A 57671-nucleotide genomic window follows, 5' to 3' on the forward strand; every position below is an offset into this window, starting at 1 on the left:
TTTCCGCTCATGATAACACCTCATAGTTTATTGAATTATATAACTATTAAGTGTCTAGTGAAGTGGGGTCTTACCAACCATAAGTGCTTGGTCGTGGATGACTCCATGGTGGTACGTCATCACGTGGTGCAACTGCTGGAGCATCAATACCTGCAAACACTTCAAGCAGAGAATGGTCAGCAAGCGATTGAATTAATCGAGCAGAACCCTGATATCACATTAGTGCTCACCGACCATGACATGCCAACCAAAGATGGCATTACAATGATCAGAGAACTCCGTCAGAATTTTGATAAGAACCAACTGGCTATTCTTGGTATTTCTGGTAGCGATGACCACACAATGACGGCCCGTTTTCTAAAAGCTGGCGCAAATGACTTTTTATACAAACCTTTTAACCAAGAAGAGTTCTTTTGTCGAATTCACCAAATCTTAGACATGAAAGAAGCCACAACTGAGTTGTATCGAATGGCAAACCAAGACTCACTCACAGGTTTGTGGAATCGACGCTTCTTGTTTGGCCAAGCGTGTGGTGGGTGTGAAAAGCGCAACATCGCCATGCTTGATATCGACTTTTTTAAGAAAGTGAATGACCGCTATGGGCACGATGGTGGGGATGCCGCACTCGTCATGGTAGCGAATATCTTAAAGATATATTTCCCAGATGACGTGGTCGCTCGATTTGGCGGAGAAGAGTTTTGCATTCAAGCATGTGGCCAATATGAAGAGTTTGTTACTCGGCTAGAGCAGATGAGGCTGCGAGTGGAAAAAACACCGATCCCTTACCAAAACCAAGAAATTCAAATCACAATCAGTATTGGGGTTTCTACTGCCTGCGGTAACCTAGACCAACAAATTAAAGTCTCAGACGATCGCTTGTATCAAGCGAAAGAACATGGTCGAAACCAAACCATTTATCAATAGCAGCTTTTTGGGATTCACAGCCTAAAAAACAAAACCCAGCCATTGGCTGGGTTTTCTATTTCTTACGTTCGCAAATTAAGCGATGCGATCTTTTTCCCATGCAGCGAGCTTTTCAGCTCGTGCCGCTTCGCGAGCCTCACGCTTCTTACGTGCATCACATGGTTCGGGACAGTTACATACTTTCTCGATACCAACCGCACCAAGACCGCCACAGCTGCCTTTTACCACCTTCTTTTGGAAGATGTAACCTACTGCCATCGCTGCAATTACCGCAACAAAGACAGCAAAAGTAATTAGAAATGTACTCATAAGGACATACTCACTTCTGTTGTTATTTCTTCATGAACGGCTTGTATGCTTCCGAAGCCAGCTCTTTAAAACCATCATCCGTTTTCACAATCATGAAAACAGGAATGTTGTTCTCGTTTGCGATTTCCATGCCTTTGTCTTCACCCAGAACCATAATACCAGTTGCAAGACCATCAGCCGTCATCGACGATTTATCTAATACCGTTACAGACACCACTTTATGATGGATTGGCTTGCCTGTTTGTGGATTGATGATGTGAGAGTATCGCACACCATTGCTCTCAAAGTAATTACGATAGTCACCACTTGTTGCAATTGCCATATTGCCTGGTTCAATAATTTCTTGAATTGAGCGTTCATCCACCGTTGGTTTTTCGATCGCAATACGCCATGGCACGCCTTCGCGGTTAATGCCTTTCAAACGCATTTCGCCACCGACTTCCACCATGTAATTATGAATACCTTCGGACTGCAGGTAATCAGCGACCACATCCACACCCCAGCCTTTCGCGATAGTCGATAGATCGACATATAGGTTGGGAATGTCTTTCGACATTTTATTACCTTCAACTGAAAGGTGGTGAATACCTGTATTCGCTTTTCGAGCCGCCAGCTCTTCATCCGTTGGAACTACGTCTGGACGCGCTTCTGGACCAAACCCCCAAAGATTCACTAGAGGACCAACCGTCACGTCTAATGCGCCTAGTGTAAGACTGTTTAAACGAATCGCTTCTTTCACTACCGTAGCAGTTTGTGGTGAGACTTCAAATGGCTCATTGGTTTGGTGTTGGTTGAAACGGCTAAGCTCTGAATCTTCACGGTAAGTAGACATTTGATCGTTTACTTCTTCAAGTAGGCGATCGATTTCTGTCTGAAGCACTTCAGGCGATGGTAGGCTACCTTGCTCGATGTATTTGATATTGTAAGTGGTACCCATTGTTGGGCCACTTAAATGGATTTGATCTGCAGGCTGCTCACAGCCCGCCAAAACCAATAGAGAAGCGAATGCAACAAGCCACTTTTTCACTTGTTTACTCCTAGTGTTGTTAATACCAATTCCCCTAATCATCTGATTGGCAGTATTGGCTGTATTGGCATAAATTGATATGGAAAATGGGTTCTTTGCAACTAAACCGATTTCCTATATCAACTGTTGAATATTGTTTTTATTTCTACAAAAAATAATGGCTGACTAAAGGTAGTCAGCCATAACATATATAATTTCAAGGAGTTGGAGTTGTAGCTAGGCGGTAAATAAACCCAAGCCTATGAGCATAGTTCAACTATGTGATTAGGACGGCCGGCGAACCGGTGGGTTTATGAAACCAACAACGCTACAGCTTCAAATACGCTGAAATTTAACCACCGAAGTCATCTAGTAGGATGTTCTCATCCTCTACACCTAGATCTTTCAGCATGCCGATAACAGCCGCGTTCATCATAGGTGGACCACACATGTAGTATTCACAGTCTTCTGGCGCTTCATGATCACGTAGGTAGTTCTCGTAAAGAACGTTGTGAATGAAGCCAGTGTAACCATCCCAGTTATCTTCTGGAAGTGGATCAGACAGTGCGCAGTGCCATACGAAGTTGTCGTTCTCAGCAGCTAGGCCGTCGAAGTCTTCTACGTAGAACATTTCACGCTTAGAACGTGCACCGTACCAGAATGACATCTTACGCTTAGAGTGCAGACGTTTTAGCTGGTCGAAGATATGAGAACGCATTGGAGCCATACCTGCGCCACCACCAACGAATACCATTTCTGCGTCAGTGTCTTTTGCGAAGAACTCACCGAATGGACCAGAGATCGTACACTTGTCGCCTTCTTTTAGAGACCAAATGAACGATGACATGATGCCAGGTGGTACGTCTGGATTGTTCGGCGGCGGAGTCGCGATACGAACGTTCAACATGATGATGCCGTGCTCTTCTGGGTAGTTCGCCATTGAGTACGCACGAATCGTCTCTTCTGTTACTTTCGACTCGTAACGGAACAGGTTGAACTTATCCCAATCTTCACGATATTCCTCAGGAATGTCGTAATCTGCGTATTTCACGTGGTGAGCTGGCGCTTCGATCTGGATGTAACCACCAGCACGGAAAGGTACTGATTCGCCATCTGGAATTTGTAGCTTAAGCTCTTTGATGAATGTTGCTTTGTTATCGTTAGAGATAACCGTACATTCCCACTTCTTAACGCCGAAGATTTCTTCAGGAAGTTCGATGTCCATGTCAGTTTTCATTGCAACCTGACACGCTAGACGCTCACCTTCACGCGCTTCACCTTTCGTAATATGGTCAAGCTCGGTCGGTAGGATGTCGCCACCACCTGATTTAACTTTTACGCGACACTGGCCACATGAGCCACCGCCACCACAAGCAGAAGATACGAATACGCCAGCACCCGCTAACGCAGTTAGTAGCTTACCACCTGGCTGTGTAACGATCGCCAACTCAGGGTTATCGTTCACAGAAATTGTAATGTCACCTGTTGGTACAAGCTTAGACTTAGCGAAAAGAATCACTAGTACTAGCGCAAGTACGATCAGAGTAAACATCACTACACCAAGAATAATGTCCATTGACTATTCCTTAATTGTTGCGGTTTACCCGACTTACAGTTGAACACCAGAGAAAGACATAAAGCCTAACGCCATCAAACCTACAGTGATGAACGTGATACCTAGACCACGTAGACCAGGAGGTACGTCTGAGTACTTCATTTTCTCACGGATACCTGCAAGAGCGACGATGGCTAGCATCCAGCCCACACCTGAACCGAAACCATAAACAATAGATTCAGCAAAGTTGTAGTCACGTTGTACCATGAAAGATACACCACCGAAGATCGCACAGTTTACAGTGATCAGCGGTAGGAAGATGCCTAGCGCGTTGTACAAAGGTGGGAAGAAACGGTCAAGAACCATCTCTAAGATCTGTACAAGTGCTGCAATTACACCGATGAAGGTGATGAAGTTTAGGAAGCTAAGGTCTACGCCCTCAACTAACGCGTTCTCTTTCAGAACTAGGTTGTATACTAGGTTGTTCACAGGAACCGCGATAGTAAGTACTACCACTACTGCAACGCCTAGGCCGAAAGAGGTCTTAACTTTCTTAGATACGGCAAGGAAAGTACACATACCTAGGAAGAAAGACAGTGCCATGTTTTCGATGAAAATCGATTTAACTAGCAGACTGATGTAATGTTCCATGACGCCCTTACTCCTTCGCTTCTACTTGTTCTGGTTTCAGAATACGGATTACCCAGATCAGGAAGCCGATTAGGAAGAATGCAGATGGTGCTAGTAGCATCAGGCCGTTTGGTTGGTACCAACCACCATTGCTCACTAGCGGAAGCACTTCCATACCGAACAGTTTACCTGAGCCAAATAGCTCACGGAAGAAACCGACAGTGATAAGAACGAAACCGTAACCAAGACCGTTACCAATACCGTCGATTAGAGATGGAATTGGCGCAGACTTCATTGCGAATGCTTCAGCACGACCCATTACGATACAGTTCGTGATGATAAGACCTACGAATACCGATAGCTGCTTAGAGATATCGTATAGGTAGGCTTTTAGCACTTGGTCTACCACGATAACTAACGATGCGATGATCGCCATCTGAACGATGATACGTACGCTGTTAGGAATGTGGTTACGGATAAGAGATACACAGAAGTTAGACAGAGCCGTTACGAAAATAACCGCTAGAGTCATAACAAACGCTGTCTCTAGTTTTGTTGTTACTGCAAGCGCAGAACATACACCAAGAACCTGAAGCGCGATTGGGTTGTTATCCAATACTGGCGCTAGGATGCTCTTTTTAACATTTTGGGTACTGGACATTAGTTTAGACCTCCGTCACGCACTTTCTCTAGGAACGGGCCAAAACCGTTGTTGCCTAGCCAAAAGTCAAACGTGTGCTGTACACCTACTGCAGTAAGCGTTGCACCTGATAGACCATCTACTGCATGCTTAGAACCTTGTGGCGCACCACCCTTCACGATCTTGATCGCTGGTTTGTGGTTTTCGTCAAACAGCTCTTTGCCTACGAATTGTGCACGCCAAGTTGGGTTCTCAACTTCACCACCCAATCCCGGAGTTTCACCTTGTTCGTAGTAAGTAATACCGTTAACGGTGTTACCATCAGTTTGTACTGCCACGAACGCATACATCATTGACCATAGACCGTTACCGTGAACCGGCAGAATCACTTGGTCAACTTTGCCATCTTGCTTAACAAGGTAAACCGTACCCACGTTTGCACGACGGATGATTTTCGCTTTGTCTTGTTCAGCGGTTAGTTTGATAGATTGTGCAGGATCTTTTGCTGCCGAGCGCTGATCATAAGCACCAGCATTGCCTTCAACAAAGTTACCTGTTTTGAAATCCACCAAACGTGGCTCAATGTACTCACCGTACAGCTCTTTCACTTGTGCTGAATTTGACGCTTCAATGCCAGCGACTTCAAGGATTTTAGTTTGCTTATCTAGCACAGCATTTTCTTGCTGTTTGCTGCGTAAACCTACTGCGGCTGTTGATACGATGATTGAACAAACGAGGCTCAACCCGACAACAACACCCAGCGTCTTTTTAATGCTGTCGTTATTACTTGCCATAGCGTGCTAGTCTCCGCTTGATGTTCTTCTCAATCACTACATGGTCGAACAGAGGTGCAAATAGGTTCGCGAATAGAATCGCCAGCATCATACCTTCTGGGTACGCTGGGTTAACTACACGGATCATCACACACATTGCACCGATAAGGATGCCGTACCACCACTTACCGCCATTGGTAAATGAAGCGGATACTGGGTCTGTTGCCATGAAGAACATACCGAACGCAAAACCACCTAGAACTAGGTGCCAGTGCCATGGCATGTTGAACATTGGGTTGGTGTCAGAACCGATCACGTTAAATAGTGTCGCTACTGCAATCATACCGATCATTACACCCGCAATGATGCGCCATGAAGCGATTCGCATGTAAACGATCATCGCTGCGCCAATCATTAGTGCTAGCGTCGATACTTCACCGATTGAGCCTGGGATGTTACCAATGAAAGCATCCATCCAAGTCACAGGAGCGCCAGTGATGTTGTTGATCAACGCACCGCTACCGCCGTTAGCCCATTGGCTAAGCGCCGTTGCACCAGAGAAGCCGTCAGCTGCAGTCCAAACGACGTCACCCGAGATTTGAGCAGGGTAAGCGAAAAATAGGAACGCACGGCCTGCAAGTGCAGGGTTAAGGAAGTTACGACCTGTACCACCGAAAATCTCTTTAGCAACAACAACACCAAAGGTAATACCTAGTGCCGCTTGCCACAAAGGTAGCGTTGGTGGAACGATAAGTGCGAACAGAATAGAAGTAACAAAGAAACCTTCGTTAACTTCGTGCTTACGCACCATACAAAACAGCACTTCCCAGAAACCACCAACGATAAATACCGTTGCGTAGATAGGTAGGAAGTAAGTCGCACCTAGTAGCATTTTACTGCCAACCCCTGCATCAGCGCCAAGAGTGCCGCCAAGCATTTCGGTTAGCCAGTAGTGCCAGTTACCACCGATGATTGTCGCTAGTTGTTCACCAGCGTACATGTGGTTTAGAGCTGCGATAGCTTGGCCACCCGCGTTGTACATACCCCAAAACATTGCTGGGAATACCGCGAACCAAACCATGATCATGATACGTTTTAGGTCAACGCTATCACGAACGTGTGAGCTTTTTTTAGTCACTAGACCAGGCGTGTAGAAAACGGTTGCTGCAGCTTCGTACAGAGCAAACCACTTTTCGTGTTTGCCGCCCGGTTCAAAATGATGCTCGATGTCTTCAAGAAACTTTTTAAGAGCCATGAAAATTACCCTTCCTTCTCGATCGTATCTAGGCATTCACGAAGTAACAAACCGTACTCGTACTTACCAGGACATACAAAGGTACACAATGCTAGATCTTCTTCATCCAGTTCAAGCGCACCTAGTGCTTGAGCACTGTCTGTATCGCCAGCACATAGATCACGAAGTAGCAGAGTAGGCTCCATGTCTAGAGGCATTACGCGTTCGTAGTTGCCGATTGGAACCATTGAACGATCACTACCGTTAGTCGACGTCGTCATGTTGAACAACTGACCTTTAAATAAGTGACCAAGGAAAGATTTCGTTACAGAGAACTTGTTTTTACCAGGCATTGCCCAGCCAAATAGCTCTTTGTCACGGCCTTCGCGTAATACAGAAACCTGTTGATGGTAACGGCCAAGGTACGCGTGTGGACCAACAGCTTGTGTACCTGAAAGTACAGAACCAGAGATCACACGAACTTCGCCAGGCATCAATTCATTATCTGTTAAGTCATCTAGGCTAGCGCCGACTACAGTGCGAACTAGACGAGGGTTATTCACTACTGGGCCAGCTAAAGACACTACACGATCCGTGTATAGCTCACCTGTTAGGAATAACTTACCGAACGCGATAACGTCTTGGTAGTTGATGCTCCAAGCCACGTTTTGTGCATTTACTGGGTATAGGAAATGCATGTGGGTGCCAGCAAGACCTGCTGGGTGAGGGCCATCGAAGACATGTTCTTCTACGTTAGACTGAGAAGAGCGTGGCAAACTCGTGCCAGATTTACAAACGTAAACCTTGTCTTCTGTCAGAGCTGAAAGAATGTCTAGACCTGCAACGAATGCTTCTTTTTGTTCATTGATGATCAACTCAGGCTGAGCCGCAAGTGGATTAGTATCCATTGCAGTTACGAAGATAGCCTTAGTAGAAGACTCAATTGCTGGAACCTTGCTGAACGGACGAGTACGTAAAGCGGTCCAAAGGCCAGATTCAATTAGTTGAGTCTTGATCACTTCACGATCTAAACCAACTAGTTGAGCTGCTTCAAACTTGTCGAATGTCACCTGCTCTTCACCTGCCACTTCAATCACTACAGATTGAAGAACACGCTTCGCGCCACGGTTCACTTCGATCACTTTACCAGCTGCTGGAGCAGTGAACTTCACGCCAGGGTTCTTTTTGTCTTCAAAAAGAACTTGCGCTTTTTTCACTTCATCACCAACGCGGACATGCATGGTAGGACGCATGCCAACGTACTCTTCGCCAAGCAAGGCGACTTTTTTGATGGTCTTACCATCATTAATCACCTGGGATGGAGTTCCTGCGATAGGAAGATCCAAGCCCTTCTTTATTGTAATCATACGCACTTGCACTACTTTTATCGGGAAAAAGATTCTTTTGATTGCGTAACTTTTAGACACGACATCAGTGTCCGGTTCTGATGCTGTTTAAAGCACCAAAATCGCAACATCCTATTAAAAATCTCATCACTGTTTTTGGGATGGATTTATCAGGTGCAGTAGTTTAGCATTTTTTAGGAACTTGATGCCATGACCAATCACAGCAATAGTGGTTTTATTTCGTACGAAATAACGCTAAAAGGCTAAATATTAGTCATAAGTTTGAACCATCGCACAAACGCCAACTCACTTTTATTGGGTGTATTAATAATGCATTCACGCTTTGAAATAAGCATTAACTTCCATTCATTTGTTGAAATACTGTTAATACTCGTTTACTCACAGAGCGTCTATCTCCCCCTTCAAAAATGGGCAAAATATAAAAAAGATGGCCAAAGCCATCTTTTAAAAAATCAGCATGTTATGTTTAGTTTATCGACCACCACCCAAGCACATAGGGCTGTCAGGTGCACCGTCTTGCTCGAACTTCCATTCTTCTGGTGTATAAGTGTGGATGGCAAGCGCGTGAATGTGGTTATCTAACTCATCTGCAAGCACCAAATGCACTTGACGGTGACGGCCGATAAGACGCTGCCCGGCAAATGCACCACTTACCACAATCACCTTAAAATGACTCTCCGAACCAGGGGGAACATTGTGCATATAGCTTTCATTAATCACTTTTAGGTAGTCAGGTTGCAAGTTAATATGCAATTTTTTTTCTATGATTTCTTGGATCATATTCAGCCCTCATTGATGCCAACTTGACAAGTATATACTTTCGCTTCGTAAATTAAATGCTCCGCCTCGCATTCTCGGTCCCTTTTTCGCATTAGAGTTTGTAAAATGCGCGGTGAAAAACTGCAAATTTGACAGCTTTTTGTATCTTGGCCCGCCATCATTTGCGACAATAATCTCTAGTTTCCAACTTAATCTATGTTTACCTATGAAAACCGAATTGAATCTTCACGATCGAAGCCTGACGCTTCATCGTTTCCCAAAGCGATCCAATGAAACACTTCAAGCTTGGGATGCGGGTGATGAATACCTCATCAATCACGTGGAAGACCTAGCATTGCCTGACCATCAAAACATCGTTGTTATTAACGATAACTTCGGTGCATTGGCTTGCTGGTTTTCTAAGAAGCATAACGTCACGTTGATGAGTGACTCTTTTATTTCTCATAAAGGCGTTCAGCAAAACTTAGAGCAGAATCATTGTAATAAGGTCGCGTTTCTCACCACGATGGATGATATCCCTGCCAATGCCGACATGGTTTTGATCCAACTACCAAAGAGTAATCGCCACCTTATTTGGTTATTGAGCCAACTACGCAAAGCGCTACCTGCTGCTTGCCCGATTATTGCCGTCAACAAAGCAAAAGAAATCCACACGTCGACCCTCAAGCTGTTTGAGAAATACTTGGGCGAAACAAAAACATCTCTTGCTTGGAAAAAACATCGCTTAGTGTTTTCTCGCGCGAATGTAGAGCCCGCTATTGAAGTCGATCCAATGACGATTTGGGATGTGGAAGGCGAAGACATTCAACTGAAAAATTGGCCTAACGTGTATTCAGGTGAAAGCTTAGATTTGGGCGCTCGCTTTATGCTACAGCATATCCCACAAGATCCAGCCCTTAAGCATATTGTCGACCTAGGCTGCGGTAACGGTGTACTCTCCGTGAAAGCGGGTCAATTGAATCCCCAAACGCGCCTTACCTGTGTCGATGAAAGTTTTATGGCTGTCGAGTCAGCGAAACAAAATTTAATTGATAATTTAGGTGAAGGAAGAGATTACCAATGTATCGCAAATAACTGCTTGGACGGCTTTAAACCTGGTAGTAGCGACCTGATCATGTGTAATCCACCGTTTCACCAACAGCAGGCCATTACAGACCATATCGCTTGGCAAATGTTCTGTGATGCAAAACGAATCTTAAACAAAGGTGGCAAGCTGCTGGTCATCGGCAATCGCCATCTCGGTTATGACGCCAAACTAAAGCGTCTTTTTGGCGACAGTAATGTAAAATTGGTCGCCTCTAACAATAAGTTTGTCATTTTACAGGCAACAAAAGATCCTGCTAAATTAGGCGCAAACTAGGGTCTGAATTCAGAAAAATGGTTAAAAGGAATAATATAATGAAAAAACTGGTACTCGCGGCTTCGGTTGCTTTGCTGGCCGCATGTTCAGCACCTCAACAACCACAACTTAATCTAATGCCGGAGACGACCCTAAGCACTAACCCTATCGTTCAGGGCAAAACATACAGTCTAACCAGTAAAGATCTTCGCGCTGCACAGTATGTCGCATTGGTCGATAACGGACGTTCGAACATTCTTCCTCTTCATGCCAAGCAAAGCCTGCGTATCTCACTGGAAGGGGCGCTCGAACAGCAATTATCTTCTCAGGGGTTTCACTCTGATCTAAATAGCAACAACGCGATTGAATTAGAAATACAAGAAGTATTAGTCAATGTGAAGCACTCTGTTATGGAAAACGAAATGGATGCCAAGGCAGTGCTTGAGATCACCGCTGAAACACCTCAAGGTAAGCTCGTAAAAACCTTTACAGGCACAGCGAAACGTTCTGGCACACTAAGCGCGTCTGACGCAGATATAGAACAAGCGCTTAATGATGTTATCGCACTTACCCTAAAAGAAATGGCCAATGATGCAGAGTTGCGTCAATACATGCAGGAGCGATTCTAATGTTGCGTAAAGCTATTCTTTCTCTTGCCTTGCTTAGCTGCAGTGTTTTTGCTGGTCCAAAAGTTGCGTTTGAAACAACGTTAGGTAACTTCACCGTTGAATTGAATCAAGAAAAAGCACCAATCACAGTCGCGAACTTTCTTAAATATGTGGAAGACGGCAGCTATGAAGGCACTATTTTTCATCGCGTGATCCCGGGTTTTATGGCTCAGGGGGGAGGGTTCAACCAAGACATGCAAATGGTAAAAACGTACGCGCCAATTAAAAACGAAGGAAACAACGGTTTAAACAACGACCGTGCAACCATTGCTATGGCTCGAACCAATCTTCCTGACTCTGCGACGCGCCAGTTTTTTATTAACCTAACTGATAATGACTTCTTAAACTACGGCTCTCGTCCACCAGGCTATGCGGTATTTGGAGAAGTGACCGAAGGTTTCGATGTGATTCAAAAAATGGCGAAACAGCCAACCAAATCCGTCGGTCGAATGCAAGATGTCCCTGAGACGCAAATTGTCATAACCAAGGCCACTCTCATTAAGTAGCAAGCCAATAAGCCCTTTGAATAGTCGAAGGGCTTTCTCTTTTCGTCGCTCGATATTAACGGATCCATTTATGTCTTCACTGCCTTCCATTACTTGGCTGGAAACAGTAAAAAGTTACCTCGACAAACGCCTAATGTGGGTCTTCATGCTCGGTTGTTCGAGTGGTTTCCCTTGGGTACTTATTGGTTCAAACATGTCTGGCTGGCTCAAAGACGCCGGTTTGACGCTGTCTGCTATCGGTTATTTCGGTAGTGTGTTTGCCGTATACGCAATCAACTTTATGTGGGCTCCACTGGTCGATCGCGTCAAATTACCCGTGCTACATCGATTATTGGGACAACGCCGTAGTTGGATTCTCCTTTGCCAGTCTATCATCTTAGTCGCGACGCTTTATATTGCAGAAGTAAACCCGGCAGAAAATTTGATTTTCACCTCTATGCTCGCACTCTGTATTGCAACCGCTTCTGCTACCCAAGATATTGCTATCGATGCTTTCCGTATTGATACGTTTCCTAAATCAGAATCATCCAAGTTACCACAAGCTTCGGCGATGGCGGTGATCGGCTGGTGGACAGGATACTCACTTCCGGGTTACCTCGCTTTCATCAATGCAGACAGCGTGGGCTGGAATGGCGTTTATTATGGTATGGCTATCATTGTGGTGTTATTGATGATATTCACGTTGTTAGTTGGTGAACCGCAAACTCAGCGTGAACAACTGCAACATCAAGCCGAACAACGTCATAAAGAAGTGGTTGGTTCTAAGTTGGTTGCTTGGTTTACCGTGACCGTTGTAGAACCGTTCCTTGATTTCTTTAACCGAAACGGAGTGCGTGTTGCTATTACTTTGCTGCTCTTCGTTTTCTTGTTTAAGATTGGTGAAGCGTTCTTAGGTAGAATGTCGATCGCGTTCTATAAAGATATTGGCTTTAGCAACGAGCAAATCGGTTACTACTCCAAATTAATTGGCTGGGGTGCAACCATGCTGTTTACGTTTGTTGGCAGTATGTTCAATGTGAAGTTTGGTATCGTCCGCGGCCTGATGATTGGTGGTATTGCCATGGCAGCCAGCAACCTGATGTTCGCATGGATTGCGAAAGTCGGCCCGAGTGAGCATTTGTACTTAGCGACCATCATCGTTGATAACTTTACAACCGCCTTCTCAACGGTTGCTTTCGTGTCTTTCTTAACAATATTGACAGGACAGGCATTTTCCGCGACACAATACGCTTTGCTCGCCTCTTTAGGTAATTTTGGGCGAACAACACTCGCTTCTTTTAGTGGGGAATTGGTCGACTACCTAGACAATTGGACGGCTTTCTTTATCCTTACCGCAGTCATGGTAATTCCAAGCTTAATCATGCTTTATTCGTTAAGACACTACTTTACAGATTTGCTAGAGAAAGCGAAGCAACGACACTAACCACGTGAGATTAATTAAAAAAACCACCGAAAAACGGTGGTTTTTACTTTGAATTCGTGATGTTAAGGGTACATGCCGTTACCAAATAGATTAAAGATTCGGGCGACACCTTGAGTGAAAATCATCGGTTCTGTCAGCACCGTCAAACACAAACAGTCTTCCCCGGTTTTGGTAAATGGACTGTGCTTATTCGATGCATCTCTTACCAGCAGATCGCCTTGCTCATAGTGGCCATCTTCATCACTGAATCCACCATGTAAAACTAAGGTTGACTCCAACCCTTTATGGGTATGCTGTGGAATCCTTACATCTTCACTGATGTACATCAGGTTTACTCTTGCGTCTTCCCCAAAATCGATTTGAGCACTAAAGACCTTACCGCCATAACTCTTCCAATCTCCGACTAAGTCAGTGTACCGACTCAACGTTTTTGGAAGCTGAAAAGTTTTACCCGCAACGCTTACCGAAGCGACTTCTCTGATAATAATATCATCACAGGTTGGCTTTGAATTAATAATGTCACGAAACATGAGGTCAAAAGTAGGGTCATAGTCAGCCGGAATATCATTGGCGACATCACAGGCTTGGGCCGCTTCCATTTGATTGACACATGCACGGCAATAGGAACATGTTTCCAAATGGGTTGCGACCACTAAACCAGAAACCGCATCGATACTTCCTGAAGCATAGGCCTCTAACAAGTTGTTATCTGGGTGTTTGTTCATAGTTGCTCCGTATGCATCGAATGCCTTAATTTTTCTACCGCCAATCTTAAGCGCGATTTAACGGTGCCAAGAGGAATATCGAAAAGCTCCGCAACTTGTTGATGGGGCATTTCCTCTAAATACACTGCCCGCAGAACATCTCTCTGATTTTTGGGCAGTATGTCTAAAAACTTAACCACCTGCTCTTTGAGCATGTCCTGCTCCGGCGAATAATGGTCAACCAAATCAGGGGGGTAGTATTCCGATGGCCAGATGTCATCAGAATGAATATGCAGATCTTTGCCTTTCTGTTTTCTCAGTAAGTCAAAGCACTGGTTTCGAATAATCGTGTAGATCCAGGTTGATAACGCGCTTTTCGACCCGTCATATAAATGGGCTTTTTGCCACACCGTCGCCATGGCCTCTTGCACCATCTCCATTGCCACTTGATCGTTACCAACATGCTTATAAGCGAACTGCTTCAGTTTCGGTGCATAGAAACGAAATACAAAGGCAAACGCGTCGGTGTCTCTCGCTTTTACCCTGTCCATGTATGCGTTCCACTCGCTTCGCCCTAGTTTCTGAGAGTTATCACTCATCATAATCAACCTTAATAGTCGGGAGGAGTCGCCTCCTCCCTCTTCATCCTAATTCGTGATGTCATTAACCAAAAGGTTAAAGCCACCATTATCGTCAATGGCAATAGCTTGATATACCATACCATTTTCTAGCGTAGGTAAAGGTGCTGGACCTATAACAGGCGTTTTGTCACCAGGTGCGGTAACCGTCACATAATAATCGCCCGCTGCTACATAAATATTTTGAACACTATCTTTATACGCAAAATTGGCTATCGCTGGATCAATGCTCGAAATATCCTGTGACTGCGTGAGGTAAACATCAACAGTTGCAGCGGCTGGGTTTGCAGCCGCATGTGTCACATTCAGGACGGCACTCGTTGCAATCGATCTTCTGTTGTCTTCAACGACTAGCGCTTCAATATCAGACACTAAGCCAATCGCATATACGCTATATGAGTTGCCTGGAGCAAAGGCCAAATCTGCGCTAATAATTGGGGTTGCTATACCTTGCGCATCAACCTGAACTTGGTAAGAGTCTGAAGCCAATGTTTGATAAGTTGAGATGGTTTTAAAGGCTACGTCTGAAAGCACTGTTGTACCATCTAGAGACACATCAACGTTCGGGGCGCCATTAACTAGGTGTCCGACCCGAACGTCTGATTCTGCGGACGGGAAATCACGCATAGAGTCATTAGACACATTTTGAACTATAGTCGAACCCTCGCCATCGAGAACAAGCAATTTTACGGGTGACTCAGATACCGAGCCGCCTTTATTTATCGCAGCGACGGTTAAATTGCTGTTTGGCGCTAGAGTCAATGGGCCTGAATCAAAGACCGGCGTGTTCGCCGCATCAGAAGAATCGGTCAAACGAATCTGGTATTCGCCATCTGGGATATTGAGAACGTTAGTAAATTGGGTATAGGCAAGGGTCGCGACAGGGTTCTCATTGGTAAGGTCTGCATCAGGAGTCGTAACAAATACATTGACTTGGGTAACACCAGTCGCGGCGTGGACAACTTGCACATCCAGACTCTGGTTATTGGCCATCGAATCTTCTGAACGTGTCACAATAAGAGGTTCTACCGACCCATCAGCCGCACTACCGACAACAAATGCGGTGTAAAGAATATCATCATCAAGGTAGAGCGGCGCGTTGATGACTTCCGCCGTTTGGCCACCAGGCAACTGAACGTCGACAGCAACATCATACGTCCCTTCTTCAAGTCGTACATAACCAGATCCAGAGCCATAATCAAGGTCTGACAACGCCTCATTGCCGTTAAGCAGAACATTGGCACGAGGCGCATCCGGGGACGCATGAACAGCCTGCAAATACGTGTAGTCTTTGCTGTCGCTGTCAGAACCACAAGCACTGATACCGAGCACAGCGACAACGGTCACTGCTAGTTTTGAAAATCCATTCATATCTTAGTCTCTTTTTTGGGAGGGGCTTCAATGGCATCATTAAGAAATTGCAGTGCAGGTAAACAATCCTCTGCTCCTACCAACTTTTCAAACAACGTACTATCGAGAGGTAACAGCTCTAACCAACGTTGAGCAACCCATGATGGATCATCATAGAAACGGTGTTGATAGAGATTTCCGAGTTGGGGAAACTGTTTATAAACATGATTCAACTGTTGACTCAAATAAACAAACGCCGGGGCGGGCTCTGGCGCTTGCCAGTTGCCCATCCACTCAACTTCCGCATGGCGAAGGCCATCTGAGTCCGCTCTAACGCGTTTAACGATGAATCGTTTCTCACCAACAACAGTAATACCAAGAAGCCCATCACTGAGTGTTTCAAAATCAACGATGGTGACCAAAGTTCCGATCGATGAAACATTCCCAACCGCCTTGGCGTCGGTTCCATTGCCCACAAGACAGACCCCAAACCCTACGTTTTGGAGGCAGCATTCTTTCACCATGCGTTTGTATCTTGGTTCAAAAATACGCAGATTCATCTTGCCTTCAGGTAATACGACGGAGGTCAGTGGGAATAACATGACTTCTTTCATTCAAGCGTCCTCTTTGATTCATAAAGTGTTACGAAGCGGACACAAATAGGATCACTAACGATTTTTGTTGGTTAATCGACTGGCTTAAAAATTCATAAAACCGCTTGCGCAAACGATCCAAGTCACACAAACACTGCAAATCGATGCAACAGATAAAAAGTTCCATGGCATTGACCAATTACGTGACGATCATCACTAAAAATATTTACTTTTGCACCGTTTATCACTTTCATTTGAGATTTTTATCGCTATTATTCCCGCCAATTGGAAAGCGCAGCGAAGATTGCGTGTTCTGAATCATTACAAACATAGAGAGTCCACTTATGCGTAAATCACTTTTAGCTCTTAGCCTACTAGCAGCTACATCAGCTCCTGTTATGGCGGCAGATTACTCTGACGGCGATATCCACAAGAACGATTACAAGTGGATGCAATTCAACCTAATGGCTGCAATTGACGAAAAAGGTGCTGGTCCAGAATCTACTCATGATTACCTAGAAATGGAATTTGGCGGTCGCTCTGGCATCTTCGATCTATACGGTTACGTTGACGTATTCAACCTAACTTCAAACCCAGATAGCGACAAAGCTGGCGCGGAAAAAATCTTCATGAAGTTTGCTCCTCGTATGTCTCTAGATGCAGTAACTGGTCAAGACCTATCTTTCGGCCCAGTTCAAGAGCTTTACCTTGCGACACTAATGGAATGGGGTGGTAACTCTGCTGTTAACACTCAAAAAATCGGTCTAGGTTCTGACGTAATGGTTCCTTGGTTTGGCAAAATGGGTCTAAACCTATACGGCACATACGATTCAAACCAAAAAGACTGGAACGGTTTCCAAATCTCGACTAACTGGTTCAAGCCTTTCTACTTCTTCGAGAACGGTTCATTCATCTCTTACCAAGGTTACATCGATTACCAATTTGGTATGAAAGACGATGCACCATTCCAAAAAAGCAACGGCGGTGCAATGTTTAACGGTATTTACTGGCACTCAGATCGCTTTGCAGTGGGTTACGGCCTGAAACTATACAAAGATGTATACGGTTTCGAAGATGGCTCAGTACTACCATGGGCACCAGTTGCAGACGCTTCAGGTGTTGGTCACTACGTAGCTGTCACTTACAAGTTCTAATTGAACCAATAAGTTTTCCCCAAAAATGGCGCCTCTGGCGCCATTTTTATTTGCTTTCCTTTTCTCCCTCATTATCCTTGCAGCAAATCTTTTTAATGAGCGCGTTTGGTGAATATTCTCATCCTTGGTCCAGGAGCCGTCGGTTCACTCTGGGCGACTAAATTCAAACTTGTTGGACACCATGTTTCATTGTGGGGACGTACCTCTGAGAGCGAGTTGTCGCTTCAACTGGATGATGCTCCGCTTACCACTTATTCCAATCAAAGCATTACCTCTGTACAAGAGGCTGATTTGATTTTAATCACGGTAAAAGCTTGGCAAGTTGAATCCGCCATTGAACCTCTTCTTCCCTACATCAGCGAAGACACCATCGTGATGTTAATGCACAACGGGATGGGAACCGCGCCACTCATCGAGGCAAAGCTGGCCAATAACCCTATCGTGATTGCCACGACAACGCACGGCGCATACAAGCCAAGCAAACAGCAAGTATTGCATACTGGTCATGGATACACACAGTTAGGTGGTTTTAATGCTAAAGGCGCTCAATGTGACTTCCTTGCCGAAGTGATGAATCACGCCCTGCCTGAGGTGCACTGGAACCCTAACATCAACGGAGCCTTGTGGACCAAGCTTGCGATCAATTGCGCTATCAACCCACTGACCGCTATCCATCAATGTAAGAATGGTGAGCTTGCCGCTAATGAGTTTGCGATCGAGTTGGCTAACATCACTCATGAGTTGGTAGAAGTCATGAATAAAGAAGAGATAAAGGTGGATTTTGACGCACTTCACGCCACCATAATGCAAGTGGTTAACGCAACTGCGGCAAACTACTCTTCTATGAGGCAAGATGTTTTTCACCGACGTCGTACCGAGATAGACTTTATTACTGGTTATCTACTGCAAACCACCGAAAAGCATCAAATCAGTACGCCAGAGAACACCAAGCTCTATCAACGCATCAAACAGATTGAACAAAGCTGGACTGAATAATGAAGAAAAAGATCTTAGTACCTATCGCACCGGGCACAGAAGAAATGGAAGCGGTCACCGTCATCGATATCATGGTTCGTGCAGGTTATGAAGTGACGGTCGCAAGTGCCGACTTTGATGGTGCACTGACGATGAAAGCCTCTCGTGGCGTCACGCTGACCGCGGACTGTAAATTGGTCGATATTGCCGATGACGAGTTTGATGCGATTGTACTCTCTGGCGGTGTCGGCGGCGCGGAAACCTTCCGTGATAGTACTATCATGATTGAGATCCTGAAACAGCATATGTACGAAGGTAAACTCGTTGCTGCAATTTGTGCCGCGCCAGCGTTAGTGCTTCAACACCACAATTTGTATCCAGAAGCGCTCATGACTTGCCACCCGAGCTTTCAATCTCATATCCCAGACGACAAATGGCGAGTCAAACGCGTGACCATGGATGTGAACCACAATCTCATCACTAGTCAGGGGCCTGGTACTGCGCTGGAGTTTGCGATGGAGATTATCATCCAACTTTCAGGCAAAGAGCATGCATGGACTGTTGCAGAGCCGATGGTGACACTGCCTACCCTGCACTATCACGAGTTCGGTGATGAATAATGTTTGACGTTAATGCAGTACGTAAGCAGTTCCCAGCCCTTAATCAGACGGTAAATCAAACACCTCTGGTGTACCTAGATAGTGCAGCGACAACCCAGAAGCCGCAATGCGTCATTGACGTAATCAGCCATTATTACAGCGCACAGAACGCCAATGTACATCGTGGTAGCCACAGCTTAACGGCCAATGCCACCAGCCAATTTGAAGCGGCACGTGACACAGTGGCGGAATTCATTGGTGCAGCCAGTTCAAAAGAGATCATTTGGACACGTGGCGCAACCGAAGCGCTGAACTTGATCGCGCAAACTTATGCCCGTAGTACACTAAACGCAGGCGATGAGATATTAATCAGCGAGATGGAGCATCACGCCAATATCGTTCCATGGCAAATAGTCGCAGAGCAGACAGGAGCGAAAATCGTTAAGGTTCCGATGACCTCCGATTGTCAGTTCGATATCGATGCGTTTGAAACGCTACTGTCGGAGCGCTGTAAAATCGTCGCCTGTGCACAGATCACTAACGTGACAGGTTCTCGTCAACCTATCGAAAGAATCATCGCCATGGCGCATGCGGTAGGCGCTGTTGTCGTAGTAGATGGTGCTCAAGGTATCGTGCATGAGCAGTTGAACTTGGCAGAGTTAGATGTCGATTTTTATGTGTTCTCAGGTCACAAACTCTATGCCCCTGCAGGTATCGGTGTACTCTATGGCAAGCTAGAACTGTTAGAGGCGATGCCTCCATGGCACGGTGGCGGAAAAATGGTAGATAAGGTCTCGTTTGAGAAAACCACGTTTTCTGCGCTACCAGGCAAATTTGAAGCGGGTACACCAAACGTTGCGGGTGCCATTGCGTTGGCAAAAGCCATCGACTGGTATCAAGGTTTCGATCGGCAAGCTGTCGAGGCTCATCTGCACACTCTACAAGAAAGAGCGTACCAAGCATTAAGCCAATTGGATGACATTCGCATTCTTGGCTACCAACCGAAAGCTTCTGTTCTGACTTTTGTTATGGATGGCGTTCACCACCAAGATATTGCGACGCTGCTAGACCAGCAAGGTATTGCGGTTCGTGCTGGGCATCACTGTGCTCACCCTCTGATGGATGCGCTTAACGTCAAAGGCACGGTGCGCGTTTCTTTTGGTATCTACAACACGTTAGAAGACGTTGAAAAGCTGATTGCCGCCGTCGAGAAAGCGGTTGATATGCTTTAGGAAGGTAGGCTCTAGGATAAAGAAAGGTCCTAGGATCCTAGGGCCTAACATTTTGAGTTACGGATTACGTCGTCTTTTTAGTTGGAAAAAAACAGCGGTCATTCTGAACAGTGAGGAACGAACATGATTCAGAATCTACGGGTCGAATTTGAGGGCGCAAAGGTGATGAATCGAGGCTAAATCGCGTGTGAGTAATAGATTCCTTGTCTCGCTAAGGCTCGCTGGAATGACGTTATTGCGTAAGGCAATTTTCTTCTTATCGAGAAGCGAAGCGCTCCGTATTCCAGACATCTCTCAATACTCGATGAAATGCACAAAGCTAACAACGCACTTCTCTAGGAGCTCGGATCCTAGGCCCTATTTCCTTTCTTACTGAGCCGTTTCTTTGATTTTCTCAACAATCGCTTTCAAACCATTGCCGCGCGATGGGCTTAGATGGGCGATTAAGCCAAGTTGTTCAAAGTAAGCATCAATATCAAACGCTTGGATTTGCTCTGCGCTTTTACCGTCGTAAGCCGCCATCACCAAGGCAATCAGGCCGCGTACAATACGCGCGTCAGAATCGGCACAAAAATGCCAAACGCCATTTTGCTCTTTGCTTACCAACCACACTAAGCTTTCGCAGCCCGACACCGTTACTTGCTCGGATTTGAGCTCTTCAGGCATTTGAGGCAGCTTTTTCCCCCATTGAATCACCTGACGATAACGGTCTTCCCAACCTTTAAATTGCTGCATGGTGGCAGCAATGTCTTCACTGGTGATGTCGGTGCCAAATGGAGAAACAGGAAAATCAGTCATGATGCACTCTTCTTCTTTGCGTTACTTCTTGTGCTTTTGAATCAGCTTTTCAACGATGCGTGAAACCGCAACAAAGCCGAACGTTGCTGTCACTACCGTTGCAGCACCAAAGCCACTGGCACAGTCCATGCGTTTTGGACCTTCTGCTGTCGATTTCACACCACATACAGAACCATCTGCTTGTGGGTACTTTAATTGCTCCGTAGAGAACACACAATCGATGCCAAACTTACGTGCAGGATTTTTCGGGAAGTTATGATGACGACGCAAGGTGTCTTTGATCTTCTTAGCCAGTGGATCTTGGATAGTCTTAGTCAGATCCGCCACCATAATTTGGGTTGGATCGGTTTGACCTCCAGCACCACCAGTGGTGATTACTTTGATCTTGTTGCTGCGGCAATAAGCCAATAGCGACGCTTTTGCTTTCACACTGTCGATCGCATCCAACACGTAATCGAAATCTTTGCTCAAATACTCATGTTGGTTATCTGGCGTAATAAAATCGTCAATCAGATTCACCTTACATTCTGGATTAATCAGTTTAACGCGTTCAGCCATCACTTCGATTTTGCTTTGGCCAACCGTGCCTGTCATCGCATGGATTTGGCGGTTAATGTTGGTCACGCACACGTCATCCATATCAATAAGCGTCAACTCACCAATACCCGTTCGTGCCAGCGCTTCTACCGCCCATGAACCTACGCCACCAATACCAATCACACACACGTGTGCAGCTCGCAGAATGTCTACTTCGCTGTTGCCGTAGAGACGACGAGTACCACCAAAACGTTGGTTGTAGCTGTCAGATGCCGGAGTATCGAGTTCACGCATATTGAAAGTCCAGATGATCGATAGAAAAACAAAGAGTGCGATTTATACGCACTCTTTGAGGAAATGTCTAGATGATGAGAGGCGATTCGTCTCGCTAGGCAGTTATTGTAACTTCTCTGGCGGTAAAGCCCAAGGTGCTTGCGTTGGTGTATTTTCCAAGCCAAGCTTCCACACACGGCCAAAGTGCTTGTAATGACCCGCCTCGGTACCCGCACGTGGGCCCATACCGTGATAAAGATCGAGGTGGTTTTGTTTCACCGCGCCGCCCGTGTCTAACACAATAAGCAGGCGAAGCTGGTGTGCACCACTCCATGTGCCATCGGCATTAAGTAACGGCACTTCTGCTAAGATTGGTGTCCCCATAGGCAAAATAGAACGATCGCCAGCGACTGACGCCATTGGTAATAGTGGGATACCTGCAGAGCCCGTTACTGGGGCGTCAGCTTGTGGTGCAAAGAAAACGTAAGATGGGTTTTGCTCTAGCAACTCACGAACCGTCGCTTCGTCATTTGCCATTACCCACTCTTTGATCGCTTTGAGTGACATCTCTTCACGTGGCACTTCACCACGCTCAATCAGAATACGGCCAATACTCACGTATGCTTTGTTGTTTTTACCCGCATAAGCAAAATATTCCAACGTGTCATCATCTTCAAAATGAACAAAGCCGCTCCCCTGCACTTCCATCATAAACGGGTCGATCATGTTTGGCGCATAGCCAAGCTCCAAGCCTTTACCCTCTAATGCACCATTGTAAATTTCAGCACGTGTCGGGCAATCTGAACTGCAGTTAGGCAGACCATACACCGGATATTTATAGGTTTCGTTCGGTTCGTGACGCAGCTCCATCACTGGTGAGAAATACCCCGTGAACAACACATTGCCCTTCTTATCACCACCGCCAAGTTGCGCCGCTTGAATGCCATATGCGCTCAAGTCGCTGGTTTCCCCACTTTGCAAAGCCCATTCACTCAATTTTTCATACAATGGCTGATACATCTTTGCCATGCGAGTTGATTTCGTTACAACTTGTTCAGCTTGTTTATTGAACTCCGTAAAGTCGCGCGGTTTATTCGATTCAACCACATCAACCTTATTCAAAATACTAGGAAATTCACCATCAAGGTATTGCTGAGCACGATCATTTTGCTGAGCACAGCCAAACAGTAGACCCAAAGAAACAATTGGAAGAAGTTTTTTTAACACGTCTTTTTTCCGTAATAGAAGATAGCGAAAGGATGACAAACAAATGTATACGACGCAATTGAAAAGCTGCGACAAAGTTTATACCCAAGTAACCTCGAGATGCTAGGTTCAGCGAGAATACTTTGACTTGTAGACGAGGCAACGATTTGAAGATCTAGTGTTTCTAAATTAAAAATCGTTAACAATGTATGCAAACCAAGGCAACTCGCCCTTAAGCAAGGATCTAGAAGTTATTCGGACATAATAGCAAAAGAACAATCAAGGTATTGTCCAGACAATGTTTGAAAACGTGCTTAGCTTTAAGGGATGGTGAGCACACGGTTTATCCTTATTGGCGCAGTAAACCGTGTCTCAATACGGTATGGTGACTAGCGGATAGTTAAGTCAGAACGACCTTCTAGATGAAATACGGGCAAATAATGTGCATTAGCATCAAGCTTCATTTCCGTATGCTGTTGATCGACAAAGTTAAACCTGCGAACGGTTGACCCCACTTTGTAACGTAGAGAATCGCCATCAAATTCAAAGCCTGTCGTCACGAAAGCGCCATTCACTGTTACACCACGTTCACTAAGGACAAACTCTTCACGCACGTATGGGGCAACCTCCTGTTCTACCCACTTTCCATATACCTTCGACTTGGCAATCGGAGGGTTGATGTAACGAATGAACAAGTCACCATACATCATAAAAGCAACTATCGTCCCCACAACGGCTATAAGCATTATCGAGCGCTCTAACCATTTGCGAGGCATCGATTTTTCAGCGTCGATTTGGGCTGAGTTTTCAACCCCCTTATTTGCGGATAACACCATAGTGCCCACGTGTCCACGTAATAATAGATAACTCATTATAATCTTTCGCCCTTCATCGGAGGAAGGGGGGGATCAAGGATGTTTGTGTTTCATTCCAAAATTACTCTTGCGAAACCTTGAATAAAGAGGCGATAATAAAACATAAATAACCACAAGGACTGGCAGTCGTGAAAATTCGCAGTACCGCTCTCGTTAAAGGATTCCGCCAATCAACGCCATATGTGAACGCTCACCGAGGCAAAACCATGGTAATAATGTTAGGCGGCGAAGCCATTGCTGATAAAAACTTTGGTAACATTATTAATGATATAGCGTTAATGCATAGCCTTGGAATTAAGGTTGTCGTGGTTTACGGTGCACGTCCTCAAATTAACCAGTTGCTAGATAAACATACACTGACAACACCATACCACAAAAATACACGCATCACTGATGAAAGCGCACTTTCAATAGTTATGCAAGCAGCAGGGCAACTCCAACTCGCGATTACCGCTCGTCTATCCATGAGCCTCAACAACACACCAATGGCTGGCACACAACTCAACGTTGTTAGCGGCAACTTTGTGATAGCGCAACCACTTGGGGTGGATGATGGTGTCGACTACTGCCACAGCGGTCGCATTCGCCGAATCGATACCGATGCCATTCACCGTACTCTTGATCAAGGCTCGATTGTTCTTCTCGGTCCAATCGCCAGCTCTGTTACGGGAGAGTGCTTTAACCTGCTTTCTGAAGAGGTTGCCACTCAGCTTGCGATAAAACTAGGCGCTGATAAGTTGATTGGTTTCTGCTCCGAGCAAGGGGTCATTGATGATAGCGGTAATGCCATCGCAGAACTGTTCCCAATCGAAGCTGAGCATGTGATTAAACGGCTTACCGAAACCCATTCACCAGACACCGACGATAACTCCGGAACATTACGCTTTCTCAAAGGCTCTATCTCTGCTTGTCGTGCTGGTGTCCCACGCAGCCATCTTATTAGCTACAAAGTCGACGGTGCATTGATTCAGGAACTGTTTTCTTTTGACGGTATCGGCACGCAAGTGGTGATGGCCAGTGCTGAGCAAGTTCGCCAAGCAAGCATCAATGATATTGGTGGCATTCTAGATTTGATCCGCCCACTTGAAGAACAAGGCGTGTTGGTTAGACGCTCTCGCGAACAGTTAGAACAAGAGATTGGTCAATTTACCATTATTGAAAAAGATGGTTTGATCATTGGCTGTGCTGCGCTGTACCCATATGTTGAAGAGCGCAAAGCAGAAATGGCCTGTGTGGCGATTCATCCCGATTATCGTGATGGAAATCGAGGGCAAATGCTCCTTAATCACATGAAGCAGCGTACCAAGTCAGACAACATTCATCAAATCTTCGTTTTGACAACACGTAGTTTGCACTGGTTTAGAGAACAAGGCTTTTATGAGGTGAGTGTCGATTACCTACCTGGAGCGAAACAAGGACTATATAACTTTCAACGTAAGTCAAAAATCTTAGCACTGGACCTTTGACGTTATGCATAAAGCCTAGCCATTTAGCTTAGAAATAATTATGCAATGCTTTACATTAAAACTGGTCGCAAACCAACCTTTTCAATATGCACGCTATTAGCTATACTTCGCGCTTCAACGGTTGACTTTTAATCAATCCAAAAATGGATCTAGGTGAATAACTCTCACCCTAAAGTGCCGAACACTGAAACTTGCTCGGCATAACACATCAAGGACAGTTGTTACTCTTACAATGAATAAGATGAGCACTGTTATGAGAACTATTGTTTGCAATTCACTGCAAAGCTTCTGGGATATGGCAGATAACCACTTTCTAGAAGGGTTGCACGTTCACTGTGTATTTCCAGTCAACGATGCCATTAAAGATTTTATTCTCACTTACCAACATCAATATAAAATTCATCGCGTGTCTTTTACCAACGCGTTTACTCAGAATGATTAAAGAAAGACCGAGCATTGCGCTCGGTCTTTTTGATTAACTGGTTAAGCGTGACACTAACCCACTGGCTCGAGTGGTTTTCACTTTGATGCCACGCTTGAGTACATTCATCTCCGCATACATCGCGAGACGCTTCTTAGCACGGGTTATACCTGTGTAGATCAGCTCACGAGTAAGGATTGGACTGAAATCCGGCGGTAAGATCATCAGCGTATACTCGAACTCACTGCCCTGTGATTTGTGGATGGTCATCGCGTACGCAGTTTCATGTTCAGGGACTCGGCTCGGTAGCACCGACTTAACGCTGCCATCGGGCAACTCAAAGAACACTTTCAAGCGTGGTTCACTTTCGCTGTCATCTCGCATACAAATACCGATATCACCGTTATACAACCCTAAGCCGTGGTCGTTACGCGTGACCATAACTGGCCTACCGTGATACCAAAGCTCATCTTGAGTTTGGATTAACTTACGCGCGGCTAGTGCTTTTTCGATGCGTTGATTTAAACCTGTCACACCGAAGTCACCTTCACGAATCGCACACAGCAATCGACATTGATTAAAGGTATCTAGTACTGCTTTGGCTTTGTGCGTCTGGGTTTCTGGCTCACCCGTTTGCGAGTTCACCTCTTGCTGCCCGATACGCTTCAAATAACGACCGTATTCTGCAACCAAGGTTTGCAACATCTGGTTGTAGTTTTGACTACTCAGCGCGAAATGTTCGATATCAGCAAAATCGCGATTCCAAACATCATCCACTTTTGCCGCTGAGCCGGCGTTAACCGCTTTCGCTAACTGACCGATACCAGAACGGGCATCAAATCGGTAACTCTTTTGCAGCATACACAAGCTATCCGCAATCGAAGCATTGTTGTTGGTGCTGTACGCTAAGGTGTCGAACCCCGTCAGTTTGGAGACCGCTGACGCTTGTTCTTTACCAAAACCGAAAGCATGGAACGAGCAAATATCCCCCAGAACTGCGCCGGCTTCTACCGATGCCAACTGATCTTTATCACCGAGCAGAATCAAGCGAGCGTGCTTTGGCAGCGCATCCACGACTTTATACATCATCGGCAAGTCGACCATGGAGGCTTCGTCCACGACTAAAATATCGAGATGTAATGGATTTTGCTTGTTGTGACGAAACTCAACGCTGTTCGGGATCGCGCCCAGTAGTCGATGCAAAGTGCTCGATTCGGTTGGAATTTTTGCTTTGAGCTCAGGCCCAACCGGTAGTTCTTGTATCGCTTTACCGATGGATTCGGTCAAACGTGCCGCGGCTTTACCTGTCGGTGCCACCAGCTTGATGGTGAGGTTCTTCTCCTGCCCTGCTTGTTCAATCAACGCAGCAAGCAGTTTGGTTACTGTGGTAGTTTTACCCGTGCCCGGACCACCCGAGATCACCGCAAAGCGACGCGTGAGTGCCACAGCCGCAGCGACCTTCTGCCAGTTGACACAAGCCGATAATGGTACGAGCGCATCCAACACTTGCAGGTCGTGAACTTGCTTCGTTTGGCTGACCGCCGCATCAATGGCAGCCCAATCTAAACTATCCATGGTGACCACATCCAAATGGTCACACACTAACTGCTGACGTAGCACTTGGTTGCTGGTTCCCGTCTCCGCAGCTTTCGCTAATGCGTTGAACAGGAAATGATACTGACGAGCGAACAAGTGATTTAACAGCTCAGACAAACGTGCAAATTCTTGCGGTTGCAGATTCACTACCGCACTTAATTGATGGAGTTTGCCTGCTAGCGTCACTTCGTAATGCCAGTAACGGTGTAGATACAAACGTTCGCCATCAAACATCATTGGCAGCGCCTCACCATGTGCACCAACCAATGGTGAGTTCTGTAGAAGCTTAACCCAATCAATGCCTTGTAACTGGGCATTTAGCACTAAAGCCGATTCACCAAACAAACCGAGTTTGCTGGCAAGATCGACCGGCTGGCCTTGATGATCAAAAAGGGGCAAACAGATGTGTCCTTTGCCTAACTCACTGCTGACCACGCCAGTAATAAACGCCAACTCTTGGCTGTTTGCTTGCGAATAAATAAAGCGCGCGAACTGGTAGTCCAATTGGCGAATCGCTCCCTTACTTGCTAGTGACTCTAAGGTTGCCACTAGCTCTAACGTTGCCATTGCGCTGTTTTGCTCAGAAAGAAGATCATTGGTTTTCATCAAATTAACTCCATCTGACCCGATTCACTCGATCGCGTATCCAGTACTTGACCATCAATCAAATGATCCATCTCTTGTAAAAATTCGAAGCTTGGCTTAGCAGAAAAAATGCCGTGTTCACTTTGCCCATCCATACCACGTAAGAACAGGTAATAAACGCCGCCAAAGTGCTGTTGGTAATCATAATTTGGTAGCCTACTGCGTAAGAAACGATGCAGCGCCAAGGCGTAGATTTGGTATTGCAGATCGTAGCGATGATCCGCCATAGCCGACTTTAACGCATCACCATGATAGTTGAGCACATCGTCCCCCAAATGGTTCGATTTCCAGTCGAGAACGTAGTATTTTCCTTGGTGCTCGAACACCAAATCAATAAAGCCTTTCAGCATGCCTTGCACAGTTTGGAAACCCAGATCGCCCGCTTTAGCAGACAGCGGATCATGGCGTTGAATCACGCGGTTCAATGCTGGCGCAGACAGCACTTCAATCGGCAGTAAGAACTCCATCTCGACCAAACGTTGCGCCGGACCTTTTTGATTGAGCAGCAGCGTTTTGCTATCCAGTGGCGTCGCCAGCACGGTATCAATCAACTGTTGCAGGATTGGCAGCCATTCTTCATCAAGCTGTTCGCTTTCCATCAAGCCGAGAATGATTTGGGTGTTCTCTTCCGTCGTCGCTGACTGAGTGAACTCAATTTCCTCAAATAAGCTGTGCAGGAAAGTACCCGGACGTGCGCCACGAGGGAAGTTGAAGATAGAACGTTCTGGCTCAACCAATTCCGCTTCATCTTGCTCTTCTGAAGAATCGATATCAAAGCCGGTGATTTCAATCATTGCGTCATGTTCAGCATGGTGAGAGCCTTGCTTGACCAAGCCCGAGTAACTGGTGATACGCCAATTTCTATCAATTGAATTTTGCAGCTCTTTGGCGGTGAGTTCTGCCAACTCCGCTTGTTCCGCCACATACATTTCGTCATGCTGTTTCGGAGGATCGCAAATCACCACGCTGTCGAGGCTCTCTTGCTGCTTTTTAAGGCCAAGAAATAAGTCGTTGATGCCCCCCTCTTGGCCATTTTGCACCAAGTAACCAATCGCACTTTGATGCACACCGGTTGGTTCTTTGGTTGAGCGACCATTACGCAGTGGCGAAGCTCCAATGAAACAGGCATATACGGCGCGCGTTAACGCGACATAGATAAGACGCAAATCTTCAGCAAGGCGTTCTTTATCTGCCTGTTTTAACGACGCATCATTGCTCGTGATATCCAGGACCGTCCGATCGTTCTCAGCATCGTAGTATTTAGCTTCGCTCGCCTCGCGGTAGCCAAACACAAATGGCAGAAATACCAAGTCATATTCCAAGCCTTTGGATTTGTGAATGGTGACGATTTGCACCAAGTTACGTTCCGATTCCAAGCGCTGAATTTGGTCATCGCTGCCACCAAGACCATGCTGTGCATCGCTGATGGATTGTGCCAACCAACGCAGCAAGCCGTGGTCGCTGTCTAGTTCGTTACTCGCCTGCTGTAGTAGTTCACCGATGTGCATCAAATCGGTAAGTACTCGCTCACCATTTTCACCTTGTGAACTCGAACCTTCTTCCAGCAAACGTTCTGCTATATGACGTTTGCTGATCACCGCTCGCAGCATTGGCAATACACCGCGTTGCACCCAAAGCTTGCGGTATTCTTTAAACTCATTGACCGCGTTTTCCCACACGGTTTCATCGTTGTTGAGGGCATCTAAACTTGCTGCATCCAGCGCAAACAACTCTGACGCTAAGCTGGCACGCAATGCTCTATCGTTTTCTGCCGTCAGCACGGCTTGCAACAAGCGTTGTAAATCTTGCGCGACTGTACTGGTAAATACGCTATCTCGGTTAGATAAGTAAACGCTGGCAATGCCTTGGTCTGCCAACGCTTGTTTGACCATGCGACCTTCGCTACCGGTTCGCACCAAAACCGCAATGTCACCCGCTTTAACAGGCTTTTGCTTCTCGCCATTAACAAGACACGCTTGGCCTTGTTGCGCCGAGGTCAAAATGGTTTGAATTTGGCTTGCTGTCGCCTCTGCCATCGCAGTCAGGTATTCACCTTTTGCCAGTGGTTTATCTTCGGCTTCTTGCAGCCAATACGTCAGCGCAGGTTGCTTTTGCCCACCCATGGTCCAAATGCGTTTATCCGCACTAGGGCTGTAACTCACTGGTAGAAATGGAATGTCCGAATCGTAAATAAACGGGCTATCTGGCAACTCAAAAATCTGGTTTACCGCCGACACCATCTCCGCACTCGAGCGCCAGTTAGTGCCTAACGTGTAGTGAGCACTAACTTGATTGCGCGCCTTGATGTAGGTAAAGATGTCTGCACCACGGAAACCATAAATCGCCTGTTTCGGGTCACCGATCATAAACAGACCGCACTCTGGGTTATCTAGGTAAATACGGCTAAAAATACTGTATTGCAGTGGGTCGGTATCTTGGAATTCATCGATCATCGCAACAGGGTAAAGCGTACGAATGCGCTCTTTCAGCAGTGCGGTTTCATCGGTATCAATCGACGCCGATAACTGGGTCAGCAAGTCATCAAACGACAGCCATTGCTTCTGATTTTTTGCCTTCGCCAGCATCTCACGACAATGCTCAATCGCATGCGCTAATAGTGGTGCTTTAAGGCTAATTGGGGTAGCTAGAAAGGCTTCAATGTCCTCAAACACCGGATGCTGCGGCGCGGTGCCTTTCGGGGTTTTCTCAAGCAACACATTCTGCGCAAATTTTTCCAGTTTGTCTGGATAGTCATACCCCGTCGTTTCTGTTGCCGCCCAAACGTTAACGGCCTCTAACCAAGTTGGCAGCGATTTCTTGGTGTAACTGCGTTTATTGACATCTGAACCTGAGATCAACGCTAAGAAATCCTCTTGGCTATCACGCCATTGGGTTTTCAGTGCATCTATTTGTTTTAAGTTTTGCTCGTGCAAATCTGCGAGACTGCCCTGCATTGCAGGCACAGACAAGCTCAATGGTGCGCCTGTTAAGTAGTTACCGATGTCATAAAGCAACTCCGATGGCGAACCCCATAGTTGACGCACTTCGCCAGCCAAAGCAAATGGTAATGGGTAAAAATTACGACGCCAGTAGTCCGCCACCACTTGAGCTTTTAGGTGGCTCTCGTCCGTCACAAATTCATTCTCAAAGCGGCTGCCCGATTCAAAAGCGTTTTGCGTTAGCATGCGTTGGCAGAAACCGTGGATGGTGTAGACCGCGGCTTCATCCATTTGACGCTCCGCTTGCAACAAGATCTCTGTCGCTTGCTTGTGATCATCAATGGCTTCTAGCAGTGGTTTGATCACCGGATCACTGCTTTGACCTCGAGCGAATGCGATCCTCGCATCGTGAATTCGAGCACGAATACGATCGCGTAGCTCGGCTGTCGCCGCTTCGGTAAAGGTCACCACCAGAATTTGGTCCACCGTTAATGGAACGCGGTGCTTGGTTTCTATACTGCCATGTCCCAATAAGAGACGCAGGTACAAACCCGCAATAGTAAAGGTTTTCCCTGTACCTGCGGATGCTTCGATTAACCTTGCCCCATGCAATGGAAAAGTCATGGTTTGCAGTGGTGCTGCTACTGACATTTGCGCCATAACGCTGAATCTCTCCGGATTTTTGACAAGGACGTCTTGAGCTTCAGAGGTTAAGTCATCTCTAAAGATCAACTCGTCCTATATTGTGATCTATCGTTAATTTTTCTATTTATATGTCTAACAGTTTGGAATATTTAGACTTTTGTGCGATCTCACTCACGGTTATCATGATGGAGTACCGTTAATATTCGCCTCACGAGATAAGCCAAGCCTTTCTGGCGGTGATACTCAAAAGAATCATGGTCCCTCTGACCTTGTGGCCGTACAGCGAACGCCCTACACAAAATAATGATTTTCTGGCGGCCACTCTACTCTTTCCCATCCCCAAGCATTCCAACTTAGTTATCATCTGAAGCATCTTTTGTCGCCAATCTTGCACCTTGCAAAACCAACGCCGTCAACATGCGAACTTCGGCTGCGAGTTCATCGTTCCAAGCAGGCCAAATACGCGAGATGTACGCGTTATTGCCTTCACCTGGGCTCAGGTAGCTGTCATTGAAAGCGTCCGCCATTTTCTTGAGTGACTTCTCTTCATCGTCCGCCCAATGGCCACGACTAAAGCCCGCTTCAACACACGCCAGTGCTGTTTTCGGGAAGTATGGTAATGGCTTGGTCATGCCTTCAAAAAACAAACGCACCAATTCGGCAAGACGTTGTTTCGCTTGCGCAGCGTCCGCCATTTCAGGGAAGATCAGATGAACTGCACCTTCCTTGCGGTCGTAACCAATAATATGAGTCTTCTTCACATGGCCAGAAGCCGACATCGCGAGGTGATCAATCCACGCCGCAAGGTAATCTTGCGCACGAATTTTCCCGCTTCGATAACGAATCAAACCGGACTGATAGCATTGAGTGAGCCAACCTGTTAGGCGGATATTCTTACCCTCCCCCCTACTTTCATCAAAAAGCGCATCAAAGATAAGGTCGATCTCTAAATCGTCTTGTGGCGCGCCAGAGAGAAACGCCAACTTATCCACCAGCTCTTCCGCTTGCACGCGGTTGGTTTCAAACTCGATATCACCAAACGCTCCTACTGGCAATTTGCCCTGAGCACGTTGCTCACTCATAAAATGCTTCAGCACATCCGCTTTGGCCGCAGGTTGAGTAAGCGCGGTTTCGAGCAGGGTTGTCAGCAGTTCACCGCGCATCTGATAACTTTCTAACCCGCCTAATACAAACGGTTCATCGTCTTCCATCACTGGTAAAGGCGGCTCAAACATCACTTTCAAACGACGATTAAAGAAATACTGAACCGGCAAACGCCAGAAACGTTGAAGCTCGACCAAATCCAATTCGATGGGAAATGTCGCGCCCAGCAAGTAATCATCCAATGCACGGTTAAACTCACGGCGCGCATGACCTTGCGATTGACTGCTTTGGGTCAATGCCGCAGGAATCCACTCTTTGGCATAGCTTGAGTGAGAACCTTGAAATGCATTTGGGCTAAACGGCACCATAGCATGCACATTCACTAACTCTTTTAACAGCTTATCGCCGGACTCATCAACGGGCTGATTTTCATCGCCTGCCAAACAGTAATTCTGCTGACAGTACTCCATTAACTCAGAAACCAGTACCGATGGCACTCGTTCCGTGTTGTCTTGAATCGAACGCCCTACGTAACTGATGTACAGTGTTTGCTGAGCAGAAAGCATTGCTTCGAGGAACAGATAACGGTCATCGTCTCGGCGTGAACGATCGCCTGGCTTGGTTCGCCCCGTCATTAAATCAAAACCTTCTGGCGGCATAGAACGCGGGTATACGCCATCATTCATGCCTAATAAACACACCGCTCGAAATGGAATCGAGCGCATTGGCATCAGGGTACAGAAGTTCACTTGGCCAGCGAGGAAACGCTGGCTAACACGGGTGCCAGACAGTTTATTTTTCAGGTATTGGTTAATGATGGATGGTGACAAAGCGTCATTAAAAGCGGCATCAGCAAGCTGTTCTTTTAGCTGGCTTAAGGTATCGCGAATCGACTTCAATGCCATTTCGCCTTCTAACTCCACTGAGAAGAAGTCATCCAGCATTGCGATCAAGGTTTCACGCCAAGCATCAATCGACTGAACATGCGACAGTTTGCGGCGATATTGACTGATTTGTTGGATAAAGTGCGCCAGTTTGCCAGCGAGCTCAGCCCCCATACCTTGCACTTCATTGTATGGCGATAAACTGCCTTCTTGCGCTTCAAATAAGCCCGCCGATTCCGGCATCGCATAACCCAGTAGCATGCGTTGAATACCAAACTGCCACGTGTTTTGACGCGTTTCAGGCAGTTCAAATTCGCTGCCCGTGTTGGCATCGAGTCCCCAGCGAATACCCGATTCTTCCACCCATTGTTTCGCTTGTAGGAAGTCGTCTTCACTTAAGTCAAAACGTTTCAAAATGGCTGGCGTTTCCAGCAACTCTAATAGTTCGGAAGCCAAGCAGCGCGTATTCGGTAAATTAACCAGTTGCATGAAGGCCGCCAAGATTGGGCTTTCTTGGTCAGCGGTTCGGTCAGAAATCGAATACGGAATAAATCGCTCACCCGGCGCATTGCCAAATACGGCTTGAATCGCAGGGCTGTAAGCATTGATGTCCGCCACCATCACGATGATATCACGCGGCTTTAGGTTTGGATCAGCGTCAAACATCGCCAATAACTGGTCGTGTAGCACTTCGACTTCTCGCATCGGACTGTGGCAAGAGTGCAAGCTCAGAGACTTGTCACCCAAGCTCACCACTTGTTTGTGGCTGCTACTATCGATTTTTTGGTCGTCTTGATGCTCTTCTAGATTAAGAATATCCGCTTGCAGTTGATGGAGCAGACTGTCGCGTTCGATCTCAACAAAAGCCTCAATTTCATGGGATTCGAGTTGCGACAACAGATACATGTTGTCACGTCCCAGTTTCCCCATCGAAGCTAATAAACTGTTCCCCACCACATCAGTGTGCAGTTCATCTATCACGTTATCTTCAAGCGAACCTTTGAGTTGCTCACTTTCACCTTGCACTTCAGAATGATCTTCCTGCCACACCACGTGCTGACGGTGCTTCGCCGCCAAACGTGCAAGGAATTTACGGTCACGCACTTCCCCCCAGTAGTAACGGCAAGGATTTGTGAACATCAAATGGACATCAATATGTTCGCCGATGGCTTTAAGCGCATCCATATAACGCGGTGGCAGTGAAGAAATACCAAACACAAACAGACGCTTCGGCAGGTGGTCAAAACTACCGTTGAAGTTTTCTAACGTATCAATGAAGTGCTCATACAAGTTAGCACGATGATAAGGCGATTGCCCCAGAGTGACGGTGTGATCGTACAGCGCTTGCCATAAAATCGGCTGCCACGGGTGTTCGTTTTCTAATTCAGGTACCGTTTGCCCAGCTTCCCAACTCGCTATCCATTCTGGTCGGTACACCAAGTAGCCATCGAAAATATCGGCGATTTTCTCTGCCAATTGATACAACTTGGAGTGGTCACTGTCGTCTCGTAAGTAGCTCGCCAGCGGAGCAAAAGGTTCCTCCCCTAGCAAACCCGGTAATAGATGCATCAACTTCCACGTCATTGCCTCTTTGTTAAACGCACTTCGTTTCGGCACGTCTGGCAAAACTTGAGTAAACATCTCCCAAATGAAGGTCGCTGGCAGCGGAAACTCCAAATTGGCGGCAACACCGAACTCTTTCGCTAATGCCATTTTCAACCATTGAGACATACCTGGGCTCTGTACCAAGATCTGCTCTTTTTCGAATGGATTTTCTAATGGATTGATGCGAATCAGTTCAACAAGAAGTGATTTGAGAACATCGACCTGATTGGAGTGATAGACAGTAAACAAAGTGACAATCCTTGATACAACAAAAACACATAGGTCAAGTATATTGACCTAAATAATTTAACCACAAGCAGAACTTAAACCTTTTTATGGTTCAGGTTATATTACCTCTTATCCAACAGCTAACTTGGCCGCTTGTTGCCACATAAAATGCGGCATTGCCTCTTTTAATTGCCAAGTAATACTCATCGGCTGTGAACCTGTATGCGATACATAGTCTACTTCACCGTAATTAACAAAGCCCATCGTACGACCGTATTCATCTTTGGTTTTTTCACGCACAAATAAAAAAAGACGCTTACCAATTTTTTGATGTTGTATGTATTCCAAACCACGACCCTTGTCGGGCCTGGCGCTATTTTGTGACTGCCAGTGAAAGAGATGTTCGTTGATTGCATAATCGTGATACATAGTGGTTGGGGAAAATTGCTTTTCATTTTTGTCTAAAGTGACAAACATCAGTTCAATATTCTGATCTTTTAGCACAAACACACCTTCGCGTGCAGGAGGCTGACGCTCAAAAGTTGTCGCACCAAATGCCACCAATATTTGTTCACGCGCATAACGTGCATGTAGCTTTAATGAGACCTTAGGCAAAGCCTGCATTCTTGGTTGTTCATGCTTGGTTTGTGCGAGTTGCCAACTAACAACGTCCAATAGTTCTGCTTTTAAGTTGCAAGTATTCAGTTTCGCTAAGCTTTGTTCAATGGAATCGAATCCACATTCAGGCCCCGTTTTTTGCCAAAAATCGTAATGACACATCAAAGCATGACGATGACTCGGATCCTCTATGGCAAAGTTGTCATGGCAAAGCTGTTTTAAGAAACTTAAATAGGCATGATCATCACAGGTCAATATTCGATTATGAATGGCCTTTTTAAGCATGTTCAGCAGTTTTGCATCTGGATTATTTTCGTTGATTTCATCTCGGGCTTGCTGAATAAGCTGCGACCAACTCCCCCGCTTATAGAGTTCATTTAAGTCGATATACGGATTTATGGTTAAGAAGTTCGACAGCGTTAACGGCAGTGTAGAATGTTGAGGATACTGGCGGATCATCGCTACTAAGCGTTTCAACGTTAATGAAGCTTGACGAATATTACTCAGTACCATTTCTTGCGTGCGCTTACTCAACTCAATGCGACAACCAAGTGGCGCGTGAGGAAATCCTTGTTTAATCTCGTCACTAATCGCTCGGTGGCTTTTTCCCACTATGGCTCTAAATTTATTAGCAAAGTCATATTCAGGTCGTGAGTTACCAACAAAATCTAATACAGTGCAGCATTCCTTTCCGTCAGCTAAACGCAAACCTCGGCCAAGCTGTTGTAAGAAAATCGTGAGGCTTTCTGTCGGGCGCAAAAACAATAACGTATCCACTTCAGGAATATCGACACCTTCGTTGAAGATATCGACCACACAAAGCACGTTTATATGGCCAGATCGAATCGCCTGCTGCTTTTGTTGCCTCTCATGCGAGTTATTGCTGGTCAACACATCTGCTTTAATGCCTTTTAATAGAAGCTGTTGTGTCATGTACAGTGCATGTTCTTTGCTCACACAAAAAGCCAATGCTTTCATTTTTCCCATATCGGTGATGATCTCCTGCATACTCAGCAAGATCTTGTCAAAACGGACTTGGTTGTAGGTATAAAGATTGGTCAACTGAGCGATATCGTAACGCCCACGACTCCATGCAATGTTGCGAAGGTCGGTATCATCATCAATACCAAAATACTGAAATGGACAAAGGTGACGCCGATTAATCGCTTCCGGCAAACGGATCTCAGCGGCGATCACACCACCGAAATCCGCTAGTATATCCCCTCCGTCATGACGTTCAGGTGTTGCCGTAAGGCCGAGTAATATCGTAGGAGAAAAATGTTCCAACAATGTGCGATAGCTAGTTGCTGCTATATGGTGCACCTCATCAATCACGATGTAGTCATAATAGTCAGCGGTTAGGTTAAGCTGATCCAACTGATTGTTCAGGGTTTGGATAGAAACAAACAATTGTCGATAGTGCTCTGGCGTGTGCCCACCAACCCAAAGTTCACCAAAAGTGCCACTACGCAAAACGCCACGATACGCAGCCCTAGCTTGCTTTAAAATCTCTTCGCGGTGCGCGACAAATAGAAACTTAGCTTGCGATTTCTCTTTAACAAAGCGCGCAAAATCAAAGGCTGAGATCAGGGTTTTGCCAGTACCGGTTGCCGCAACAACTAAATTACGAAATCGCTGGTGTACACTGCGCTCAACAGTTAGCTGCTCCAATATGTCACTCTGGTGCGGAAATGGCGAAATATCAAAAAAATGGGTTGAGCTGGTTTCGTAATCGCCCCGTTGCTGACTCAAGGCTTTTTTGAGTTTCTCGCTGCTCCCTGCATCCCCACTAAAGTGTTCGAATTCGTTGGATGCCCAATAGGTTTCAAAAGTACTTAATGACTTATTGATGATATGTGGGATTTCTTGCGAGGTAATTTTTAAATTCCACTCTAAACCATTGGTTAATGCTGAATGGGAAAGATTGGACGATCCGATATAACCGGTGTGATAGCCAGTATTACGCAAGAACAAATAGCTCTTGGCGTGTAAACGCTCTCGCTCAGTGTTATAACTCAGCTTCACTTCGGTATTGGGTAAACTCGCTAAATACTCAACCGCTTTAGCATCAGTTGCTCCCATATAAGACGTGGTAATAACTTTTAACTCGCGGCCGCTAGACGTGAATGCTTCTAACTCTTTACGAAAAATTCGTATCCCTGCCCACTTAATAAATGACACTAGCCAGTAGATTTTATCCGCAGACAAAATCTCTCTTTTCAATTCAGATTCAAGTGACAATCCTGCATTGCTGCCACAAAACAACTCACTTTGGCTTAGCCCGGTTAAAGGAAAAATGTCGTTAATATATTTTTTTAAATCAGCTGAGACAGGATTTTCTAATTCGTATAGCGCGGTCAGAATTGTGCCTTGACTAGCAAGTAAGTTGTCTTCGATAAAATCCGAATCTTGAATGTGTACTTTTAGCCAGAGTAACAATTGGTTGGATAAAGCAATTTGCTGTTGTAGGCGATCATCGCTGGCGGGTACTGACTCTATGGCGTATTCAAAAATATGTGATAGGAATCGAGATAACCACGTTGATGCTTCGCTGCTATTAAGTTCACGTTCACCTACGTAGAATCGTTCACGGTCAATTCGACTCTCGATAAGTTGAGTTATAAGTTGCTCATAAATTCCGACTTGTTGCATACTGTCTCTTTTACTCCAATGGCTGAATTAACAGTAACATTGATTGATATTGCCATGTCTCAGCTAGTCCAGATAGGGAAGGCTATGAGCCCCCGAAGATAACAGCCCAACAAACAAGCCTTGTATGATTTAAGTAGTTCCTACCAGAACTCAAAAAAACATTTGATGTTAGCACGGTGGAGACCGCAATTAAAAGCGTTGTAAATCTGATATTCGTTCAGTCTATACCGGCTATATTTGTCAGAATTCGGGCTCTTATAATAAGCTCAAGGTTATCCTTCGATTGTTCCGTTTCAGGGGACTGTTAGGCCCTTCGTCCTTACACAAAAAAGCCTCTTGATCAAAGGATCAAGAGGCCGAAACATTCATGTCAATGTGACAAAAAACTAATTTGCTTTTGGTTGCATTAGTAAGTTACGCGCATACTGAATCGAGACATACACCACTACGACGGTAGCGACGATTAACTCAACCGTGGCTAAACCACGTACCTGATTGACATAGTGTGTCGCAAGACCTTGCGCTTCCATCCAATGCGCGACTTTAAATAGTGCTGTTGCGCCAATCACCATTGGGAAAGTAAACGCAGCATAACCTGGACTAAATGGCAGTCTTAGTAATTTAAAGAATGCTAAATAGATGATGGATGTCATTAATACTGCAATACCAAAAAGCAAAGCAATAATAACCGGCGATGGATCGCTCGTTACGTTGAGATACCCAGCCAACGAAAGGCTTGCTGGCGCGGCTAAAATCGCCATGGTTGGTTTTGCTGCATCTGGGATTTCATGGGTAAACATGAAACGGTAAATCATAATAGGGAGCATGACCGCGTAAGCCACCATACCGAACATCAAGGCACCATACGCAATTGGCGCCAACGTTGGGTTACCAGAAAACGAGACATCTGCCACGATAATACCGACAGGTGGCACAAACCAACTTGGCACCATATGGTGAAGTTCAAAGTCTTTCGCTCGGTGATAAATAAATGTCACTAAGAACACAACGTGCAATCCAACCGCGAATAACCATAAGGCATTCCCTGCGATAGGAAAAAAGTGCCCAAGTGAATTCGATACCACCATAGTAGCCATCGCGAAGGTTGGCACGACGCTGCCCACCACTGGGTGTGCAAGATCTTGTCTTAGCAAATGATTATGGAAAAAAAACTTAACCGCTAAGATAATTAAAAGCACACTCGCAATGCCTGCGCTAATCCACTGTCCATAGCCATATAATTCAGCGAAGTTTTCCCAACTCCAGCCTAAGCTTGCAATGCCAAGCGCTAATCCCGCCATTGGGGTTGGTGCGCCCATTACTTTTGCTTTTGTTCTTTTAATCATGACAACCTCAAATCAGGCTAGCTTTCTCTGAAACGCATCTTACACTTGCACTTCGTTCCAATATATCTAATTATTTAGAACAGATGTTCAATTTTACTAAACGCGCGAATATGGCTAATCATATTTCTCTTAAACAGTTAAAAGTTTTCACCAGCATCACGCAACACAAAACGTTAACCGCCGCGTCCGAAAGCTTATTTCTTTCGAAAGCAGCAGTAAGTATGGCGTTATCTGAACTAGAAAAACAGATTGGTCATCATCTCTTTGATCGCGTAAACAACCGCTTAATTCTCAACCAAGAAGGGCTCAAGCTTCTACCACTGGCGGATGAGTTGCTCAACCGCGCCAATGATATCGAAAGTATCTTTGACGGTGACCCAACGTTATCTGGACAACTACGCATCGGGGCCAGTGACACCCTCGGCAATCAAGTCGCCCCTTATCTGCTGAGTGATTTCCGTCGCCACACAGGGCATGTATCACAAAGTCTATTCATTTCAAATTCTGCGCAAATCTGTGACATGTTAATTGACTACGAACTCGACATCGCGCTAATTGAAGGTAAAACACGGCATCCAGATCTCCAATCAACGTCATTCAGCCAAGATGAAATGTGCGTGATATGTGCACCCGATTCTTCTTTTGGTCACGAAGGATTAACACGTCTGAGTGAGCTAGAAAATAGCGAGTGGATTTTGCGTGAAGAGGGGTCTGGTTCTCGTGAATTTTTCACACGCGTGATTGCACCACGCATAGAGCACTGGCATGAGGCTTTCCAGCTTAATACAACCGAAGCGCTGATCAACTCAGTTTCTGCAGGGCTAGGGTTAGGCTGTTTATCACGCTTATCGGCTGAGCCAGCTATTCGAGACGGTCGAGTGAAACAGGTGGAAATCCCATTGGATATGCAGCGCCGTTTCTGGCTTTTGATCCACAAAGAGAAGTATCAAAACCCACTTCTACGCTCGTTTATTGAGTTTTGCCAAGATTGGGAGCGCCGAGAGAATCCGCACCTTAAAGGTGAATAGTTCAAATGCTGGTCACTTAGTTGTACACGGCTCTCATTCTTAGGCCTGCCGCTAGACTTAATTGGTTAAAAACTGTATAAAAAGCCAGTATAAACTCATTAAATTAGAGGACCAACCATGGCTGTAATCGTCAAGTACGTGGTAGAACGCAATGGAGAAGAGAAAATGACTTTTACCTCTAAAGCGGACGCTGATGCATATGACAAAATGCTGGATATGGCAGACGAACTGTTCGGACTGCTCGGTAAAAGTGACCTTCTAGAAGACGAAGGTAAGCAAGAAGATCTTGCGATGTTCCTTGCGCAAAACAAAGAAGAAGTGCTTTATGCACTAGGGGCAAAACGTAGACCTGCCCCTAAAAAAGCGAAGAAGCTTGCTGCTGTTGAAGAAGAGAAGCAAGAAGACGCAGCATAAATACTTTCCTCTTGTTTAAAAAAACGCCGCATAATGTGGCGTTTTTTGTATGGACAAGCTGAGTCGATAGGCTTTTGCGACACATTTCTCATCAGACAAATATATCTTCAAAAAGACAAAACGTATTCATCTACAGACTTTCTCCATTTCCCCTCTTTAAACTCTCCAGGACTCTCTTTATGATGAGTGACAACTTAATTATTTCTTGTCAGTGAACAGACGAGATACAAGACTCAACACATGGAGATCAACTATGGCTTTCTTTTCTTTAGCCTTTGGTACGGCAACTAAAAACCGCGACGGCAAAATTATCGAAGCGTTTTTCCCAAACCCAGTTCTTAACCCAAGCGAAGAGCTAGTGAACGCACTAGCGACAGTTGCAGGTTACGAGCAAGGCAACCAAGCTATCGAGATCTCTGCAGCACAAAGCGCAGAACTGGCAGTAGCATTTGAAGCAAACGGCGATACTGCAAACGCATCTTTCGCAGCAAAAGCAGCAGAATCAGCACAACCACTTGTACTGGTTATCCTTGCAACTGACGAGCAGCCACAAAGCGTTGCTGAAGGCTTCCTAAAACTGCAACTTATCTCTAACCGTCTCGTTAAACCACACGGCACGGTACTAGACGGCATCTTCGGTCTACTGCACAACATCGCATGGACAAACGAAGGCCCAATCGACCTACCTGAACTGGCAGAGCGTCAAATTGAAGCTCGCTTAGCGGGTCGTGCACTAAGCGTCGATTGTGTCGACAAGTTCCCTAAAATGGTCGACTACGTGGTACCAACGGGCGTTCGTATCGCTGACACTTCTCGCGTACGTCTTGGCGCACACGTTGGCGAAGGCACAACGGTAATGCACGAAGGTTTCATCAACTTCAACGCAGGTACCACTGGCGTGAGCATGGTTGAAGGCCGTATCTCTGCTGGTGTAGTGGTTGGTAACGGTTCTGACATCGGTGGCGGCGCATCTATCATGGGTACGCTATCTGGCGGCGGTAAAGTGGTGGTTTCTATCGGTGAAAACTCACTACTAGGCGCAAACGCAGGTCTTGGCTTCCCAATGGGCGATCGTTGTACCATCGAATCAGGACTGTACGTAACCGCTGGCTCTAAAGTACGCATGCTAGACTCTGAAGGTAAAGAAGTCGAAATCGCGAAGGCGCGTGATCTTGCTGGTGTTTCTGACCTACTGTTCCGTCGTAACTCTGTGACTGGCCAAATCGAGTGTCTTGCAAACAAGAGCGCGGTTGAACTGAATGCAGAGCTACACAAAAACAACTAAGCGCTAATTAATCTCTCTTTAAAATCCCCTCGGCTCAATGAGTCGAGGGGATTTTTGTTTTTCCAATATCACTCAACCACGCAATGAGCCAGAAAGTCGACAAGTACGCACGACTATCGCTGGGATCAGTTAAAGTGAGCAATCACACTCGCAAGTTGTTTGGCTGTTTTCAATAGATTCTCTCGTCCCTGTGCGATCGCATCTTTCAACTCACACGGTGAAGACACCACCGAAAAACAAGCGATAATGCCGGCACTCTTTAGAACTTCAACGCCATCGCCAACGCTGCCTGCCAATGCAATCGTTTTGATATCGTACTTTTGCGCTACTCGAGAAACGCCAACTGGGGTTTTACCATGAATGGTTTGACTATCAATACGCCCCTCCCCTGTAATAACAAGATCGGCACCCACTAGCGTTTTCTCAAACTCCACGGTATTCAAGACAATATCAATCCCAGGCATCAGCGTCGCATCAAGAAACGCCAGCAAAGCCGCCCCCATTCCCCCTGCCGCACCTGCGCCTTTTTCAAACTCAATATCGCAATCCGTCGCGGCTTTGACACAATTCGCATAGTGGTGCAGGTTTGCATCTAGCCTCTTGACCATTTCTGGCGTCGCCCCTTTTTGCGGACCAAATACGACCGAGGCGCCACGCTCCCCAGTCAAGGGATTATCAACATCACAAGCGGTTAATACTTCAACGTGTTGCAATCGAGGATCGAGATTTGAAATATCGATGCGTGCAATATCACCAAGTTCCCCGCCACCGAAACCAATCTCACTACCATCCTCTCGGGTAAACCTTACACCAAGCGCCTGAAGCATGCCGGCACCACCATCGTTTGTCGCACTTCCACCGATGGCAACGATGATTTTGCTGATGTTTTCTTCGAGCGCGCGCTTGATCAGCTCGCCCGTTCCATAGCTTGTTGCTTTCAATGGGTCTCGCTCTTGAGGAGAAACAAGCTCGATCCCTGACGCTGACGCCATTTCTACCACTGCGGTTTGCTGATCGCCCAAGAGACCAAACTGCGCATTAACTTGCTCACCAAGCGGACCTGTCACCGTAACGGGGATCACTCGACCATGGGTTGCATCAACCAATGCCTCCATCGTCCCCTCACCGCCATCGGCTACCGGCACACAAACGCACTCCGCATCTGGTATTTCGGCCATGATCCCTTCAGCAATCACGTTGGCGACTTCTTTCGCAGACAAACACTCTTTAAAAGAGTCTGGGGCGATTATCACTTTCATAGTTTCACCTTCAAAAGGGTCAGACACCTCTGACCCATTATCATCCTATATCAACAAAGCTGACGGTACCGCCACTAACCACGGATCGAGTGATTCGCCATACGCTCCCACAGCATGCATTATTGTTTTTCATTTTGGAACAACATGAAACCATTCATCGTGCATCACTTCTGGGAGTAAACGATCTATAGTCCTGTATTTCTTCTGTTTCCAAGCGACTGACTGCGCCCCTCCAGCTCTTGTTTGTGAAGAAATTTTCATTTTTATCCCATGATTCAATATGAAACATGCAGTGAAAGAGTTCGCGATATAAACTAAGGAGAAACAACAAAAACAACTAGGTACAACTATGACTGAGCAAAAATACATCATTGCTCTCGATCAAGGCACCACCAGTTCTCGCGCTGTCATTCTTGATCATGATGCAAACATCGTGAATATCTCCCAACGCGAGTTCGCACAAATTTATCCGCAAGCTGGTTGGGTAGAGCATGACCCAATGGAGATATTTGCGACTCAAAGCGCCACGTTGATTGAGGCGTTAGGGAAAACGGGTATCCGTAGTGATCAAGTCGCCGCAATCGGCATCACGAACCAACGTGAAACCACTATTGTCTGGAACAAAGAAACCGGCATACCTGTTTACAACGCCATTGTATGGCAATGCCGTCGAACCGCATCTATCTGTGAAGAGCTCAAAGCAAAAGGTTTAGAGGGCTATATCCAAGACAATACGGGTTTAGTGCTTGACCCTTACTTCTCAGGAACCAAAGTAAAATGGATTCTAGACAATGTACCAGGAGCCAAAGAAGAAGCAGAAGCAGGTAACCTCTTGTTCGGCACTGTAGATACTTGGTTGGTATGGAAAATGACCCAAGGCCAGGCCCACGTCACGGATTACACTAATGCGTCTCGCACGATGCTGTTCAATATCAATACGCTTGATTGGGACGAAAAGCTACTGCATGAACTCGACATTCCTCGCTCAATGATGCCAGAGGTGAAACGCTCCTCTGAAATTTACGCCGACACGAAAATTGGCGGCCAAAACGGCATTCACATACCAATAGCGGGCATTGCGGGTGATCAACAAGCGGCTCTATTTGGTCAAATGTGTGTCGAAGCAGGCCAAGCAAAAAACACATACGGTACAGGTTGTTTCTTACTCATGAACACCGGGCAGGAGAAAGTTACCTCTCATAATGGGTTGTTAACCACACTTGCTTGTGGCCCTCAAGGAGAACCGACATACGCACTTGAGGGTGCAGTGTTTATGGGCGGGGCCTCGATACAATGGCTACGCGATGAATTAAAACTGATCCACAGCGCAAAAGAGTCTGAGCACGTCGCGACACAGGTTGAATCGTCACACGGTGTGTACGTCGTGCCTGCATTTACCGGTCTTGGGGCTCCCTATTGGGATGCGTATGCACGTGGCACCATTGTGGGCCTGACTCGTGGCGTTAACTCAAATCATATTGTGCGTGCCACCTTAGAAAGCATCGCCTACCAAACTCGCGATGTACTGGATGCCATGCAAGCCGACTCCGGTATTAAGCTAGCGAGCTTACGAGTCGATGGTGGCGCGGTGGCAAACAACTTCTTGATGCAATTTCAGGCAGATGTATTGGACACTGATGTACTGCGTCCAAAAGTCACGGAAGTTACCGCACTAGGCGCGGCTTATCTTGCCGGCCTCGCTGTTGGTTATTGGGGAAGCATTGACGAAGTCAAAAACAAAGCGGAACTCGATCGTCAATTTGAGCCGAATCAGGACGATGCAAAACGTCAGCGTCGCTACAAAGGTTGGAAACGTGCGGTGAAATGCGTTCAAGTGTGGGCAGAAATGCACGACGACGAAGACTTATAAAAAACATAAATAGCAAAGACCACTTCTCCCGTAACAAGGCCGTGGTCTTAAAAATCCGTCGATTTCGTGACCACCTATCATTTAAAGTTAGTATAAGCTTGATAAGGTTAAGCACAATAAACCACGGAAAGGTAGCGGCATATGATGGCATTACATTCTAAAGACAGTGTGTTTGACCTCATTGTAGTTGGAGGGGGCATCAACGGTGCAGGGATTGCTTCTGACGCGGCAGGGCGCGGTTTAAGCGTCGGTTTGTATGAGGCCAACGACTTTGCCTCTGCCACCTCTTCTGCCAGCTCTAAACTCATTCACGGCGGATTACGTTACCTTGAACACTACGAATTTCGCTTGGTATCGGAAGCGCTTGCTGAGCGTGAAGTGATCTTACATAAAGCCCCACACCTTACACTACCAATGCGATTCCGTTTACCTCATCGGCCCTTCTTACGTCCGGCTTGGATGATCCGCTGTGGCTTATTTCTTTACGACCACTTAGGAAAACGTACCACATTGCCTGGCTGCAAGACCATTAATTTGGCTAAATCAGGTTTACTAAAACCCGAAATAAGAACAGGGTTTGAATACTCAGATTGCTGGGTCGATGATGCCCGTTTAGTGCTTGTCAATGTGCTAGCAGCCAAACAGAACAATGCAGAGGTGCGTAACTACTGCCGAGTGGAAAAAGCACACCGAAAAGGGGATCTTTGGCATGTCACGATTCATGATATCGTCACAGGACAACGCTTCGAGCGCAAATCGAAAGCGCTAGTCAATGCAGCTGGACCATGGGTGAAACAGTTTTTTGATGAAGGGTTAGCTCAAACCTCTCCTCGTAACATCCGTTTGATCAAAGGGTCACACATTGTGGTTCCTCGGATTCACGATGAACCACATGCCTACATTCTGCAAAACCAAGACTATCGCATCGTATTTATGATCCCTTATCTCGATAAGTTCTCGATCATTGGTACCACCGATGTTGAATACACAGGTGAACCGCGTGACGTCTCAATCTCTAATGATGAAATCGACTACCTCATCGACATCGTCAACCAACACTTTGTCCACCAACTCAACCGTGAAGACATCGTATGGACATACAGCGGTGTGCGCCCTCTCTGTGATGATGAATCAGACTCGCCCCAAGCAATCACTCGTGATTACACCTTAGAACTTGATGCAAAACCTAACCATGCTCCACTGTTATCGGTATTCGGTGGCAAACTGACCACTTACCGTAAACTGGGCGAGGCTGCCATGAAAAAGCTCGCACCGTTTCTGCCACAGATGGGCGAAGGCTCGACAGCAAACCAAGCGCTTCCAGGTGGTGACTTCAACGGCAGTCGTGAACAATTAGCCCAAGACATTCATGCTAAACACGCGTGGCTTCCTATCGAGCTGCTCCTGCGATATGTCACCCAATTTGGTACGCATACTTGGGATTTATTGGAAGGCACTTCTAATGAAGCTGAACTTGGCCGTGTTTTCTCCACTCAGGCTGGTGGCGTATACCAACGAGAAATCGACTATTTAATTGGCGTAGAAATGGCAATCACTGAAGAAGACATTCTGTGGCGCCGTACCAAACTCGGCCTTTACCTGAATAAAGATGAAAAAAAAGCGTTGGCACAATACCTCCAGAAGAAGTTGCAACAGCGGGTCATTCGCCTTTCACAGGTCAGTTAAATGGGCGTTATTGAGCGGCAAGCCCCCATCTACCACCATCATCTATCGTCATAATAAAAAGTTTTTATTTCAGACCGTTAGCACTCTTACTTATTATTTTTCTTACTTGGGCCTTGCCCGTCATTCACAACCCAAATCGGTATCCGATGAAGAAATCTCTTTTACTCAGCCTGCTATTGCTTGGCGGATGTTCCCTCGCGCCTGAAGAGCCTGCAGCACCGTGTGCGTGTGATGGTTATATCCCGCCCTATGTTAAACCACCGACCTCATCCGATGCCGATAATATCAAACAGCTATTGGCTTATATTACTGATAAAGCCAAAGATCGCTGGGGAGAAGATGAATTCGTTGAAGCAGGCAAACACCGCTACGTAAAATACCTTGATGGCTACACCACTCGCGCACATATCGATTTTGAAGCCGGCAAGATTTATGTTTCGACAATTTCTCAATACCAACCAACAGAGAAGCTGCAAAAAGCCATCGTACAAACCCTACTCATGCCTGCCGACCCCGCGCATGCTGAATTGTTCAGTGATAAAGAGGCGGTACTGCGAGGAAAGCCGTTCTTATTAGGCCAAGTGTTGGATCATGATGGTAAGCCAATTGAGTGGGAGTGGCGTGCTAACCGTTATGCCAATTACCTTATCGACAAAAAGCTGCAAACAAAAACCATCAAACGTGGCAACGCCTACTATGTCGAAATCACTATGGTGAAAGATCACTTAGAGCAACGTGAATACCTGTACGCCGGACTCGTTCGCGACGCCGCCAAGCGATATGGCTTATCAGAAGATCTCATCTTTGCGGTGATTAAGACGGAAAGTAGCTTTAACCCTTATGCGGTATCCCACGCAGGGGCATACGGTTTGATGCAAGTGATCCCTAAAACCGCAGGGGCTGATGTGTTTAACTTGGTGAAGAACAAGCCTGGCATTCCAACCAAAGAGTACCTATTTGATCCAGCTAACAACATCGATACTGGTGCCGCGTATTTTTATATTTTGAAAAACCGCTACTTGCGCGATGTGAAGCACCCAACCTCTAAGCATTTCAGTATGATTTCGGCTTATAACGGTGGTACTGGTGGTGTCCTTTCAACCTTTGACAATGACCGAAAGCGCGCGATGAATGAACTAAACGGTCTCAATCCAACTCAAGTTTATGATGCGCTAACAACACAGCATCCGAAAGGAGAAGCAAGACGCTATCTACAAAAAGTGCTCTACTTCCAAAAAGACTTTAGCGAAGGCAATATCTAAGAGTGTATGCCCTACATGTCATCATGTTGGGGCATATTAACACTTCTAATTCAAACCCTTCCCTCAAACTAATCCTTCTCTTAGTGCAATACTGGTTTAAGCTAATAACATCCGCTGCTCATTTTACTCACCACAATCAAAACCGTGTTAATCGAGTTAACAATGAGCAGCATGATATAAGTGAATGACGAATGAGAAGGTCGCGCACAGCAATGAGTTTTTTAATTGAACACTGGCAATTTACCTCAAGCCAACCAAAACGAATAGACGCCTACCCCGAGCAACTTCAAGCCCATCATTGGTACCATTGCGAGCGTAACGATCCAGATACCAAGGCTTGGTTACGTAAAAACCATGTCCCTAAAGCGACACTCGAGCAGTTCATTACCAACGAAAATAGGCCTTCTTTTCATCCACTTGGCGACGATAACTTTCTCTTACTCCTACGTGGAATAAATCGCAATCATAGTGTGGTCGCGAAAGAGGTGAACAGTATTCGAATCCTGTTTTATCACGGTGCGCTTATCACCACTCAAACTGGCTCAAACGATGCTGTGCAGAGGCTTCTCCACTCCCTGAATAAGCATAGAGAGCCGGAGAACCTAGCAGGACTCGTCAATCAAATCATTGATAATTTAAACCAAAAAACGGATGATTATAATGACGCAATAGAGGCAAGTTTGGAGCAACAAGACAATCTGCCGCACTCCGATAATAAGTTAAGAATGACGAAAAATAGTCTACTGTCTGTCAGGCATTTTCTTAAGCCTCAGCTGCACGCTATTCACGACATGGTAACCGCGAAACCATCACTCATCAAACTCCGCTCTCATCAATATCGTTACTCTTTAAATACGCTTATTCGTCTTAATGAGGAAATTGACTATTTTTTAGAAGAAATCAGCTTACACCAAGAGGAAAACAAAAATCTGAGGGAACAGAAACTTAATCAAAATAGCTACTTGTTTACTATTCTAGCGGCGATATTTTTACCGACTACATTTTTAACCGGGCTATTTGGCGTCAATCTTGGCGGGATGCCTGGGCTAAAATCCGGTCTATCATTCGCCTTATTCAGCATCATTTTGATCATTATTTTCATCATTGAATGGCTGGTAATCAAACACTTTGGTTTCATCAATAAAAACAAAGATCGCGATAACTGAGTATCGCGATGATATGCATGGCATCACAGCATCAATCGCGCGCTGCTAACCTGGATGCCCGTCTGCTCGTGGGTTGATGAGCATCGCGCCAAATCGCCACACAAACATTCCGAAGGCAAAAATCCACAATGCACCACTGATATCAATCCAAATTAACAAGTTTGCCGGGTCAAAGATGACCCCCAAGCTACGTACTAAGGCTGCCAAAATAATGGCAGAAAATGCGACGCTCATATTCGGTCCTTGGTAAATCATGCGCCCAGTATGCCCCATGGTAACGCGTGCAATCATTGCCAAAATCAAACCGCCTAACCCTCCAATCGCAAACAGGTGAATGAGATTATGGCTGGCAAAGGCGTTATCCCAAGCACCACGCAGAATCAAGCTTAATGGCAAACAGAAGTATGCCGCATGTAAAGACCAAACCAGTGGCTCGCTCAACGTCAGCCATGGCTTCCAACGCAGGAATCGAAACAACTGAGCCACACCAGCAAATAGCATGAGAGGCTTGCCTATCTCAGCAAAGGTCACAGGGAAGAAACTCAAAACAAACAACATCACCAAAGGTAAAATCGCTAACCAATCTAGCCATACTAACGGCTGCGCTTTTTCAAAGTTAAAACGGCGAGCAGTGAAGAATGGAATAACTCGCCCCCCCATCACAGACAGTAATAAAGTGAACCACCATAACATGGCTTGCCATACCGCTGACGAACTAAACGGAGGCAGCCCTTTGATGGTGGCGTAACTTGCGAAGTTGGCAAAGATAGCCAGAAGGAATAGAGGAACGAAAAACAGATTTTTCCATCCTTTAGCACGATAAACACGTATACCGACTTCGTATGCCACAAACAACAGGAACAACGCTTCAATGCTGCTTATCAGCCACAATGGCGCTGGCGTCCACAACAAAATACGAGGTGCAAGCCACAAACCAAACAACGCCAACAAGGTGTCATGCTTGGTGCCGTTAATGCCCGTCCAGTTTTGTACCGCCGTCAACACAAAACCCGCCACGATCGCCATCGCAAAGCCAAACAGCATTTCATGCACATGCCACCACAACGCAGGTACATCAAGCGCACTTGGCTGTCCGGTTTGGAACATCCATACCCATACCGCAATCGCGATGATGGCGTAAATAGAGCCAAACAAGAAAAACGGTCTAAACCCTAAACGCAGCCATGCGGGGATTTTTTCTTCCACTTTTTTATCGGTGATATTCAGCATTGCGATGCCCTTAAGTACCCAATAGATACCGTTCCAAAATTCAACTAAAGCGATCTTACCATAAACATGTAAAAAAAATACATGTTATAAACTCAGACTATCCTTTAGAGGTAAAGCCGTGGTTTGCGCGTTGATTGGCTATCTATGTTTAGGTATAACTGAATAAATCAGTAAAGGGAGTAAAAAGATGTATATTTTCGGCTATGGCAGCTTAATTAACTCCGCCTCACGTCAGTTAACGGGGCAGACTGGCAATGCCATCCCTGTGGTCGCCCACGGACTAGTCCGTTATTGGGGAAAAGTCGATGACAATTATGTTTTGTCTCCCTTGGTGGTCAATGAAGGCCAAGGCCAAGTGAATGGTGTTTTACTAAAAGTGGACAAGCAAGCACTCGCAGAATTTGATCGGCGCGAACGGGGTTATTACCGCATTCAAATTCGCCCAGAACAGATTGAAGCCGAAGCTGAGTTTACCTCAAATAAGGCAATCTGGGTCTATGTGAAAGACGACCCGCAGCCACCTTGCTCGCTTAGCCCGATCATGCAGAGCTATGTAGATACCGTCTTAGCAGGTTGCTTAGAGATTTCTCATGCCTTTGCTGAACACTTTGTACGTCACACGGTAGGTTGGCATCACACTAAAGAGAACGATCGCCATCAGCCGAAATATGGCAATCTCGCTGGGGTGCAAGATCATCATTATGAATTGATAGATAACCTGATTTCAGAACATTCCTAACGTATTCTGCCCCAAGACGAGAACAGCTCTCAAAGTGTTGAGAGCTGTCTTCTTTCATCGTCGCCTTATATACTCAAGTGACTAAACGATTCTCACCCCTTCAGGCATCGCACGCTCCGGAGTTCGCAATGCGCTTTCTGATTCGTCATCCGTTTCCGCACAAAGCAACATGCATTCTGACGTTTCAGCACGCATTTTTGCTTTCGCTAGGTTACACAGCACCACCACTTGTTTGCCCATTAACTCTACTTCTGTGTAGTACGGTACTAGGCTAGTCACGGTTTTCAGCGTTTTCTCACCCACATCAATCTGCACAATGTACAACGTGTCTGCGCTTTCATGGCGAGCAACCTCGATGATGTTTCCGGTACGGATCTCTAGCTTTGCAAAGTCTGAGTAAGCGATAGTTTCCATCATTAAAATTTCAGTAAAGCTTTACTAAAAAGATAACGTTTACACTAGCAGTGAACCTAATAGTTACAATCGGTAAAGGTCTCATTTTAGAAAGTGATTCCCACATCCAATTGCACTTATTACACAAAGGGTGTTTAATACTCTTGTTATCATTTTTAGCCCACACAAAGGTCCCTCATGGCAACAATTAAGGATGTCGCGAAAGAAGCAGGCGTATCGGTCGCAACCGTATCACGCGTGATCAACAAATCGCCGAAAGCGAGCCAATCTTCTATTGATGCCGTCACACTAGCAATGGGCAAGCTAGGATACCGACCGAATGCCGCTGCGCGTGCACTGGTAAGCCAAAGCACCAATACCATGGGCGTACTTGTGGGTGATGTATCCGATCCTTTCTTCGGCACTATGGTCAAATCCATTGATAACGTAGCGCGTGAGAATGGCAAACACATTCTGATCGGGAATGGTTATCACAGCCCAGATGACGAGCGCCAAGCGTTAGAGCTTCTGATCAATAGCCGCTGTGAAGCGATTGTGATTCACTCTAAAGGTCTGTCTGATGACGAGCTGATTGGTTACGCCAAAGAAGTGAAAGGCATGGTGCTGATCAACCGCCATATCCCAGAGTTGGCAGAGCGTTGCATTTCTCTTGATAACCGCAAAGGTGCTTACTTAGCCACGGAATATCTGATTCGCCATGGTCACACCAAAATCGCATGTATCGCATCATCGCATGACATCGAAGATACCGACGAGCGTTTGCAAGGCTACCAAGCCGCGCTGAAAGATCATGATATCGAACTGGCAAAAAACTATATCGAATATGGCGAGCCAAACAGTGATGGCGGCGAAACGGCAATGACTAACCTTCTGACTAAATCGCTCGAAATAACTGGTGTGGTGGCTTACAACGATTACATGGCAGCAGGTGCACTGGCCGCATTAGACCAAAACGGCATTGACGTACCAGAACAAGTCTCTATGGTTGGCTTTGATGACGGCTTAATTGCTCGCTTCGTGAATCCAAGTTTAACCACAATTCGCTACCCAATAGAGATGATGGCAGAACACGCTGCACGCTTAGCGTTGGCATTATCGCGTAATGAGCGAGTGGAAGATGACACTATCATCTTTAGCCCAACATTAGTGCGTCGTAACTCGGTGGATCGCCTTTAAGGTGCTGTTCTAACAAAAAACCAGACGGAACATAAAGAAAAAGCTCTACCACCGAAGTGGCAGAGCTTTTTCATTTTGGGGTATTTTGAGTGAGCCTTGTTTTTGCGACCTTTAGATTAGCTTTTGACCTACTTTGATCAAAAAAATCACAGCAACCCAAAAGCACTAAAAGGTACTGGTCGCCTAGAAAGCAAACTGATAAGTGGTGCAGAAGCGGTATTCTTGTTCAGGCTCAAGAATACAGCTTGGCTGCGCCCACTCAGCATGGTTTGGCGAATCTGGTAAAAACTGCGTTTCTAACGCCAGACCCGCGTAATCTTGGTATTCACCGCCACGACGATTTGGTGCGCCGGCTAACCAGTTGCCCGTGTACAATTGCATCGCAGGTTTATTGGTCACCACCGACAAGTGTACTTTTTCGTCTGGCGAAACCACCAGCGCAACCGGTTTTGACACATCACGATGAGCATCAAATAGGTAGCTGTGGTCATACCCTTTGGCGACTATTTGCTGTTCATCTTGTAAGAAGTGCTCTGAAACTGGTTTTTCACATCTAAAGTCAAACCCTGTACCTTGCACATCTTGCAGCGCACCAAGCGGAATACCGACCTCGTTGGTTGGCAGATATTGGCTTGCCGCGATACTTAAACGGTGAGAGCGACAATCTAAGTCCGCTTCAGCGCCCAACAAATTAAAGTAAGCATGGTTAGTCAGATTCACCGGTGTTGCTTTATCTGTTCTAGCGACATACGCAATGCTCACCTGATTATCGTCAGTCAGTGTGTACGTCACTTGCACTTCAAGGTTCCCCGGGAAACCTTGGTCGCCATCTTCAGACAACAAAGCAAACGTCACCTGTTGCTCCGATTGTGCTTCAATCTTCCAACGACGCTTATCGAAACCGGCTTGCCCACCATGCAAACAGTTACCAGCTTGGTTGGTGGAAACGTGAAATGTTTCGCCATTCACATCAAAAAGACCATTGGCGATGCGATTTGCGTAACGTCCTACCGTGACCCCCATGTAGCTCTGCTGCCGCATAAAGCTTTCCATCGACCCCACCCCGAGCAGTACTTCGCGCAATTCCCCGCACGCCAAAGGTAAACGACAACTCAACCATGTCGCACCGATATCCATAAAGGTCACGCGCATGCCGGTGTTATTTTTCAGTTCGACCACATTGGCAGGCCGACCATCAAAGGCGGCCTGCTGCGTCATCGTGATAGTTAATGGCTCAGTCATCTCTTGCTCCTACTGCGGCTTAACGTCTTTGTTGCTAGAGTCTTGGGTTAAAGCACTTCGACTAAACCTGCGCCGTTTTTCGCTTGGCACACGTAGATGGACTCTTTCAAACCCGTTGCCGCTTGGTATTTCGCTTCAACCGTTGCTTTCACTTTATCCACTAGTGCTGGTGGCACAAGTGCAACGATACAACCACCGAAGCCGCCGCCCGTCATACGCACGCCGCCTTGCTCACCGATCACCTCTTTCACCATCTCAACCAAGGTATCGATTTCTTTGACTGTGATTTCGAAATCGTCACGCATGGAAGCATGAGACTCCGCCATCAGTTCACCCATACGCTTCATGTCATGTGCACGAAGTGCTTGCGCGGCTTCTACCGTGCGATCGTTTTCTGTGATCACGTGACGAGCGCGTTTTGCCACCATTTCATCTAGTTCAGAAACTTTCTCGTTAAACTGCTCAATGGTCACATCACGCAGCGCTTTCACACCGAAGATGCGCGCCGCTTCTTCACACTGCTCACGGCGCGTGTTGTATTCACTGTCTACCAAGCCGCGTTTTTTGTTCGAGTTAATGATAACAACGGCCATATCTTCAGGCATGGATACCGCCGTCGTTTCCAAACTGCGGCAATCTAAAAGCATCGCATGATTCGCTTGCCCTTCCGCCGAAATCATCTGGTCCATAATGCCGCAGTTACAGCCTACGAATTCGTTCTCTGCTTGCTGCCCATTTAGCGCGATTTCCGCTTGGCTGATTTCTAGATTGAAAAGCACTTTGAACGTTTGGCCGATCACCACTTCCAATGCCGCTGATGAACTCAAACCCGCACCTTGAGGTACGTTACCGCTGACTGAAATGTCCGCACCAGAAAATTGGTAGCCACGAGCAAGAAGACACTTCACCACACCGCGAATGTAGTTCGCCCACATTTTATCTTGTTGGAAAGTGATTTCTTGAGTGATATCGAACTCATCAACCGCATTGCCGTAATCCACCGAAACCACGCGCACTAGGTTGTCTTCACGCTTCGCTGCTGCCACCACTGTTTGGTAGTTGATCGCACATGGCAATACAAAACCATCGTTGTAGTCCGTGTGCTCACCAATCAGGTTTACACGGCCTGGTGCTTGGATAATGTGGCTTGGTACGTAGCCCAGCACTTGTTCAAAAGAAGTTTTCACGTTTTGGATTAAATCAGACATAGTAGAATCTCAGCATAAAATTTTTGTTTGAATTCTCGACTGCTTTCATATCTCGCAATCAGAAACGACCTATTTGATTGTCTAACATTTGTCATTCCGGACGAGCCCTAGCGAGCATCTGGAATCTACGTTCAGCGCACTCTGATGGTAGATTCTGCATCACGTTCGTTCCTCGCTGTACGGAATGACATATTTCGTATTTATCGTTAGTTACTGCTCTTTGTAATGCACATCGCTTAAATCACGCAGACGCTGGGCCGCTTGCTCTGCGGTGAGATCACGTTGGCTTTCTGCCAGCATTTCATAACCCACCATGAACTTGCGAACCGATGCACTACGCAGTAGTGGCGGGTAGAACAGCGCATGCAGTTGCCAGTGATCTATGTCTGTCCCCTCTTCAAAGAACGGGGCGTAATGCCAACCCATTGAGTAAGGGAAAGAACATTGGAATAGGTTGTCGTAACGGCTCGTCAGCTTTTTGATTGCAACAGCAAGATCGTCTCGCTGCTCTTCGCTGAGCTCACTCATGCGGCGAATGTGCGTTTTAGGAAGCAACATGGTTTCAAATGGCCACGCCGCCCAGTAAGGCACGACTGCTAGCCAATGTTCGGTTTCTACCACAATGCGAGAACCGTCTTTACGTTCAGCTTGAACGTAGTCCACCAGTAGGTTGGTGCCATTTTCTTGGTAGTACGCTTTTAAGTTGTGCTCTTTGCGCTCGATTTCGTTTGGTAAGAAGCTATTCGCCCAGATTTGACCGTGTGGGTGAGGCTGAGAACAGCCCATGGTTTCACCTTTGTTCTCAAACGCCTGAACCCAAACGTAGTCTTGCCCTAGCTCTTCGATTTGATCATTCCAGGTATCAATCACGCCACGGATTTTGTCGACCGGTAGCTCAGGCAAAGTTTTGCTGTGATCAGGCGAGAAACAAATCACTCGGCTCAAACCGCGCACACCTTGCGTTTTGAACAGTGGGTTATCTGACTCAGGTGCATCTGGAGAGTCCACCATCAGTGCTGCGAAGTCATTTTGGAACACGTACGTGCCTTGGTAATCTGGGTTTACATCACCAGAAATACGCTCGTTGGTTGGACAAAGGAAACACTTCTCGTCGTAGCTTGGTAGCTCATCAATTGCAGGCTTCTCATCAGCGCCACTCCAAGGGCGTTTTGCACGATGCGGTGACACCAAAATCCACTGACCCGTTAGCGGGTTATAGCGACGGTGTGGGTGATCTACTGGGTTAAATTCAACATTCGACATCTTACTTACTCAACTTTTTCGCTTTTGGTGTCAGAACCAAAATTCATCAATCTGCTTGCTAGAGATTCCCTACTCCGCTCGTCCCTCGCTCTAGGGAATGACAAAGTTCATAGCTCAACGTTGTCATTCCACAATCGAGGCACGAGATGTCTGGAATCTCTAATTATTTAGTAACCTTGCGGGTTGTTTGAC

At 46.2% G+C, this 57671-nt stretch carries 49 protein-coding genes (1 of these 49 running past the window's edge); 20 read left to right on the forward strand and 29 right to left on the reverse strand.

The genetic code is table 11. From position 1 onward, the window contains the following. Nucleotides 1–924, forward strand: a 924-nt coding sequence (locus ACVA54_RS13080; RefSeq protein WP_446643189.1) for a diguanylate cyclase, incomplete at its 5' end; no start/stop codon positions are given. 75 nt (nt 925–999) lie between these two features. On the opposite strand, the gene nqrM is transcribed toward ACVA54_RS13080, so the two are convergent. The 9 genes from nqrM to ACVA54_RS13125 form a co-directional block, all read right to left on the reverse strand. Continuing rightward, nucleotides 1000–1233 carry a (Na+)-NQR maturation NqrM gene (gene nqrM / locus ACVA54_RS13085; RefSeq protein WP_005436655.1) on the reverse strand — a complete coding sequence of 78 codons (234 nt, stop codon included), beginning with the start codon at nt 1231–1233 and terminating at the stop codon, nt 1000–1002. Nucleotides 1234–1255: 22 nt separating this feature from the next. After that, a complete protein-coding gene (locus ACVA54_RS13090) occupies nt 1256–2260 on the reverse strand; it encodes an FAD:protein FMN transferase (RefSeq protein WP_446579900.1) in 1005 nt (334 codons plus the stop codon). A 331-nt stretch (nt 2261–2591) separates the two neighbouring features. Further along, nucleotides 2592–3815, reverse strand: coding sequence for an NADH:ubiquinone reductase (Na(+)-transporting) subunit F (nqrF, locus tag ACVA54_RS13095; protein WP_099080265.1), 1224 nt, complete (start codon nt 3813–3815; stop codon nt 2592–2594). Nucleotides 3816–3848: 33 nt separating this feature from the next. Beyond that, nucleotides 3849–4445, reverse strand: a complete 597-nt coding sequence (nqrE, locus tag ACVA54_RS13100; protein WP_005427385.1) for an NADH:ubiquinone reductase (Na(+)-transporting) subunit E — start codon at nt 4443–4445, stop codon at nt 3849–3851. A gap of 7 nt (nt 4446–4452) precedes the next feature. Then, nucleotides 4453–5085, reverse strand: a complete 633-nt coding sequence (locus tag ACVA54_RS13105) for an NADH:ubiquinone reductase (Na(+)-transporting) subunit D (protein WP_099080264.1) — start codon at nt 5083–5085, stop codon at nt 4453–4455. Beyond that, entirely contained in the window at nt 5085–5858 is a 774-nt protein-coding gene (locus ACVA54_RS13110) for a Na(+)-translocating NADH-quinone reductase subunit C (protein ID WP_099080263.1), read from the reverse strand. The genes ACVA54_RS13105 and ACVA54_RS13110 overlap by 1 nt, the downstream gene beginning before the upstream one ends. Continuing rightward, the gene (locus tag ACVA54_RS13115; RefSeq protein WP_099080262.1) at nt 5848–7092 is read right to left on the reverse strand and encodes an NADH:ubiquinone reductase (Na(+)-transporting) subunit B; all 1245 of its coding nucleotides are present in this window, start codon (nt 7090–7092) and stop codon (nt 5848–5850) included. The genes ACVA54_RS13110 and ACVA54_RS13115 overlap by 11 nt, the downstream gene beginning before the upstream one ends. A 5-nt stretch (nt 7093–7097) precedes the next feature. Continuing rightward, entirely contained in the window at nt 7098–8438 is a 1341-nt protein-coding gene (locus ACVA54_RS13120) for a Na(+)-translocating NADH-quinone reductase subunit A (RefSeq protein ID WP_099080261.1), read from the reverse strand. 471 nt (nt 8439–8909) lie between these two features. Then, nucleotides 8910–9218 (reverse strand): BolA/IbaG family iron-sulfur metabolism protein, encoded by a 309-nt coding sequence (locus tag ACVA54_RS13125; RefSeq protein ID WP_099080260.1) that lies wholly within the window; start codon nt 9216–9218, stop codon nt 8910–8912. Nucleotides 9219–9423: 205 nt separating this feature from the next. Here ACVA54_RS13125 and ACVA54_RS13130 point away from each other — a divergent pair, with 205 nt between their 5' ends. From ACVA54_RS13130 to ACVA54_RS13145, 4 genes are all read left to right on the forward strand, one after another. Continuing rightward, nucleotides 9424–10578 carry a methyltransferase gene (locus tag ACVA54_RS13130; RefSeq protein ID WP_119463474.1) on the forward strand — a complete coding sequence of 385 codons (1155 nt, stop codon included), beginning with the start codon at nt 9424–9426 and terminating at the stop codon, nt 10576–10578. A gap of 38 nt (nt 10579–10616) precedes the next feature. Continuing rightward, entirely contained in the window at nt 10617–11186 is a 570-nt protein-coding gene (locus ACVA54_RS13135; protein WP_099080258.1) for a YajG family lipoprotein, read from the forward strand. Next, nucleotides 11186–11731, forward strand: a complete 546-nt coding sequence (locus tag ACVA54_RS13140; RefSeq protein ID WP_099080257.1) for a peptidylprolyl isomerase — start codon at nt 11186–11188, stop codon at nt 11729–11731. The genes ACVA54_RS13135 and ACVA54_RS13140 overlap by 1 nt, the downstream gene beginning before the upstream one ends. A 70-nt stretch (nt 11732–11801) precedes the next feature. Beyond that, on the forward strand, nt 11802–13154 hold the full coding sequence (locus ACVA54_RS13145; RefSeq protein ID WP_099080256.1) for an AmpG family muropeptide MFS transporter: 1353 nt from the start codon (nt 11802–11804) through the stop codon (nt 13152–13154). A gap of 62 nt (nt 13155–13216) precedes the next feature. On the opposite strand, the gene ACVA54_RS13150 is transcribed toward ACVA54_RS13145, so the two are convergent. Genes ACVA54_RS13150 through ACVA54_RS13165 form a run of 4 tightly spaced genes read right to left on the reverse strand, consistent with a single transcriptional unit; the run spans nt 13217 to nt 16460 of the window. Then, a complete protein-coding gene (locus ACVA54_RS13150) occupies nt 13217–13879 on the reverse strand; it encodes a ChrR family anti-sigma-E factor (RefSeq protein ID WP_099080255.1) in 663 nt (220 codons plus the stop codon). After that, a complete protein-coding gene (locus ACVA54_RS13155) occupies nt 13876–14460 on the reverse strand; it encodes an RNA polymerase sigma factor (protein WP_099080254.1) in 585 nt (194 codons plus the stop codon). The genes ACVA54_RS13150 and ACVA54_RS13155 overlap by 4 nt, the downstream gene beginning before the upstream one ends. Nucleotides 14461–14505: 45 nt before the next feature. Further along, complete coding sequence (locus tag ACVA54_RS13160) at nt 14506–15867, reverse strand: DUF4397 domain-containing protein (protein ID WP_099080253.1); 1362 nt, start codon at nt 15865–15867, stop codon at nt 14506–14508. After that, nucleotides 15864–16460 (reverse strand): LON peptidase substrate-binding domain-containing protein, encoded by a 597-nt coding sequence (locus ACVA54_RS13165; RefSeq protein WP_099080252.1) that lies wholly within the window; start codon nt 16458–16460, stop codon nt 15864–15866. The genes ACVA54_RS13160 and ACVA54_RS13165 overlap by 4 nt, the downstream gene beginning before the upstream one ends. A gap of 323 nt (nt 16461–16783) precedes the next feature. On the opposite strand from ACVA54_RS13165, the gene ACVA54_RS13170 reads away from it, so the two are divergent. The 4 genes from ACVA54_RS13170 to csdA all read left to right on the forward strand — a co-directional run bounded on the left by ACVA54_RS13170 (nt 16784) and on the right by csdA (nt 20399). Further along, nucleotides 16784–17593, forward strand: coding sequence for a nucleoside-specific channel-forming Tsx family protein (locus ACVA54_RS13170; protein WP_119463476.1), 810 nt, complete (start codon nt 16784–16786; stop codon nt 17591–17593). Between the two features lie 108 nt (nt 17594–17701). Then, nucleotides 17702–18589 (forward strand): 2-dehydropantoate 2-reductase, encoded by an 888-nt coding sequence (gene panE / locus ACVA54_RS13175; RefSeq protein ID WP_099080249.1) that lies wholly within the window; start codon nt 17702–17704, stop codon nt 18587–18589. After that, nucleotides 18589–19188, forward strand: coding sequence for a DJ-1 family glyoxalase III (locus ACVA54_RS13180; protein ID WP_099080248.1), 600 nt, complete (start codon nt 18589–18591; stop codon nt 19186–19188). The genes panE and ACVA54_RS13180 overlap by 1 nt, the downstream gene beginning before the upstream one ends. Further along, on the forward strand, nt 19188–20399 hold the full coding sequence (gene csdA / locus ACVA54_RS13185) for a cysteine desulfurase CsdA (RefSeq protein WP_099080247.1): 1212 nt from the start codon (nt 19188–19190) through the stop codon (nt 20397–20399). Before ACVA54_RS13180 ends, csdA begins: the two co-directional genes overlap by 1 nt. A 369-nt stretch (nt 20400–20768) precedes the next feature. Here the strand turns inward: csdA and csdE are convergent, their stop codons facing one another. From csdE to ACVA54_RS13205, 4 genes are all read right to left on the reverse strand, one after another. Beyond that, nucleotides 20769–21197 carry a cysteine desulfurase sulfur acceptor subunit CsdE gene (gene csdE, locus ACVA54_RS13190; RefSeq protein ID WP_099080246.1) on the reverse strand — a complete coding sequence of 143 codons (429 nt, stop codon included), beginning with the start codon at nt 21195–21197 and terminating at the stop codon, nt 20769–20771. 21 nt (nt 21198–21218) lie between these two features. Beyond that, on the reverse strand, nt 21219–22028 hold the full coding sequence (gene tcdA / locus ACVA54_RS13195; RefSeq protein ID WP_099080245.1) for a tRNA cyclic N6-threonylcarbamoyladenosine(37) synthase TcdA: 810 nt from the start codon (nt 22026–22028) through the stop codon (nt 21219–21221). Nucleotides 22029–22130: 102 nt separating this feature from the next. Then, nucleotides 22131–23234: a murein transglycosylase A gene (gene mltA / locus ACVA54_RS13200; RefSeq protein ID WP_099080244.1), complete on the reverse strand. Its 1104-nt coding sequence runs from the start codon at nt 23232–23234 to the stop codon at nt 22131–22133. 368 nt (nt 23235–23602) lie between these two features. Further along, nucleotides 23603–24049, reverse strand: coding sequence for a DUF2850 domain-containing protein (locus ACVA54_RS13205; RefSeq protein ID WP_259343734.1), 447 nt, complete (start codon nt 24047–24049; stop codon nt 23603–23605). 167 nt (nt 24050–24216) lie between these two features. On the opposite strand from ACVA54_RS13205, the gene argA reads away from it, so the two are divergent. Both argA and ACVA54_RS13215 read left to right on the forward strand, forming a co-directional pair. Beyond that, nucleotides 24217–25554 carry an amino-acid N-acetyltransferase gene (gene argA / locus ACVA54_RS13210; protein WP_099080243.1) on the forward strand — a complete coding sequence of 446 codons (1338 nt, stop codon included), beginning with the start codon at nt 24217–24219 and terminating at the stop codon, nt 25552–25554. A gap of 253 nt (nt 25555–25807) precedes the next feature. Further along, nucleotides 25808–25996, forward strand: a complete 189-nt coding sequence (locus tag ACVA54_RS13215) for a hypothetical protein (RefSeq protein WP_099080273.1) — start codon at nt 25808–25810, stop codon at nt 25994–25996. A gap of 33 nt (nt 25997–26029) precedes the next feature. On the opposite strand, the gene recD is transcribed toward ACVA54_RS13215, so the two are convergent. The 5 genes from recD to ACVA54_RS13240 form a co-directional block, all read right to left on the reverse strand. Then, nucleotides 26030–28177, reverse strand: coding sequence for an exodeoxyribonuclease V subunit alpha (recD, locus tag ACVA54_RS13220; protein ID WP_446579909.1), 2148 nt, complete (start codon nt 28175–28177; stop codon nt 26030–26032). After that, a complete protein-coding gene (gene recB / locus ACVA54_RS13225) occupies nt 28177–31815 on the reverse strand; it encodes an exodeoxyribonuclease V subunit beta (protein ID WP_446649669.1) in 3639 nt (1212 codons plus the stop codon). Before recB ends, recD begins: the two co-directional genes overlap by 1 nt. 338 nt (nt 31816–32153) lie before the next feature. Beyond that, entirely contained in the window at nt 32154–35642 is a 3489-nt protein-coding gene (recC, locus tag ACVA54_RS13230; protein WP_446649670.1) for an exodeoxyribonuclease V subunit gamma, read from the reverse strand. Between the two features lie 108 nt (nt 35643–35750). Then, nucleotides 35751–38891 (reverse strand): DUF3427 domain-containing protein, encoded by a 3141-nt coding sequence (locus tag ACVA54_RS13235; protein ID WP_446619019.1) that lies wholly within the window; start codon nt 38889–38891, stop codon nt 35751–35753. Between the two features lie 386 nt (nt 38892–39277). Next, nucleotides 39278–40237, reverse strand: coding sequence for a TDT family transporter (locus tag ACVA54_RS13240; protein ID WP_446579915.1), 960 nt, complete (start codon nt 40235–40237; stop codon nt 39278–39280). A gap of 110 nt (nt 40238–40347) precedes the next feature. Here ACVA54_RS13240 and ACVA54_RS13245 point away from each other — a divergent pair, with 110 nt between their 5' ends. The 3 genes from ACVA54_RS13245 to dapD all read left to right on the forward strand — a co-directional run bounded on the left by ACVA54_RS13245 (nt 40348) and on the right by dapD (nt 42964). After that, entirely contained in the window at nt 40348–41265 is a 918-nt protein-coding gene (locus ACVA54_RS13245) for a LysR substrate-binding domain-containing protein (protein ID WP_099080271.1), read from the forward strand. A 117-nt stretch (nt 41266–41382) separates the two neighbouring features. Next, a complete protein-coding gene (locus ACVA54_RS13250; RefSeq protein ID WP_099080239.1) occupies nt 41383–41679 on the forward strand; it encodes a YebG family protein in 297 nt (98 codons plus the stop codon). 253 nt (nt 41680–41932) lie between these two features. After that, nucleotides 41933–42964: a 2,3,4,5-tetrahydropyridine-2,6-dicarboxylate N-succinyltransferase gene (dapD, locus tag ACVA54_RS13255; RefSeq protein ID WP_099080238.1), complete on the forward strand. Its 1032-nt coding sequence runs from the start codon at nt 41933–41935 to the stop codon at nt 42962–42964. 125 nt (nt 42965–43089) lie between these two features. Here the strand turns inward: dapD and ACVA54_RS13260 are convergent, their stop codons facing one another. Further along, nucleotides 43090–44223, reverse strand: coding sequence for a glycerate kinase family protein (locus ACVA54_RS13260; RefSeq protein WP_099080270.1), 1134 nt, complete (start codon nt 44221–44223; stop codon nt 43090–43092). Nucleotides 44224–44572: 349 nt separating this feature from the next. Here ACVA54_RS13260 and glpK point away from each other — a divergent pair, with 349 nt between their 5' ends. The 4 genes from glpK (at nt 44573) to ACVA54_RS13280 (ending at nt 50207) form a co-directional block, all read left to right on the forward strand. Then, nucleotides 44573–46093 (forward strand): glycerol kinase GlpK, encoded by a 1521-nt coding sequence (glpK, locus tag ACVA54_RS13265; RefSeq protein WP_099080237.1) that lies wholly within the window; start codon nt 44573–44575, stop codon nt 46091–46093. Between the two features lie 141 nt (nt 46094–46234). Beyond that, nucleotides 46235–47779, forward strand: a complete 1545-nt coding sequence (glpD, locus tag ACVA54_RS13270; RefSeq protein WP_119463482.1) for a glycerol-3-phosphate dehydrogenase — start codon at nt 46235–46237, stop codon at nt 47777–47779. Nucleotides 47780–47925: 146 nt separating this feature from the next. After that, the gene (gene mltC / locus ACVA54_RS13275) at nt 47926–49041 is read left to right on the forward strand and encodes a membrane-bound lytic murein transglycosylase MltC (RefSeq protein WP_446596133.1); all 1116 of its coding nucleotides are present in this window, start codon (nt 47926–47928) and stop codon (nt 49039–49041) included. A 212-nt stretch (nt 49042–49253) separates the two neighbouring features. Further along, complete coding sequence (locus tag ACVA54_RS13280; protein WP_182852558.1) at nt 49254–50207, forward strand: CorA family divalent cation transporter; 954 nt, start codon at nt 49254–49256, stop codon at nt 50205–50207. Nucleotides 50208–50252: 45 nt separating this feature from the next. Here the strand turns inward: ACVA54_RS13280 and ACVA54_RS13285 are convergent, their stop codons facing one another. Further along, complete coding sequence (locus tag ACVA54_RS13285; RefSeq protein WP_446649671.1) at nt 50253–51437, reverse strand: NnrS family protein; 1185 nt, start codon at nt 51435–51437, stop codon at nt 50253–50255. A gap of 187 nt (nt 51438–51624) precedes the next feature. Here ACVA54_RS13285 and ACVA54_RS13290 point away from each other — a divergent pair, with 187 nt between their 5' ends. After that, nucleotides 51625–52176 carry a gamma-glutamylcyclotransferase family protein gene (locus ACVA54_RS13290; protein ID WP_099080232.1) on the forward strand — a complete coding sequence of 184 codons (552 nt, stop codon included), beginning with the start codon at nt 51625–51627 and terminating at the stop codon, nt 52174–52176. 81 nt (nt 52177–52257) lie between these two features. Here the strand turns inward: ACVA54_RS13290 and ACVA54_RS13295 are convergent, their stop codons facing one another. Then, nucleotides 52258–52590 carry a tRNA-binding protein gene (locus tag ACVA54_RS13295; protein WP_119463556.1) on the reverse strand — a complete coding sequence of 111 codons (333 nt, stop codon included), beginning with the start codon at nt 52588–52590 and terminating at the stop codon, nt 52258–52260. 177 nt (nt 52591–52767) lie between these two features. Between ACVA54_RS13295 and ACVA54_RS13300 the strand changes: the two genes are divergently transcribed. Beyond that, nucleotides 52768–53766 (forward strand): substrate-binding domain-containing protein, encoded by a 999-nt coding sequence (locus ACVA54_RS13300; RefSeq protein WP_099080231.1) that lies wholly within the window; start codon nt 52768–52770, stop codon nt 53764–53766. Nucleotides 53767–53949: 183 nt separating this feature from the next. Here the strand turns inward: ACVA54_RS13300 and galM are convergent, their stop codons facing one another. From galM to galE, 4 genes are all read right to left on the reverse strand, one after another. Continuing rightward, nucleotides 53950–55008: a galactose-1-epimerase gene (galM, locus tag ACVA54_RS13305; protein WP_446596131.1), complete on the reverse strand. Its 1059-nt coding sequence runs from the start codon at nt 55006–55008 to the stop codon at nt 53950–53952. A gap of 47 nt (nt 55009–55055) precedes the next feature. Continuing rightward, nucleotides 55056–56216: a galactokinase gene (gene galK / locus ACVA54_RS13310; protein ID WP_446616969.1), complete on the reverse strand. Its 1161-nt coding sequence runs from the start codon at nt 56214–56216 to the stop codon at nt 55056–55058. 210 nt (nt 56217–56426) lie between these two features. Beyond that, nucleotides 56427–57479, reverse strand: coding sequence for a UDP-glucose--hexose-1-phosphate uridylyltransferase (locus ACVA54_RS13315; protein WP_446649672.1), 1053 nt, complete (start codon nt 57477–57479; stop codon nt 56427–56429). A gap of 167 nt (nt 57480–57646) precedes the next feature. Beyond that, nucleotides 57647–57671, reverse strand: partial view of a UDP-glucose 4-epimerase GalE gene (gene galE, locus ACVA54_RS13320; RefSeq protein ID WP_446649673.1) — the end only. Its footprint extends 986 nt past the window's final position; the window shows 25 of its 1011 coding nt (coding positions 987–1011); the start codon falls outside the window, past its right edge; it ends in the stop codon at nt 57647–57649.

It is taken from the genome of Vibrio sp. PNB23_22_6 (assembly GCF_052877535.1).

What these genes read in the sequence shown, in the direction of transcription:
- csdE (WP_099080246.1), bottom strand. Translation starts at nt 21,197, where the DNA reads ATGACTGATTTTCCTGTTTCTCCATTTGGCACCGACATCACCAGTGAA.
- mltC (WP_446596133.1), top strand. Translation starts at nt 47,926, where the DNA reads ATGAAGAAATCTCTTTTACTCAGCCTGCTATTGCTTGGCGGATGTTCC.
- ACVA54_RS13205 (WP_259343734.1), bottom strand. Translation starts at nt 24,049, where the DNA reads ATGGTGTTATCCGCAAATAAGGGGGTTGAAAACTCAGCCCAAATCGAC.
- ACVA54_RS13240 (WP_446579915.1), bottom strand. Translation starts at nt 40,237, where the DNA reads ATGATTAAAAGAACAAAAGCAAAAGTAATGGGCGCACCAACCCCAATG.
- ACVA54_RS13125 (WP_099080260.1), bottom strand. Translation starts at nt 9,218, where the DNA reads ATGATCCAAGAAATCATAGAAAAAAAATTGCATATTAACTTGCAACCT.
- ACVA54_RS13165 (WP_099080252.1), bottom strand. Translation starts at nt 16,460, where the DNA reads ATGAAAGAAGTCATGTTATTCCCACTGACCTCCGTCGTATTACCTGAA.
- ACVA54_RS13300 (WP_099080231.1), top strand. Translation starts at nt 52,768, where the DNA reads ATGGCAACAATTAAGGATGTCGCGAAAGAAGCAGGCGTATCGGTCGCA.
- ACVA54_RS13290 (WP_099080232.1), top strand. Translation starts at nt 51,625, where the DNA reads ATGTATATTTTCGGCTATGGCAGCTTAATTAACTCCGCCTCACGTCAG.
- glpK (WP_099080237.1), top strand. Translation starts at nt 44,573, where the DNA reads ATGACTGAGCAAAAATACATCATTGCTCTCGATCAAGGCACCACCAGT.
- ACVA54_RS13160 (WP_099080253.1), bottom strand. Translation starts at nt 15,867, where the DNA reads ATGAATGGATTTTCAAAACTAGCAGTGACCGTTGTCGCTGTGCTCGGT.
- recB (WP_446649669.1), bottom strand. Translation starts at nt 31,815, where the DNA reads ATGGCGCAAATGTCAGTAGCAGCACCACTGCAAACCATGACTTTTCCA.
- dapD (WP_099080238.1), top strand. Translation starts at nt 41,933, where the DNA reads ATGGCTTTCTTTTCTTTAGCCTTTGGTACGGCAACTAAAAACCGCGAC.
- ACVA54_RS13180 (WP_099080248.1), top strand. Translation starts at nt 18,589, where the DNA reads ATGAAGAAAAAGATCTTAGTACCTATCGCACCGGGCACAGAAGAAATG.
- ACVA54_RS13130 (WP_119463474.1), top strand. Translation starts at nt 9,424, where the DNA reads ATGAAAACCGAATTGAATCTTCACGATCGAAGCCTGACGCTTCATCGT.
- ACVA54_RS13280 (WP_182852558.1), top strand. Translation starts at nt 49,254, where the DNA reads ATGAGTTTTTTAATTGAACACTGGCAATTTACCTCAAGCCAACCAAAA.
- ACVA54_RS13250 (WP_099080239.1), top strand. Translation starts at nt 41,383, where the DNA reads ATGGCTGTAATCGTCAAGTACGTGGTAGAACGCAATGGAGAAGAGAAA.
- recD (WP_446579909.1), bottom strand. Translation starts at nt 28,177, where the DNA reads ATGAAAACCAATGATCTTCTTTCTGAGCAAAACAGCGCAATGGCAACG.
- ACVA54_RS13110 (WP_099080263.1), bottom strand. Translation starts at nt 5,858, where the DNA reads ATGGCAAGTAATAACGACAGCATTAAAAAGACGCTGGGTGTTGTTGTC.
- ACVA54_RS13145 (WP_099080256.1), top strand. Translation starts at nt 11,802, where the DNA reads ATGTCTTCACTGCCTTCCATTACTTGGCTGGAAACAGTAAAAAGTTAC.
- ACVA54_RS13295 (WP_119463556.1), bottom strand. Translation starts at nt 52,590, where the DNA reads ATGGAAACTATCGCTTACTCAGACTTTGCAAAGCTAGAGATCCGTACC.
- ACVA54_RS13120 (WP_099080261.1), bottom strand. Translation starts at nt 8,438, where the DNA reads ATGATTACAATAAAGAAGGGCTTGGATCTTCCTATCGCAGGAACTCCA.
- nqrM (WP_005436655.1), bottom strand. Translation starts at nt 1,233, where the DNA reads ATGAGTACATTTCTAATTACTTTTGCTGTCTTTGTTGCGGTAATTGCA.
- galM (WP_446596131.1), bottom strand. Translation starts at nt 55,008, where the DNA reads ATGACTGAGCCATTAACTATCACGATGACGCAGCAGGCCGCCTTTGAT.
- glpD (WP_119463482.1), top strand. Translation starts at nt 46,235, where the DNA reads ATGATGGCATTACATTCTAAAGACAGTGTGTTTGACCTCATTGTAGTT.
- nqrF (WP_099080265.1), bottom strand. Translation starts at nt 3,815, where the DNA reads ATGGACATTATTCTTGGTGTAGTGATGTTTACTCTGATCGTACTTGCG.
- ACVA54_RS13115 (WP_099080262.1), bottom strand. Translation starts at nt 7,092, where the DNA reads ATGGCTCTTAAAAAGTTTCTTGAAGACATCGAGCATCATTTTGAACCG.
- ACVA54_RS13215 (WP_099080273.1), top strand. Translation starts at nt 25,808, where the DNA reads ATGAGAACTATTGTTTGCAATTCACTGCAAAGCTTCTGGGATATGGCA.
- ACVA54_RS13105 (WP_099080264.1), bottom strand. Translation starts at nt 5,085, where the DNA reads ATGTCCAGTACCCAAAATGTTAAAAAGAGCATCCTAGCGCCAGTATTG.
- ACVA54_RS13285 (WP_446649671.1), bottom strand. Translation starts at nt 51,437, where the DNA reads ATGCTGAATATCACCGATAAAAAAGTGGAAGAAAAAATCCCCGCATGG.
- ACVA54_RS13245 (WP_099080271.1), top strand. Translation starts at nt 40,348, where the DNA reads ATGGCTAATCATATTTCTCTTAAACAGTTAAAAGTTTTCACCAGCATC.
- ACVA54_RS13260 (WP_099080270.1), bottom strand. Translation starts at nt 44,223, where the DNA reads ATGAAAGTGATAATCGCCCCAGACTCTTTTAAAGAGTGTTTGTCTGCG.
- nqrE (WP_005427385.1), bottom strand. Translation starts at nt 4,445, where the DNA reads ATGGAACATTACATCAGTCTGCTAGTTAAATCGATTTTCATCGAAAAC.
- ACVA54_RS13235 (WP_446619019.1), bottom strand. Translation starts at nt 38,891, where the DNA reads ATGCAACAAGTCGGAATTTATGAGCAACTTATAACTCAACTTATCGAG.
- ACVA54_RS13315 (WP_446649672.1), bottom strand. Translation starts at nt 57,479, where the DNA reads ATGTCGAATGTTGAATTTAACCCAGTAGATCACCCACACCGTCGCTAT.
- ACVA54_RS13140 (WP_099080257.1), top strand. Translation starts at nt 11,186, where the DNA reads ATGTTGCGTAAAGCTATTCTTTCTCTTGCCTTGCTTAGCTGCAGTGTT.
- csdA (WP_099080247.1), top strand. Translation starts at nt 19,188, where the DNA reads ATGTTTGACGTTAATGCAGTACGTAAGCAGTTCCCAGCCCTTAATCAG.
- galK (WP_446616969.1), bottom strand. Translation starts at nt 56,216, where the DNA reads ATGTCTGATTTAATCCAAAACGTGAAAACTTCTTTTGAACAAGTGCTG.
- ACVA54_RS13170 (WP_119463476.1), top strand. Translation starts at nt 16,784, where the DNA reads ATGCGTAAATCACTTTTAGCTCTTAGCCTACTAGCAGCTACATCAGCT.
- ACVA54_RS13155 (WP_099080254.1), bottom strand. Translation starts at nt 14,460, where the DNA reads ATGATGAGTGATAACTCTCAGAAACTAGGGCGAAGCGAGTGGAACGCA.
- tcdA (WP_099080245.1), bottom strand. Translation starts at nt 22,028, where the DNA reads ATGCGTGAACTCGATACTCCGGCATCTGACAGCTACAACCAACGTTTT.
- ACVA54_RS13150 (WP_099080255.1), bottom strand. Translation starts at nt 13,879, where the DNA reads ATGAACAAACACCCAGATAACAACTTGTTAGAGGCCTATGCTTCAGGA.
- ACVA54_RS13135 (WP_099080258.1), top strand. Translation starts at nt 10,617, where the DNA reads ATGAAAAAACTGGTACTCGCGGCTTCGGTTGCTTTGCTGGCCGCATGT.